Here is a 56,812-nt window from a genome sequence, read left to right as displayed (position 1 = left end):
CAAAGACACGCTGAACCTGCCCCGAACCGAATTCCCCATGCGCGCGGGCCTGCCCAAGCGCGAGCCCGCATGGCTGGACCGCTGGGAAAAGATCGGCGTCTATGACCGCCTGCGCGACAAACAGGGTCGCAAGCCCTTCACGCTGCATGACGGCCCGCCCTATGCCAACGGGCACCTGCATATCGGCCACGCGCTGAACAAGACGATCAAGGACATGATCGTGCGCAGCCACCAGATGATGGGCTTTGACGCGCGCTATGTGCCCGGCTGGGACTGCCACGGCCTGCCGATCGAATGGAAGATCGAGGAACAGTACCGCAAGAAGGGCAAGAACAAGGACGAGGTTCCGGTCATCGACTTCCGCCAGGAATGCCGCAAGTTCGCTGAAGGCTGGATCGACATCCAGCGCGAGGAGTTCAAGCGTCTGGGCATCACCGGCAACTGGGCCGATCCCTACGTCACCATGGACTATCACGCCGAGGCGGTGATCGCGGACGAGTTCATGAAGTTCCTGATGAACGGCACGCTGTATCAGGGCTCGAAACCGGTGATGTGGTCGCCGATCGAAAAGACCGCCCTGGCCGAGGCCGAAGTCGAGTATCACGACAAGGAAAGCTTCACCATCTGGGTGAAGTTCAAGGTGGTGAACACCGGCGACACCACGCTGGACAACGCCTATGTGGTGATCTGGACCACGACGCCCTGGACCATGCCGTCTAACAAGGCCGTGGTGTATGGCAAGGACATCTCGTACGGGCTGTACGAAGTGACCGGCCGCCCCGAGGAATGCTGGGCCCGGATCGGTGACCGCTACCTGCTGGCCGACAATCTGGCCGCCGACGTGTTTGCGCGGGCACGGCTGGACGATACCATGTACCGCCGCCTGTGCGACGTCACGCAGGACGATCTGGCCAAGATCCAGCTGCAGCACCCGCTGGCCGGGGCCGAAGGGTCCAACGGCGAATGGGACGACATCCGCGATTTCCGCGCGGCCGATTTCGTGACCGATACCGAAGGCACCGGCTTCGTCCATTGCGCGCCCTCGCACGGGATGGAGGAATTCGAGCTGTACCGCGATCTGGGCATGCTGGAACAGGTCATCACCTACAACGTGATGGACGACGGCAGCTTCCGCGCTGACATGCCGTTCTTCGGCGGCAAGTACATCCTGTCGCGCAAGGGCGGCGAGGGCGATGCGAACAAAGCCGTGATCGACAAGCTTGCCGAGGTCGGCGGGTTGCTGGCGCGCGGCAAGATCAAGCACAGCTATCCGCATTCTTGGCGGTCCAAGGCGCCGATCATCTATCGCAACACACCGCAATGGTTCGTGTCCGTCGACCGCAAGCTGGACGATGGCATGGACGAAATGGGCGGCACTATCCGCGAACGCGCCCTGCGCTCGATCGACGAGTTGGTGAAATGGACGCCGCCCTCGGGCCGCAACCGCCTGTATTCGATGATCGAGGCGCGCCCCGACTGGGTTCTGTCGCGCCAGCGTGCCTGGGGTGTGCCACTCACGTGCTTCACCAAGAAGGGCGCTCTGCCCACCGACGCGGACTATCTGCTGCGCAACGCGGATGTGAACACCCGCATCAAGGCCGCGTTCGAAGAACACGGTGCCGATGTCTGGTACACCGACGGGTTCAAACAGCAGGTGCTGGATGGCATCGTGAACCCCGACGATTATGATCAGGTGTTCGACGTACTGGACGTTTGGTTTGACTCGGGCTCGACCCATGCGTTCGTTCTGCGCGACCGTGAAGATGGCACCGACGACGGCATTGCCGATGTCTACATGGAGGGCACCGACCAGCACCGCGGATGGTTCCATTCCTCGATGCTGCAGGCCTGTGGCACGATCGGCCGCGCGCCGTATCGCAACGTGGTCACGCACGGGTTCACGCTGGACGAGAAGGGCAACAAGATGTCCAAATCGCTCGGCAATACCATCGTGCCGGAAGAGGTCGTCAAGCAATACGGTGCCGACATCCTGCGCCTGTGGGTGGCCCAGACCGACTATACCGCCGACCAGCGGATCGGGCCGGAAATCCTGAAAGGGGTCGCTGACAGCTATCGCCGGCTGCGCAACACGATGCGCTTCATGCTGGGCTCGCTGGCCGATTTCACCGAGGCCGACCGGATCGACCCGGCCGAGATGCCGCGTCTGGAACGCTGGGTGCTCAGCCGCCTGGCCGAGTTGGACGAGCAGGTCCGCAAGGGCTATGCTGCGTTCGACTTCCAGGGCGTGTTCAGCGCGGTGTTCAACTTTGCCACCGTTGACCTGTCGGCCTTCTATTTCGACGTGCGCAAGGATGCGCTGTATTGCGATGGGGACACCCCACGCCGCCGAGCCGCGCGCACGGTGCTGGATATCCTGTTCCACCGTCTGACCACTTGGCTGGCGCCGGTTCTGGTCTTTACGATGGAAGAGGTCTGGCTCGAGCGGTTCCCGGGCGAGGACAGCTCGGTGCATCTGGTCGACTTCCCCGACACGCCTACCGATTGGCGCGATCCCGCTCTCGAAGAAAACATGGCCAAGATCCGCCGTGTGCGCCGTGCGGTGACCGCCGCGCTGGAAGTGCAGCGCCGCGACAAGGTTATCGGCTCCAGCCTCGAAGCCGCGCCGGTCGTGCATGTCGAGGATGCCGAAACCCGCGACCTGCTGGCGACCTTCGACGTGGATGACCTTTGCATCACTTCGGGCCTGACCGTCACCGCCGACCCGGCCCCGGCCGAGGCGTTCCGCCTGCCCGAGATCGAGGGCGTCGGCGTCGTGTTCGAAAAGGCCGAAGGGGCCAAATGCCAGCGCTGCTGGAAGATCCTGCCGGATGTGGGACGTCACGCCCACCCCGGCGTCTGCGGCCGATGCGATACGGCGCTGAGCTGAAAATGATCCCTGAAACCCCCGCCATCGCGCGGGGGTTTTTCTTGCGGCTTGCGACGCACCCGCCGATCTGAAACTCTGCGCCCATGCCGATGATTGCAGTGGAAACCCAGTTCGGATGCCTTGGGATAGAAGAAGAGGACGGTGCCATCACCAGTCTGGTGTGGGACGGTCACACAACGGGTGAGAAGACCCCGCTGCTGATCGAAGCGGGGTTACAAATCAGGGCCTATGCCGAGGGCCGGTTGCAAAAGTTCGACTTGCCACTGCGTGTCGTTGGGTCCGAATTCCAGAAACAGGTCTGCGACTTGATGTCCGCGATTCCTTTCGGTTACACGCGGACTTACGGTGATATCGCGCATGATCTTGGGTGTCCGGCGCAAGCTGTCGGGCAGGCCTGTGGTGCCAACCCGATTCCGGTGATCATTCCCTGTCACCGCGTTCTGGCGGCAAGCGGCCTTGGGGGGTTCTCGGGGCAGGGCGGGGTTGAGGGCAAGGTTGCCCTGTTGCGTCACGAGGGGGCTGCCAGCCTGCTGATCTGACCACCGGAATCCGGTTGCAATCTTTCGCAAAGCGTCCCAACCTGAGACAGTTTTCGAACCCGAAGGACTACAATTCATGACTGCGAAAATTGACCCCGCCGCCCGGAAGAAGGCCATCATTGACCAATTGATGGCGTTGGAGGCACAGGAGTTGGCGACGGCGCAGGCGCACCACGATGCCTTTCAGAAAGAGTCCCAATTGGATGACCGGGAAGGCCACGACAAGGATGATATCGCGGCATCGCGCGAAAGCGCCGATCTGGCCGCCGCGTTTGACGGGCCGGTGCATGCGCATCATGCCAAGATTGACGTGATCGAAAACACCGATTTCAGCCTGACGGATACAGTGCAGCCAGGCGCCGTGGTCTGGCTGGGCGACCGGCATTTCGTCGTCTGCGTGTCGACCACCAAGTTCGACGTAGATGGTGAACCATATATGGGGATTTCAACCCAAAGCCCGATCTATCTGGCCATGGCCGGAATGCGCAAGGGGGACGTCTTCACCCACAATGGCACCGAGTTCGAGATCCGGGAAATCCTCTGACCTGTGATTTTCGCCCGTTGGGGCCGCGTCTCAGTCGCGGCTCGGCGGCATGATTTGCTGGGCGATCCCTGCCGAGACCAGGTACAGACTGGTCACCACCAGACCCCAATGCGCCCAGCTTTGCGGGTGAAAATCCACCCAAGCGGCCCATCCGGCGAAAAATGTCCATGCGAAGGCCATGGGCAGGGACAGGTTGCGCCAGCGTTCCGTGCGCACGGGGTGAATGAATTTCAGGGGCAGAAACATTGCAACGGCCAGCAGCGCCACAAGGACGAGGCTGAACCAGAAGTCGGGCTTTAGCGCAAAGATCACCACCACGACCATGTTCCAGCAACCGGGAAAACCGGAAAAGGAATTGTCCTTTGTTTTCATACGCGTGTCGGCAAAATACATCGCGCTGGCGAAGGTGATGACGATGATCGCGAACCAACCGGTCCAGCCGTCCATCAAGCCGGATTTGAACAGCGCATAGGCCGGAATGAAGACGTAGGTCAGATAGTCGATGATCAGGTCCAGCAGGACACCGTCGAACTCGGGCGCGTTCTTTTTGACGTGATAGTGCCGCGCCAAAGGGCCGTCGATTCCGTCGACGATGAACGAAACGACCAGCCACAGAAACATCAGGCTCCACTTTTCCTCGACCGCGGCCAGCATGGCCAGCATCGCAAATACGGCTCCGGTCGCGGTAAACAGGTGAACGGCTAAGGCTTTGAATCTGAGTGTCATGACCCGTGTCATGTACGATGCGCGCCCGAGATGCAAAGCAAAAAGCCAGCGGTATCAGCACCGAAATTTGGTTGCTGCAATTCCGCCGCGTCTCAGGCTTTGGGGTGCGCGCGGTTGTACACCTCCATGAGGCGCGCGGTGTCGACCGCTGTATAGGCTTGGGTGGTCGAAAGGGACGCGTGACCCAGCAGTTCCTGAATGGCCCGGAGGTCTCCGCCGGCCGACAGAAGATGGGTGGCAAAGCTGTGCCGCATCGCGTGTGGAGTGGCCGTTGCCGGAAGACCCAGCTGCATGCGCGCTTTGGCCATGACGCCCTGAATTGCCCGCGGACTCAGGGCTTTGCCTCGTACGCCGCGGAACAATGGGGCGGTCGGGCTATGGGGATGTGGGCACAACTCAAGGTATCGGTCGACCGCCTGGCGCGCGGCGGGGATGACCGGAACGATCCTTTCCTTGTCACCCTTGCCGACAATTCTCAGCGTGTTGGGCAGGGGCGCGTCCGCTCCGGTCAGGGACAGGGCTTCGGAAATGCGAAGGCCGCAGCCATACAGCAGGGTCACGACGGCAACGTCGCGGGCGGCAACCCAATCTGACCCGGATTGCAGCTCGACCGTCTCGATCATGGCGCGGGCGGCGTCTTCGGCCAGAGGGCGCGGCAGTTTCTTGGTGTATTTCGGGGCGCGGGTGGACAGGACGGCGGTGGGCTCGAACCCCTCGCGTTCGGCCAGCCAGCGATAGAAGCTTTTGACGGCGGACAGTTTTCGCGCCAGTGACCGCGCCCCGACGCCGGATTCGCGTTGCTGTGCCATCCAGGCCCGCATGTCCGAAATGGTGATGCGTTCGAGCGCCGCCAGCCCCTGCCGTTCGCTGTGATGCAAAGTCATGAAAGACAGGAAATCCGCGACATCCCCGCGATAGGCATTGATGGTGTTTTCCGAACGGCCCGCCAAAGCGGTCAACCCCTCCAGCCACAACTGCAACGCATCGCGGCAGGCTGGAGAGATCAGGCTCACGACAGCCAGTGGCGCATCGACCGTTCGAATACGCCTGCAAAAAAGGCCAGCAGATCAGTGCCCAATTGAGGCGAGAAGTGCCTTGGGTCGCGCGCCCCCATGACAATCATGCCCGGCAGACGCCCTTTGCCGAGATCTAGCTGCATACATGCCTCAGATTGCAGCTGGTCCAGCTGATCCCCGTGCACTCTGCGGTTGGGCTGGCGAATTTCGCGCAGGACAACCTCACGCGCGGGGTGGTTCGGTGCGTTGTCCATGTAGGAATGCACGAAACCCGGTTCCGCCACGGCCAGAACACCGTCCAGCCGGTCGATGCTTGGGTCCTGCTGGACCATCGTTGTTTCCAGGACCAGTGTGATGCGGTCGACGCGGAGGATTTCGGCAACTTCCGTACCCAGCACGCGCAGAAAGTCCTCGAATTCCGTCGGCTCAAGAAGGCGCAGGATGGCGCGGTGAACTTGGTTGGTTCCGGCGAGGTTCTCGTAGGCGGCTGCGATGACCGAGCGATGTGTGTCCTCCAGCCGGTCCAGCCGTGCCTCAAGCCGTTGCATGGCGATTCCGCGCAGGTCGATGATGTTGTCTCCGCGGGCGCGTTCGTTCGCGGCGACCAGCGCCTGCATCAGATCCTTGTCGTCCAGCACGGCGTCCGGCTCGGCCAGAATCGCGGCGCGGAGGTTGTCCTCGAGTTTGGGATTGCTGCTCATATCCTGTCCGGTCTTTTTTTGTTGGGGGCGTTATAGCACGGGTGCCCGGAAATGCCTTGGGAAAAATGCACGCTTAGGTGGATTAGGCGCCGTGTGTGGGGGCGTGGCTCCCGCCTGCAGGCATTTGATCAAAGATCAAGCCCCCTGCAGTTGGGCCAGGCGCGGCCCCGGACGGGGCCGCGCGGTTGTACTTGGGATCAATGGATCACAGAATCTTCTGACCGGTCTTGGCCCAATCCGACAGGAAGGCCTCGAGCCCCTTGTCGGTCAGCGGGTGATCAGCCAGCTTCTTGATCACGGCAGGCGGCGCGGTGATCACGTCGGCGCCGATGCGGGCGCTGTCGGCCACATGGTTCACGCTGCGGATCGAGGCGGCGAGGATTTCGGTTTCGAACCCGTAATTGTCATAGACCTGACGGATGTCGGCGATCAGGTCCATGCCGTCGAGGTTGATGTCGTCCAGACGCCCGATGAAGGGCGAGATGAAGGTCGCGCCCGCCTTGGCTGCCAGAAGCGCCTGATTGACCGAGAAGCACAGGGTGACGTTGACCATCTGGCCCTCGTCGCTGAGCGCCTTGCAGGTTTTTAGACCGGCCCAGGTCAGAGGCACCTTGACGGCGATGTTCGGTGCGATCTGCGCCAGCTTGCGGCCTTCGGCGATCATGTCCTCGGCTTCGGTGGCGACGACTTCGGCGGAAACCGGGCCATCGACCAGGTCGCAGATTTCCTTGGTCACTTCCAGAATGTCGCGACCCGATTTCAGGATCAGCGAGGGGTTGGTGGTGACACCGTCCACCATGCCCAGGTCGTTCAACTCGGCGATGGCGTCGATTTCGGCTGTGTCTACGAAGAATTTCATCGGGGCAGTCCTTTGATGGGTTGGCCTTGCTCGCGGATGCCTTTACCTCAAAGAGACCCGTGCTGAAACCCCTGCTGAAGAAAGGCGCGCATTGAGCGACCCGGTGCATTTCGACCAAGGTGAGCTGGTGGCGGTTCTGACGACCCAGCCGCTGGACCGGACGTTGGATTACAAGGCGCCCGAGGGGGGGTGTTTCCTGGGGGCCTTCGTCGAGGTGCCGCTGGGCCCGCGCAAGGTTCTGGGTGTGGTCTGGGGCGCGGGGCGCGGAGATTTCGACCGCAGCAAGATCCGCTCGGTCATCCGGGTGCTGGACGTGGCGCCCATGCGCGAAGAGATGCGCCTGTTCCTGCAGCGCGCGGCCGACTACACGCTGACGCCGATGCCGGCCATGTTGCGGCTGGCCACCCGCGCGCCCGGGCTGGGCGACCCGCTGTCGATGCGCAAGATCTATCGGCTGGGAAGCGGCACGCCCGACCGCATGACCGATGCCCGGGCCCGGGTGCTGGAGGTGCTGCGCGACTATGGCGGGCTGGCCTTTACCCTGAAAGAACTGGCCGAGATGGCCGGGGTCACCTCGTCGGTCGTCAAAGGTCTGGTCAAGCAGGGCGCCGTGCGCGAGGAGGACAGCCCCCGCGACCTGCGTTATCCGACCCTGGACCCGGACCGGCCCGGCAAGGCGCTGACCCCCGATCAGACCGCTGCCGCCGACACGTTGCGGGCCGCACTGCGCAGCGGAACCTATGGCACCACGCTGCTGAAGGGCGTGACCGGGTCGGGCAAGACCGAGGTTTACCTTGAAGCCGTGGCCGAAGCGCTGCGCATGGGCCGGCAGGCGTTGGTGCTGCTGCCCGAGATTGCCCTGACCGCCGAGTTTCTGACACGGGTCGAGGAGCGGTTCGGCGCGCGCCCGGCCGAATGGCATTCCGGTGCCACGATGACTGAACGCCGCCGGGTCTGGCGAATGGTCGGGCAGGGCGATGCGCAGATGGTGGTGGGCGCGCGGTCGGCGCTGTTTCTGCCGTTCCGCGATCTGGGCCTGATCGTGGTGGATGAGGAACACGACACCTCGTACAAGCAGGAAGACGGCGTGCATTACAATGCGCGCGACATGGCGGTTCTGCGGGCGGCGATCTGCGGGTCGCGCGTGATCTTGGCCAGCGCGACACCGTCGCTGGAAAGCTGGGCCAATGCCGAGGCCGGCAAGTACGACCGGCTGGATCTGACCTCGCGCTTTGGGGCGGCGGTGCTGCCGGACATGAAAACCATCGACATGCGCGCCGAGAAGATGCAGCCGGGCACCTGGATTTCCCCCAGCCTGCGCCAGGCGGTGCAGGCGCGCATCGAGAAGGGCGAACAGTCGCTGCTGTTCATCAACCGCCGTGGATATGCGCCGGTGACGCTGTGCCGGGCCTGCGGCGAACAGATCGCCTGCGACCATTGCGATGCGCGCATGGTCGAGCACCGGTTCCTCAAACGTCTGATGTGCCATCAGTGCGGCGAGACCAAGCCCATGCCCGAGGCCTGCCCCGCCTGCGGGGTCGAGGGCAAGCTGGCCCCGGTCGGTCCCGGCATCGAACGTCTGGCCGAAGAGGCCGAGGCGACCTTTCCCGAGGCCCGCATCGCCATGCTCAGTTCCGACCTGTTCGGCTCGGCCCGGGCGCTGAAGGCCAAGATCGAAGAGATCGCCGAGGGGGACGCAGATATCGTCATCGGTACGCAGCTGGTGGCCAAGGGGCACAATTTCCCGAACCTGACGCTGGTCGGGGTGATCGACTCGGATCTGGGCCTGCACGGGTCCGACCTGCGCGCGGCTGAGCGGACCTTTCAACTGATGCGGCAGGTGGCGGGCCGGGCCGGGAGGGCCGACAAGCCTGGGGCGGCGCTGCTGCAGACCTTTCAGCCCGAACACCCGGTGATCCGCGCGATCCTGTCGGGGGACGAGGAAGGGTTCTGGCGGGCTGAGGCCGCCGGGCGTCAGGCGGCCGGGGTGCCGCCCTATGGCCGGATGGCGGGGATCGTGCTGTCCGGCCCCGAGGTCGGCCCCGTCTTTGACATCGGAAACGTATTGGCGCGCAATGACGCGCCGCTGCGGCAGATCGGGGCACAGGTCTTTGGACCAGCCCCGGCGCCGATTGCCCGTATCCGCGGGCGGCACCGGGTGCGGCTGCTGGTCAAGGCGCCCAAGGGGGCACCGATCCAGGACGCCATCGCCCGCTGGATCGCACCGCTGCGCCTGAAGGGTGACATCCGCCTGACCGTCGATATCGACCCGCAGAGTTTCTACTGACCCTGCATCAGCGCAGACCCGGTGTGCACTGGGGATTTCCTCTCGCCAGCCGGGCGGATTGGGCGTAGAGAACTCTCATGCTGAAACCGATGCCCCTGTCCCAGGCCCAGAGCCTGCCGTTCTGGCGCCGCCCCGTCACGTTGCTGTTCGTGATGGCGCTGACCATGCCGATCGCCTTCAACGCGTGGAGCGCGCTGCTGAACAATTTTGTGATCGAAGTCGCGGATTTCGACGGGGCAGACATCGGCCTGCTGCACACGGTGCGTGAAATCCCGGGCTTTCTGGCCGTGGGCGTGATCGCGGTGATAATTTTCGTGCGCGAGCAGGTGCTGGCCATGATTTCGCTGGTGCTGCTGGGTGTGGCCACGGCAGTGACGGCCTGGTTTCCCAGCCTCGGCGGGCTGCTGTTCGTGACCCTGTTCAGCTCGATCGGGTTTCACTACTACGAAACGGTGAATCAGTCGCTTCAGCTGCAATGGCTGCCCAAGGACCGCGCCCCGCAGGTGCTGGGCTGGCTGGTGGCGATGGGATCGGCCTCGACGCTGGTGGTCTATGGGCTGATCGTGCTGACCTGGGACCGGTTCGATCTGTCCTACAACACGGTCTTCATGGCGGCTGGTGGGCTGACAGCGGTACTCGCACTGTTCTGCCTGATCGCCTATCCACAATTCGATGCGCCGACACCGCAGACCAAGAAAATCGTGCTGCGCCGGCGCTACTGGCTGTATTACGCGCTGCAGTTCATGGCGGGCGCGCGGCGGCAGATCTTCGTCGTGTTCGCGGGGTTCATGATGGTCGAACGCTTTGGCTTCGAAGTGCATCACCTGACCAGTCTGTACCTCATCAATCTGATCATCAACATGGCCGCCGCCCCTTTGCTGGGCAAGGCCGTCGCGGTGTTTGGCGAGCGGCGTACGCTGATCTTCGAGTATCTGGGCCTTGCCATCGTGTTTGCGGCCTATGGCGGCATCTACTGGTTTGGCTGGGGTGTGCTGCTTGCGGCCATTCTCTACGTCATCGATCATGTGCTGTTCGCGCTGGCTTTGGCGCTCAAGACCTATTTCCAGAAAATCGCCGACCCGGCCGATATTGCACCCACCGCGGCGGTGGCCTTCACCATCAACCACATCGCGGCGGTGTTCCTGCCGGCGCTGCTGGGGCTGTTGTGGGTCGTGTCGCCGGGGGCGGTGTTCGGCCTGGCGGCGGGCATGGCGCTGATCTCTCTGGCGCTGTCGCTGCTGATCCCGCGCCACCCCGAGCCGGGGAACGAGACCATCTTTTCGAAATACGCCCCCGCACCGGCCGAATGACACGCGGGACGCTTGACCTCGGCGGCTGACGGCCCTAGGCGCAAAGGCGGTTTCTGCAGGAGGTTCCCATGCCCACATTCACCGCCCTGACCACCCTGAAAGGCAAAGCCGCGGCCGAAAGCCTGGGCGAAGCGATGGAGCGGCTGGAGCCCGAACCCACCGGCGTGGGCGTCTTCGAGGTCGAGGACGGCTCGGGCCTGTGGGAGGTCGGCGGCTATTTCACCGAAAGCCCAGACGAGGCCGCCCTGGCCCTGCTGGCGGCGGCCTTTGAGGCCAAGCCCTTCGTGGTGTCGGAACTACCGGAAACCGACTGGGTCGCCCATGTCCGGCGCGAGCTGGCCCCGGTCGAGGCCGGGCGGTTTTTCGTCTATGGCAGCCACGATGCCGACAAACTGCCTGAGGGGCGCATTCCGCTGCTGATCGAGGCTGCGATGGCCTTCGGTACAGGGCACCACGGAACGACGCTGGGATGTCTGAAGGCGCTGGACAAGCTGATTGAGACTGGGTTCGAGGCCAGCAAGGTTGCCGATATCGGCTGCGGTACGGCGGTGTTGGCGATGGCGGCGGCGCGGGTCTGGGAAGGTGACATCCTGGCCAGCGACATTGATCAGGTCGCCGTCGACGTAGCCGAGGCCAACCTGAAGGCCAACGGCATGGCCGGGGCCGTCCGTTGTGTCGAGGCTGCCGGTTTTGACCATCCTGACCTCCAGGCGGCGGCGCCTTACGATCTGATTTTCGCCAACATTCTGAAGGGACCGTTGGTGGCCCTTGCCCCGGAAATCGCGCAGAATCTGCGCGGAGGCGGACATGCGATCCTGTCGGGAATCCTCAACGAGCAGGCCGACGAAGTGGAATCAGTTTATTCACGAAACGGGTTCAATACGATGGATCGGTCAATGATTGGTGAATGGACGACGCTAGTCTTAACCAAACAGGGCGCAAATTAGACCATTTGCAGGAGTTTTGTGGATTTTTGCCACGGTTTTGACGCATTCTCTTTCTACCGTCATCCAATGAATTTGGGGGGCGGTTTTTGGAGGCTGCCATGACAGGAAAACAACTTGAATTCGATCAGCGCGTTCATCGGCTGACAAAGAAACACAACAAGATGAGCCGTGGCTATCGCGCGACTATGCGCAAAGATGGTCTGGTCGTCATGAAACCCCAGCGGGTACGCTCGGCGGTTCCGGCCAAGGTTCTGTTGCTGTGCCTGTGCGGATTTTTTGCTTTCAAAGCGTTCCTGCTATCCAATCTCGGCCCGACCGGATACCAGTATCGGGTGGATGCCCTGAACGAAGGGACATCGGTTGAACAGGCGGGCGCGTGGATCATGCAGATTGATCCATTGTCGCAGGCCCTGTCGACACAGCTGAACAAGATTCTCTACTGAACTCTCTCTCCTAAAGAGCTTTCACAAGACAAAAACACCGCGTACCTTTCGGTCCGCGGTGTTTCTGTGCTGCCCCGAGGGAGGATAGGGGCGAGAGTGGGTGGTTTCAGTACAGACGGCGGCGGCCAGCAGCGACTTCGTCGATGTCACCGCGGCACAGGCCGATATCTTCCAGTTCACGGTTGCTCAGACCGTTCAATGCGTTGCGCGTCACGCGTGCGTCGTTCCAGGCGACAACGGCGTTCACGACGGATGCCAGAAAGGCGCCGATACGGCCGACAAGGCCAAACGAGCCAATCGAGGCGCGGGTTGTGTCAATTGCAGCCATATCCTGCTTCCTTCTGTTCAGTGTTGACGTTTGAATGTCGAATTCTCGGGCCAGTTAGTGATGTCGGATTGACCTTGCAAGTGCTGAAACTGCATGTGTCCTATGCAGTTTTTGCAATGCTTCGAAAATGATGAAAGTCCCTTAAATTATTGATGAAAACTGCCTTGGGAATGTGTCGGTTTCAGACTTTCTGGCGTCGCAATGCGTCCGAATTGTCGCGGACGGAACAGGTGTGTCGCATTTGGTCACCGGATCAATTTTCTTGGAAAATGTTCACGCTTCGTGCTAATCGAGAGAAAAGACAATGAAAACCCGAGCAGGCCGAGGCACAACATGCGAATTCTGGGCATTGATCCGGGGCTGCGAACCCTGGGATGGGGCGTCATCGAATCACATGGCAGCCGGCTGAGCCATGTTGCCAACGGCCTTTGCAAATCCGACGGGGATGATCTGGGTGAGCGGCTTTTGTCGCTGCACAACCAGATCGTCGAGGTGATCTCCGAACATCAGCCCGACCAGGCAGCCATCGAACAGACCTTCGTCAACAAGGACGGCGCCGGGACGCTGAAGCTGGGTCAGGCGCGCGGAGTGGCGTTGCTGACCTTGGCGCAGGCTGGGTTGCAGGTGGGCGAATACGCGCCCAACCGGGTCAAGAAAACCGTGGTGGGCGTGGGGCACGCCGAGAAGGAACAGATTCTGCACATGGTCAAACTTCAACTGCCGGGATGCCAGCCCAAGGGGGCCGACGCCGCGGATGCGCTGGCGATCGCGATCTGTCATGCGTTCTACGGTGCGACACCGCAGGCGCGCATCAAGCAGGTGGCCACATGATCGGCAAACTGACCGGACGCATCGACTACCGCGCGGCGGATCACCTTCTGATCGACGTGCGCGGGGTCGGCTACATCGTCTATTGCTCGGACCGCACCATGGCGGCCCTGCCTGGGGTGGGCGAGGCGGTCTCGCTGTACACCGATCTGGTGGTGCGCGAGGACCTGATGCAGCTTTATGGATTTCTGTCTTTGGTCGAGAAAGAGTGGCATCGACTGCTCTGCTCGGTTCAAGGGGTGGGGGCCAAGGTGTCTCTGGCCATTCTGGGCGCGCTAGGGCCGGACGGGGTCAGCCGGGCCATCGCGCTGGGCGATTGGGGCGCGGTAAAGGCGGCCAAGGGCGTCGGGCCCAAGACCGCGCAGCGCATCGTGCTGGACCTGAAAGACAAGGCGCCCGGCGTCATGGCGATGGGCGGCACGGTGACCGAAGCGATGGACGGCCCCGTGGCCGAGGTGGTTGAACCCGCAGACCCGGCGCCGGCCCCGGTGCGGGCCCCGAAACCCGGCGCGGGTGCGGCGTCGGCGGGTGCTTTGTCGGCGCTGTCGAACCTGGGCTATGGCCCGTCCGAGGCCGCCTCTGCCGTGGCCGAGGCCGCCGCCAACCTGCCCGATGCCGGTGAGGCCGAATTAATCCGCGCGGCGTTGAAACTGCTGGCACCGAAAGGCTGAATGAATGGTTGATGCCGACCCGACCCTGCGCCCGCAGCCTCTGCCCGAGGACAACGACCGCGCCTTGCGTCCGCAGGGGCTGGACGAATTCATCGGCCAGGCCGAGGCGCGGGCCAATCTGCGCATCTTCATCCAGTCGGCCCGCCAGCGGAACGAGGCGATGGACCACACGCTGTTCCACGGCCCTCCGGGCTTGGGCAAGACGACGCTGGCGCAGATCATGGCGCGCGAGCTGGGGGTGAATTTCCGCATGACCTCGGGGCCGGTTCTGGCCAAGGCCGGGGATCTTGCGGCGATCCTGACCAACCTCGAAGAGCGCGACGTGCTGTTCATCGACGAGATTCACCGCCTGAATCCGGCGGTGGAAGAGGTGCTGTACCCGGCGATGGAGGATTTCGAGCTGGATCTGGTGATCGGCGAGGGCCCCGCGGCCCGTACCGTGCGGATCGAACTGCAGCCCTTTACCCTGGTCGGGGCGACCACGCGGATGGGCCTGCTGACCACCCCGCTGCGCGACCGGTTCGGCATTCCCACCCGGCTGCAATTCTACACCGTGGAAGAATTGCACGAGATCGTCACCCGCAACGCCCGCAAGCTGGGCGCGCCGGCCGATGACGACGGTGCGCGCGAGATCGCGCGCCGGTCGCGGGGCACTCCCCGTATCGCCGGGCGGCTGCTGCGGCGGGTCGTGGATTTCGCCATCGTCGAGGGCGACGGTCGCATCACGCGCGAGCTGGCCGATGGCGCGCTGACACGGTTGGGCGTTGACAATCTGGGTCTGGACGGGGCCGACCGCCGCTATCTGAAACTGATCGCCGAGAATTATGGCGGAGGTCCGGTGGGGATCGAGACCCTGTCGGCCGCCCTGTCCGAAAGCCGCGACTCGCTGGAGGAAGTGATCGAGCCCTATCTGCTGCAACAAGGCCTGATCCAACGCACGCCGCGCGGCCGGATGCTGGCGCAGAAGGCCTGGACGCATCTCGGCATGCCTGCGCCCAAGGGACAGAGCGACCTGTTTGGTTGAAGCCGCCGGCCTCAGACTTTAAGGCTGGGGCGAGAGAATTTTCCAAAGACGAAGGGCAGGGCGTGACACCCGAAGAGATCCAGGCGCTGTTTACCCGATCCGATGGTGCGTTCCTGTTCGCACGTTGGGGACGGCCCATCGTGCCGATCGTATTTGGCGTGGAGGACAAGACGCTAGCAACGGTCAAGGGCGCGTTCGAGGCGGTCGTTGCACTGGCCGGCCATAAGATGGCCGAGACCGACCCCGAGTTGGGCGCCAACTGCATGGTGTTCTTTTTTCGCGATTGGGCCGAGCTGCTTGAAGTGCCTGACCTTGACCGGCTGATCCCGGACCTCGCGCCACTGGTCGAGCGGCTCGATGCTGGCGGAGCCAACCAGTATCGAGCCTTCAGGTTCGATCCGGACGGCGCGATCCGTGCTGCGTTTGTCTTTGTGAGGATGGACAGTGAGCTGTCGAAAGTTTCGGCCGAAACGCTGGCGTTGTCGCAGGTCGTTCAGACCATTCTTTTGTGGTCGGATACAGCCTTCCGAGAGCGCTCGCCCCTGGCCGTGGCGGGAGACACCACGATCCTGCGGCCCGACATTGCCGCGCTGATCCGTGCAGCCTATGATCCGGTTTTGCCGGCGGTGGCGCGGGACCCGTCCCATGCGCTGCGGCTGTTCGCACGCATGGAGCCGACGCAATGAAGCATGTCTTTCCCGTCCGCGTCTACTACGAGGACACCGACATGGGGGGCGTGGTCTATCACGCCAACTATCTGCGCTATATCGAGCGCGCCCGGTCGGATTGGGTGCGCAACCTGGGCAATGACCAGAACGCAATGCGCGAGGCTGGTATCATCTGGGTCGTGCGGAGGGTCGAGGCCGACTATCTGGCGTCTGCGCGGTTCGACGACGAGTTGCTGGTCGAAACCGAGGTCGTCGCGATTTCCGGCGTGCGACTGACCATGGCTCAACTCATCCGGCGCGGCGAGACCGAAGTCTTCCGCGCGACCGTGACGGCCGTTTGCGTCAATCAGGATGGCCGGCCGATCCGGCTCCCGGCAGAGATTCGCGCATTGCTGTAACAATTTGCTCAGCCCCTGTGGTTCTGTTGGCAATTTGCCCCTAACTACGCTAGCGTTTGGCAAAACAAGGCCAATCAACGGCTGTCAGGCAAAACAAAGAGCAGGTTCATGGAAGCTGAAACGCTGGCGCTGGCGCAGGAGATCGATTTCTCCATGTGGGGGCTGTTCGCCCGTGCGACATTCATCGTGAAAGTGGTGATGCTGATCCTTGTGGTCGCATCCTTCTGGTCATGGTCGATCATCATTCAAAAGCTCATCACCTATCGCAGCGCGCGACGCGAAGCGCAGGTGTTCGACGAGGCGTTCTGGTCGGGCAACCCGCTGGACGAGTTGTTTGAACAGATCGGAACGCAGCCGGATGGCAGTTCCGAAAAGATCTTCGCAGCCGGCATGATCGAGTGGCGCCGCTCGCACCGCGCCGACGGTGGACTCATAGCCGGCGCACAGGCCCGGATCGATCGTTCGATGGATGTGGCCATCGCAAAAGAGGCCGAAGGCTTGCAAAAGGGGCTTTCGATCCTTGCGACCGTGGGTTCGACCGCGCCGTTCATCGGCCTGTTCGGTACGGTTTGGGGCATCATGAACGCCTTCATCGAAATCGCCGAACAGCAGAACACAAACCTGGCCGTCGTGGCGCCGGGCATCGCCGAAGCTTTGCTGGCGACCGGGCTTGGCCTGCTGGCCGCAATTCCGGCCGTGATCTTCTACAACAAACTTAGCGCGGACAGCGATCACATCGTTGGCGGATACGAGGCTTTTGCCGACGAATTCGCAACCATTCTGTCCCGCCAGTTGGACAGCTGACATGGGTGCGGCGATCCAGCAATCGTCTGGCGGCAACGGACGACGCCGAGGACGGCGGCGCGGGCGTGCGCAGCCGATGGGTGAAATCAACGTCACACCCTTTGTCGACGTGATGTTGGTGCTGCTGATCATCTTCATGGTCGCGGCTCCGCTGATGACCGTGGGGGTCGAGGTTGATCTGCCCAAAACTGCCGCCAGCGCTCTGCCGGGCGACAACGAGGAACCGTTGACCGTCACGCTGACAGCCGACGGGCGGGTTCAGATCCAGACCACCGAGGTGTCCCGCGACGAGTTGATCGGCAAGCTGCGCGCCATTGCTGCCGAGCGCAGCAGCGACCGCGTCTACCTGCGGGCCGATGGCGCCATTCCTTATGCGCAGGTCATGCAGGTCATGGGTGCGTTGAATGCCGGCGGGTTTTCGAATGTGGGCCTTGTCACCGATACTGGCGGGCCGGCGCTGGACGCGGGCGGAGAGTGAGGCTGCGCGGTGGATACCGGCACCAAGATTTCGGCGATTGCCCATGTGACATTGATCGGATGGGCCCTGTTCGGCGGCACGTTCCGGTCCGAGCCGCTGCCTTTTGCTGTGCAGGAGGTGTCGGTGGTTTCGGCTGAGCAATTCGCTGCCCTGACGGCGCAAAGCGATGCGCCCGAAGTTCCGACGCCCCCCAACGCATTGGAAGATCCGATCGTACAACCCCCGGCGCCCGAAGTGCCGGAGCCGTCTGCCGAAGAACAGCCGCGCCCCGAGCCGGTCACGCCACCTGAACCGGAGCCCGAGCCGCAACCCGAGGCAGTTGAGGTTCCACCTGAACCCGAAGTGATCGAGCAGCCTCCGGTACTGGATGAACCGGAACCCGAGGTTGCGGTTTTGCCAGCGCTGCCCGAGTCCCAGCCGCGCCCGGCGGACAAGGTCGCCCCCGAACCCATCGCTCCTCCGCCACTGGACGCAAAGCCGGACGATATCGAAACACCGGCGGTTTCGCTGGATGAAGGTGCTGAGATCCAGCAGGAGCAGCAAGACCAGACCGCGCCAGAGGAAGCCACCGACCAGATCGTGACCGAGGCGGAAGAGGCCAAGGACCTGTCGCCACAAAGCTCGCCGCGTCCCCGGGTCCGGCCCAATCGGCCCAAGCCTGCGGAAACCGAACAGACCGCGACCGCTGAGCCGGCCGAACAGGCTGCGGAACCGGACGAGGCCGCGATCAATGACGCGTTGGCCGAGGCCTTGGGCGGTGCGTCCGAGCCGTCCGGCCCGCCTCTCACCGGCGGTGAAAAGGATGCGATGCGTCTGGCTGTTTCGCGGTGCTGGAATGTGGGCTCGTTGTCGACCGATGCGCTCAAGACCGTTGTGGTGGTCGGTTTCTCACTGAACCGCGACGGCTCGATCGTTCCCGGCAGCCTGCAGCTTCTGGATAGCTCCGGCGGCTCGGACGGGGCCGCAAAACAGGCATACGAGGCCGCCCGGCGTGCGATTTTGCGCTGCGGAGCAAAAGGATATGACCTTCCTGCTGACAAATACGAGCATTGGAAGGATATTGAGATCACCTTCAATCCCGAGAGGATGCGGATCAAATGATGAAACTTCTGACCAGCCTCTTCGTTGGCCTGACCCTTCTGTCGGCCCCCGTGTCTGCGCAAACCGGCCCACTTCGGCTGGAATTGGATGAAGGCATTATCGAACCTTTGCCGTTTGCGGTGCCCAGCTTTGTACCGGACAGTCCGGCGGCCAGCCAGTTTGCGGCTGACATCAGCCGCGTCATCGCCGAGGACCTGACCGGAACCGGCCTGTTCCGTGAGATTTCGCCGGATGCGTTCATCAGCCGTGTCAGCAGTTTCGAAGCGCCGGTCCAATTTGCGGATTGGAAGGCGATCAATGCCGATGCGCTGGTCACCGGCGCGGTGAATGTCTCAGGCAATACCCTGTCCGTCCGGTTCCGGGTCTGGGATGTATTCTCGGGTCAGGAATTGGGCAACGGCCTGCAATTCGCCGGTACAACCGAGGGCTGGCGCCGAATGGCGCACAAGGTGGCTGATCAGGTCTACAGCCGCATCACCGGTGAAGGAGGCTATTTCGACAGCCGTGTGGCTTTTGTCTCGGAAACCGGCCCAAAGGACCAGCGCCGCAAGCGGCTGGCCATCATGGATTATGACGGGGCGAATGTTCAGTACCTGACCGACAGTGCCGCGATCGTTCTGGCCCCGCGCTTTTCGCCAACGGGCGACCGGCTGCTCTACACCAGCTATGAAAGCGGCCGGCCGCGGATTTACGTTCTGGATGTTGGCCGGGTCAAGCGGCAGGAATTGCAGACTCAGGAAGGTACGATGAGTTTCTCGCCACGCTTTTCGCCGGATGGCCGCTCGATCGTCTATTCGCTGACGCAGGGCGGCAATACGGATCTTTGGAAAATGGATCTGGCGTCCGGGCAGAGCGTGCGCCTGACCAACACGCCCGCAATTGAAACCGCGCCCAGCTATTCGCCCGACGGATCGCGGATCGTGTTCGAGAGCGACCGTTCCGGCAGCCCTCAGCTGTACATCATGCCGGCAAATGGCGGTGAGGCGACCCGCATCAGCTTTGGCCAGGGACGCTATGGAACACCGGTCTGGTCACCACGCGGAGATCTGGTGGCGTTTACCAAGCAGAACAAGGGCCGGTTCCATATCGGTGTGATGCGACTGGACGGTAGCGAGGAGCGGCTGTTGACCGCCTCGTTCCTGGACGAGGGGCCCACATGGTCGCCCAATGGCCGGGTCATCATGTTTGCGCGGGAAACACAGGGCGCCAGCGGGCGTTCGACCCTTTACTCGGTCGACATTTCGGGCCGAAACCTGCGCCCCGTACGCACCCCGGACGGTGGCAGTGACCCGTCGTGGGGGCCACTGTTGAATTAAGGAGCCGCCGGTCGGGCCGAAGTTCACAAGGCAGGCTGGCTGTGATAGACAGACGTCAATAAACAAACGGGACAAGAGGCAACAGAAATGAACGTATTGAGCAAGTTTGCGGCTCTGGGCGCGCTGGCGCTGGTGGCCGCATGTACCAACAACGATCCCTCGGCTTTGGGCGGTGGCGCCGGCGGCAACGGCGCAATCGTCCCGGGTTCTCCCAGCGACCCACGTTCGCCCGCCTATTTCCAGCAGGCGATCGGTGACCGGGTCCTGTTTGCCGTGGATCAGTCCACGCTCTCGCCCGAGGCGCAGACGATCCTTCAGGGGCAGGCCCAGTGGCTGTTGGCCAACACCGACTACGTCGCGACGATCGAAGGTCACGCGGATGAACAGGGCACGCGGGAATACAACCTTGCGCTGGGCGCCCGCCGGGCAAATGCGGCGCGGGAATACCTGATTTCCCGCGGTGTGGCCGGAAACCGTCTGCAGACGATCAGCTATGGCAAGGAACGTCCGATCGAAATCTGCAGCACCGAGGAATGCTATTCCAAGAACCGCCGCGCGGTCACCGTGCTGACCGGATCCACAACGGGGTAACAGGATGAGAATTGCGGGATTGGTTCTGGCGGCGGCTTTGACCCTTGCCAGCGGCGCGCAAGCGCAGGATCAGCAGACTCTGGCCGATATCCGCCAGGAGCTGACGGTGCTGCATGTCGAAATCCAACGGCTCAAGCGCGAGTTTTCCACTACAGGCTCGCCCGCGCCGAACCTGTCCGGCAGTTCGATACTGGAACGCGTTGACGCCATCGAGGCCGAGTTGCAGAGGCTGACACGGCAGACCGAGCAGCTGAATCAGCGTGTTCAGAATGTCGTGACGGACGGAACCAACCGGATCGGAGATCTGGAGTTCCGTCTCTGCGAGCTGGAACCCGGTTGCGAGTTCACCGGCGAAGACACACTGACATTGGGTGGAGATAGCGACACAGCGGCCATCACCGCTCCGGTGACGACGCCCGGCGATGCCACCGACGGCGACCAGGTCGAACTGGCCGTAGGTGAACAAGCCGATTTTGATGCCGCGTCGCAAGCCCTTGCGGACGGAGATTTCCAGACGGCGGCCGATCTTTTTGCGCAATTTGACAGCGCGTATCCCGGCAGCCCGCTGGCCCCCGAAGCCAACCTGAGGCGAGGGCAGGCCCTGGAAAGGCTGGGTGATACCCGCGAAGCGGCCCGGGCTTTCCTTGCCAGCTTTACTGGCGATTCCGAAGGGCCGGTGGCCCCCGAGGCGTTGTACGAACTTGGGGCAGCATTGGGCCGGTTGGGCCAGGTAGACCAGGCTTGTATCACGCTTGGAGAAGTCGGCGTCCGGTTCCCGTCGTCGGCCTTTTTGGCCACGGCAACCGAGGAAATGGCGTCGCTGAGCTGTTCTTGAGCTCACCAGCCGAAACCCTTCCGGAGCGCGTCAGGGCGCTGTTGCCTGAAACGCTTCCGTCGCGACTGGGCGTGGCCGTGTCTGGCGGAAGTGACTCGCTTGCATTGCTGCATCTTTTGGTTCGGATCGCCCGGAATGAAGATGTTCGGCTGTTTGCGGCCACTGTCGACCACGGCCTGAGGCCGGATGCCGCCGCGGAGGCGGCCAGTGTTTCCGAGACATGTGCACATTTGGGCGTGTCCCATGTCACTCTGAAATGGACGGGATGGGACCGGTCGGGAAACCTGCAGGATCAGGCACGGCAGGCGCGCTACGGCCTGCTGCGGAACTGGGCGGTGTCGCAGGACATTCCTGCGGTCGCTCTGGGCCACACCGCAGATGATCAGGCGGAAACCGTGTTGATGCGTCTTGGGCGCGCCGCTGGCGTGCGCGGATTGTCGGCCATGTCTTTTGCGCGCGATCTGGACGGTGTCACGCTTTGGCGACCTTTGCTGGGCGAAACGCGCACCGCTTTGCGGGACTACCTGCAGGCTGAAGGGGTGCGATGGATCGAAGACCCTTCGAATCAGGACCTGCGCTTTGACCGGATAAAGGCCCGCGAGGCGTTGGGCCATCTGTCCGGCTTGGGGATTACGGCCGAAACTTTGTCCCGCGTTGCTGCGAACCTCGGGCGTGCGAACCGGGCGCTTGAGCATTTTGCGCAGGAATCCGCCCGCCGTGTTGCGAAGGAGAAAGCCTGTGCGGTGCGTGTGGAGCGCGCCGGTTTTGCCGCGCTACCTGAAGAAATACAGCGCCGGCTTGTGGTCGGTATCCTCCAGCGGATCTCGGGTCCGGGGTACCCGCCGCGGCAAAGCAAAGTCGAGCAGGTCGTACAGGGCGTTGTTGCGGGACGTTCGTCGACGCTGAGCGGTTGTCAAATCCTTACGGACGGGAATAGTTCGTGGTTTTGCAGAGAGCTGACCGCCGTTTCGGCATGCGTGGCCCGACCGGCCGAACTCTGGGACGGGCGTTGGATCGCGACAGGACCGGACACGCCCGGAGCGCAGATCCGCACGCTCGGCGAAACCGGGTTGCCACAAGTACCCGACTGGCGCGCGACAGGGGTGCCGCGCATGGTGCTGATGGCCACGCCCGCCGTTTGGCTGGGCGACCAAATCGTGTCCGCGCCATTTGCCGGTTTTTTGAACGGATGGACGTTTGAAATGGACCCGAAATTCCCCGAGTTTTCGGCTTCTTTTTTATCGCATTGAACCTGCTTCAATCATCTCTATTTTAAGAGGCAACCCGGCAGCGCCTCATCTGCCGATGTCTTTTGGGAGAATTTTCTTGGGCAACGCTCGCAATATAGCCTTCTGGGTCGTTCTCTTCCTGTTGATCCTTGCACTGTTCAATCTGTTCAGCGGACCGGGAGGAACCCTCCAGAGCAATGAAAAAACCTATTCGGATTTCGTAAGCGCCGTTGAAGCAGGCGACGTAAAAGGCGTGACGCTGGATGGTGAGCAGATCCGTTACACAACCAGTTCCGGCGGGAATTTCGTCACGATCAAGCCCGGTGATGCCGAAGTCACCAAGCTGCTGATCGAGAAAGACATCCCCGTGCGGGCGGAAAAGCAGCAGCAATCCGGGTTCCAGTCGTTCCTGATCACGCTGCTGCCGTTCCTGTTGCTGATCGGTGTCTGGGTCTATTTCATGAACCGGATGCAGGGCGGTGGCAAAGGCGGTGCCATGGGCTTTGGCAAGTCCAAGGCCAAGATGCTGACCGAAAAGCACGGCCGCGTCACCTTTGACGACGTAGCGGGCATCGACGAGGCCAAGGAAGAGCTGGAAGAGATCGTCGAATTCCTGCGCAACCCGCAGAAATTCTCGCGCCTTGGCGGCAAGATCCCGAAAGGTGCGCTGCTGGTCGGCCCTCCGGGCACTGGTAAAACGCTGCTGGCCCGTGCGATCGCGGGTGAGGCAGGCGTGCCGTTCTTCACCATCTCGGGTTCGGACTTCGTGGAAATGTTCGTCGGTGTGGGTGCGTCCCGCGTGCGCGACATGTTCGAACAGGCCAAGAAAAACGCGCCCTGCATCGTGTTCATCGACGAGATTGACGCCGTGGGCCGCCATCGTGGTGCCGGATATGGCGGCGGCAACGACGAACGCGAACAGACGCTGAACCAGCTGCTGGTCGAGATGGACGGGTTCGAAGCCAACGAAGGCGTCATCATTCTGGCTGCAACCAACCGCAAGGACGTGCTGGACCCAGCGCTGCTGCGCCCGGGCCGCTTTGACCGTCAGGTGACGGTTGGCAACCCCGACATCAAGGGCCGCGAAAAGATTCTGGGCGTTCACGCCCGCAAGACGCCTCTGGGCCCGGATGTCGATCTGCGCATCATCGCGCGCGGCACACCCGGCTTCTCGGGGGCTGACCTTGCCAACCTGGTGAATGAGGCCGCGTTGATGGCCGCACGTGTCGGTCGGCGTTTTGTCACCATGGAAGACTTCGAGAACGCCAAGGACAAGGTGATGATGGGGGCCGAGCGCCGTTCGATGGTGCTGACCCAGGACCAGAAGGAAAAGACCGCTTATCACGAGGCCGGCCATGCCGTGGTCGGCATGACCCTGCCGTTGTGCGATCCGGTCTACAAGGCCACGATCATCCCGCGCGGCGGCGCGCTTGGCATGGTGGTCAGCCTGCCCGAGATGGACCAGCTGAACTATCACAGGGACGAATGTGAGCAGAAGCTGGCCATGACCATGGCGGGCAAGGCGGCTGAGGTCATCAAATACGGTGAAGACCACGTTTCGAACGGCCCGGCCGGCGATATCATGCAGGCCAGCCAGTTGGCGCGGGCCATGGTGATGCGTTGGGGCATGTCCGACAAGGTCGGCAACATCGACTATGCCGAAGCCCATGAGGGCTATCAGGGCAACACGGCTGGGTTCTCGGTTTCGGCCCATACCAAGGAACTGATCGAGGAAGAGGTCAAACGGCTGATCCAGCAGGGATATGACCGTGCTCATCAGATCCTGACCGAACACAAGGAAGAATGGGAGCGTCTGGCTCAGGGCCTGCTTGAATACGAAACTCTGACGGGTGACGAAATCAAGCGCGTCATGAATGGCGAACCGCCGAATGAGAGTGACGACGAAAGCGACAAGTCTGATCACGGCAATGCCGCGAGCGTGACGGCGATTCCCAAGACCAAGGTCAAGAAGACCCCGCCCGAGGGCGGGATGGAGCCAGAACCTTCGGCATGATGCAAGAGACCCGGCCCCAGAGCCGGGTCTTTTCTTTTCGGCCTTTCCATCAGGGCAGCGAGCGTTAGGCTGCAGCGAACTTTGATCCGCTGTCGAAAGGAAATGGCATGCCTGTCCTGCGTGAAACCGAATTCAAGGCCCGGGTCGTCTGGTTGGGCCACGTTCCCGCCGGGCAATCCCTGCGGGCTCAGCCAGTGCCGCAGCTTGACCTTGGGTTCTCGGGCGACAAGGGCGCGCGTCATGAAGGGCTCAATCGACCATCCTGCGTGCGGGTCAAGAACCTGTACCCGGAAGGCACCGAAATCCGCAACGTGCGACAGCTGACGATCCTGGCTGCCGAGGAAATGGCGGCCATTGCTTCTGACATGGGCGTGGACCGGCTGGATCCGGCCCTTTTGGGTGCAAGTATCGTTGTCGAGGGCATTCCGGATTTCACGCATGTTCCGCCCTCGTCACGGCTGCAGGCGGATACGGGATTGACCATGACCGTCGATATGGAGAACCGCCCTTGTGTCCTGCCCGGACGGGAAATCGAAGCAGAGTCACCGGGGCACGGCGCCCGGTTCAAACCGGCCGCACAGGGCCGGCGCGGGGTGACCGCTTGGGTCGAACGGCTGGGACTTCTGAGGCTCGGAGACAGTCTGACCCTGTTCGTCCCCGATCAGCGCGCATGGAACCCAAAACAGACGGCGGTTTCCGATTAGATACGTCCGAACAAGGCCTACGCCGTTTCGCGGCCTGAAAATGTCGGAATCCACATCCATTCAAACCGTACACAACGGTATGGATTTGACAGCACCGACGCGCGGCGTCGGTTTTGCACGGAATTCAATCAGGGATCTTGCCCAATGAGCTACAAATCCGACATTGAAATCGCTCGCGAGGCGAACAAGAAGCCAATCCAGGAGATTGGTGCAAAAATCGGCATCTCGAGCGACGACCTGCTGCCATACGGCCATGACAAGGCCAAGGTAAGCCAGAATTTCATCAACTCGGTCCAGGACCGCGAAGATGGTAAGCTGATCCTTGTGACTGCAATCAACCCGACGCCCGCGGGCGAGGGCAAGACCACCACAACCGTCGGTTTGGGTGATGGCCTGAACCGGATCGGCAAGAATGCGATGATCTGTATCCGCGAGGCCTCGCTTGGTCCGAACTTCGGCATGAAGGGGGGCGCCGCGGGCGGTGGCTATGCCCAGGTCGTGCCGATGGAAGAAATGAACCTGCACTTCACCGGTGACTTCCATGCAATCACCTCCGCCCACTCGCTGCTGTCGGCGATGATCGACAACCACATTTATTGGGGCAACGAACTGGAAATCGATACCCGCCGCGTCGTTTGGCGCCGGGTCGTCGACATGAACGACCGCGCCCTGCGCCAGATCACGGCCTCTTTGGGGGGCGTGTCGAACGGTTTCCCGCGTGAAGCAGGTTTCGACATCACCGTCGCGTCCGAGGTCATGGCGATCCTGTGCCTGGCCAACGACCTGAAGGATCTTGAAAAGCGCCTGGGCGACATCATCGTGGCCTACCGCCGCGACAAGACCCCGGTTTACTGCCGCGACATCAAAGCCGAAGGCGCGATGACCGTTCTTCTGAAGGACGCGATGCAGCCCAATTTGGTCCAGACGCTGGAAAACAACCCGGCCTTCGTGCATGGCGGCCCGTTCGCCAACATCGCGCATGGCTGTAACTCGGTCATTGCGACCAAGACCGCGCTGAAGGTGGCCGACTATGTCGTGACCGAGGCCGGTTTCGGGGCCGATCTGGGCGCCGAGAAGTTCATGAACATCAAATGCCGCAAGGCCGGCATTGCGCCGTCGGCCGTGGTTCTGGTTGCAACGGTTCGCGCGATGAAGATGAATGGCGGCGTGGCCAAGGCCGATCTGGGCGCGGAAAACGTCGACGCGGTAAAGTCGGGCTGTGCCAACCTGGGCCGCCACATCGAAAACGTGAAATCGTTCGGCGTGCCGGTCGTCGTCGCGATCAACCACTTCGTCACCGATACCGATGCCGAGGTTCAGGCGGTCAAGGACTACTGCGCCGAACATGGGGTTGAGGCGGTTCTGTCGCGGCATTGGGAACTGGGCTCGGAAGGATCTGCAGATCTGGCAAAAAAAGTCGTTGAACTGGCTGATGCCGGTACCGCGAATTTTGCGCCGATCTACCCTGACGAAATGTCCCTGTTCGAAAAGATCGAGACCATCGCCAAGCGCATCTACCGCGCCGACGAGGTTCTGGCCGATGCCAAGATCCGCAACCAGCTGAAGGAATGGGAAGCCGCCGGATACGGCAATCTGCCGGTCTGCATGGCCAAGACACAGTATTCCTTCTCGACCGATCCGTCGCTGCGCGGCGCGCCCACCGGCCACTCGGTTCCGGTGCGCGAGGTGCGCCTGTCGGCGGGTGCTGGCTTTATCGTGGTGGTCTGCGGTGAGATCATGACAATGCCCGGTCTGCCCCGCAAACCGGCGGCTGAGACAATCCGCCTCAACGACGAAGGGCAGATCGAGGGCTTGTTCTAAGCCGCTGAATAAGACATCTCGTGGTCCGGGGAATCCCCGGGCCATGAGGAGATTGCGATGCCCACTCTGACGCTGCCGCAGGACTGTCATTCCATGCAGGAATTGCGGGTTCAGATCGACAAGCTGGACCGCCAACTGATCGAACTGTTGGCGACGCGCGCAACCTACATCGATCGCGCGTCCGAATTGAAACCTGGCGAGGGCCTGCCGGCCCGAATTCCCGAGCGTGTCGAGGACGTGGTGCAAAAGGTGCGTTCAAACTCGGTTGAGGTGGGCATGGACCCCGATCTGACCGAAAGGCTTTGGCGCATCTTGATTGATTGGTCGATTGCGCGCGAGGAGAACGTGCTCGGCCCTGACTGAATGACCGGGTGCCCTTCGCGCCCGATCCGCTTTTTGAAAGAAGGGATCAAAGGATGGTAGCTCAAGTCATCGACGGCAAGGCCTTTGCGGCCAAGGTCCGCGCACAAGTCGCCGATCAGGTTGCAAAACTCAAGGAAGAAAACGGCATCACCCCCGGTCTGGCAGTGGTCCTGGTCGGCGAAGATCCGGCCAGCCAGGTCTATGTCCGCTCCAAGGGCAAGATGACTGTCGAAGTGGGCATGAACTCATACGAGCACAAGCTGGATGTCGACACGTCCGAGGCAGATCTGCTTGCCTTGATCGAGAAGTTGAACAACGATCCCGCGGTGCATGGCATTCTGGTCCAGCTTCCGCTGCCCAAGCATTTGAATGAGGACCTGGTGATCAACTCGATCGACCCGGCCAAGGATGTCGACGGGTTCCACATCTCGAACGTTGGTCTGTTGGGCACCGGTCAGAAGTCCATGGTTCCCTGCACGCCGTTGGGCTGCCTGATGATGTTGCGCGATCATCATGGCTCGTTGTCCGGCATGGATGCGGTGGTGATCGGCCGGTCGAACATCGTGGGCAAGCCGATGGCCCAATTGCTGCTGGGCGACAGCTGCACCGTGACCATCGCGCACAGCCGTACCAAGGACTTGCCCGATGTCGTGCGTCGCGCCGATATCGTTGTGGCCGCGGTGGGCCGTCCCGAGATGGTGCCTGGCGACTGGATCAAGGAGGGCGCCACCGTCATCGACGTTGGCATCAACCGGATCGAGCGTGATGGAAAAACCAAGCTGGTCGGCGACGTGGATTATGCCAGCGCGGCCGAGCGCGCAGGCGCTATTACACCGGTTCCCGGTGGTGTTGGTCCGATGACCATCGCCTGCCTGTTGGCCAACACCCTGACGGCCTGTTGCCGATCGAACGGCCTGCCCGAGCCCGAAGGCCTGACGGCCTGACCACTGACGGCCTTGGGGCGGAGCTTCCGCCCCGGGGCCAACGTGGGGATGAAGCGCCCCCGCCAGCACGCCGCAAACGTGTTTGATTGTCTGACATTTCGTGATAAGCTTGAGTTTCCAGCCGGTTACGAAGTGAACAAGTGGGCGTCTGAGGGACAAGGGCTGGGTCCCGAAAGGCTGCTCATTGATTTTGATATGTTGTCAAAACTGAGCCCATTCATTGCAGAATGCACGCCTCAGAGGGTGGTCGCCGGTATTCTGTTCATCCCGTTGCTCGCCTATACTTTTCCACCGTTCCGAGAAATGGATCTGCCCTTCTCCGTACGTCTGTTGTTCTGGGCAGGAGTGATGATTCTGGCGGTTGTGGCAACTTGGGGATCTCGGCAGTTGGTGAAAGATCGTCTGGACCACGTCGGACTGACGGTCCGGGACGTGGCGTTTGCCTTGGTGATCCTTGTGCTGTTCACGCCGGCGTTGTGGATCCTGACGTGGATCCTGTACGCTGCCAGTGGCCACGATGCCCCCGGTTTGCTGGCGGTTGGCACTTACGGTGCGCTGTTTAGCACAGGTCTGGTACTTGTCAGCAAAGGCGAAGCCCCGCCTGAAAATGACGACATCATCGAAGCACCCCAACCCCGTTTGGCGAGCCGTCTACCGGACGGGTTTCGTGGTGATATCCTGCGGCTTGCGGTCCGGGATCACTACGTTGATGTGGTGACCACCAGCGGAACTTATACGATCCGGTCGCGCTTTACTGATGCGATTGCTGAGATGGAACCGATTTCGGGCCATTGTACCCACAGATCCCATTGGGTCACGGACGCGGCCATTCTGGAAATCCAGAAAAACAACGGCAAGACCTACCTGCGCCTTAGGAACGATGATCTGGTTCCCGTCAGCCGCAAATACAAACCCAAACTGGAAGAAGACGGTGTGATCTGAACCAGCTGTCGGCTAACGCGGCATCGCCGTCAGCTGTGGCTGCGGGCCCGTCAGAATGGCGCGGGCGTCCGGCTGCATCAACTGAGACAACGCGGTGTCCGAGCTGCGCAACCCTCCGGTATATGTTCCATAAGCCGGCATGATCAGTCGACACCCGTCGAACAAAAAGGCCGGGCGCGAGATCATGCGGCCCCGCGCATTGAGCCGGACCTTGGGGTGAAAATGCCCTGAAACTTCGCCTTGCGCGTCGGTTTCCGCTATATGGCGGAAGACCAGCACGTCTTGGCTCCACTCGGCCAGATGGGTGCCGCTCAGCGCGACGGGACCCGGGTCGTGGTTGCCCTCTATCCAGATCCAGAGCCGCCCGGCTTGCAGCGCAGAAATCTCGAGCCGATCTGCGTCGCTCAGCGATTCCGAGGCTTCGAGATCATCGAAACTGTCCCCCAAGCATACCACTGTCTTGGCACCGGTCGTGTCAAGATCGGCGGCCAGCCGGGACAGTGTCTCTCGGTTGTCATAAGGGGGCAGGGCCGGTCCGCCCCGCCGAACGACCCGAGATGACTTGCCCAAGTGCAGGTCCGAAACACACAGAAGATCGTGCGCAGGCCACCAAAGGGCGCCCGATCCCATGGCGCGCAGCCGGGCACCTGCAAAGGAAAATTCAAGGCTGTTCATGGTCCGTTCTTTGCCTGTCGGGGCTTGATTTGCAAGTCGTTTCTTCAGGCGGGTTCCAGGCCGGCGTCGCGCAACAAACGGGCGCTTTCTTCGGCCAGCAGCCGCTCTTCGGCCACGCCCTTGACCGGGACCTTTCCCACCTCGAGCAGCAACGGCGCCGCCAGCGGTGACACCCGATCCAGCCGGATCAGGTCGATCCGGTCGCCGATGCGTGCAATCATGGCCTCGATCCGTCCGAAATCGACCAGCCCGCGCATGGCTTCTTCGCGGGTGATCTGCATCAGCAGGTGGTCGGGGTCGTATTTCAGCAGCGTGTCGTACAGGATGTCCGACGAAAAGGTCGCCTGTCGCCCGCTTTTGCGTTGGCCACCTGTGTTGCGCTCGATCAGCCCGGCGATGGTGGCCGAGGCGCGGAAGGTGCGTTTCATCACCGCATTGCCCGCCAGCCAGTTGTCCAACCCGTCGCGCAGGGCCTCGATCTGGAACAAGGGGCTGGAGTCGGTCACCGCGTCCAGACCCCAGATCAGCGTGGCATAGTCGGTCGCGACAAAACCCAGCGGGGCCAGCCCGGTTTCCTCCATCCGTTTGGTCAGCAGCAGGCCCAGCGTTTGTTGTGCGTTGCGTCCGGCAAAGCCGTAAACGCACAGGTTTTCGCGGCCGTCATTGGGAAAGCTCTCGATCAACAGCCGGTCACGCCCGGGCAGCCGCGACATCCGGCGCTGCAGGGCCAACCATTCACCCGTATGTTCGGGCAGCTGCGGCCAGTCGGGCTGTGCGAACATCCGCAGGATGCGGTCGCTCAGCTGGGTCGAGGTGGCGAACTTGGTGCCCGAGAAGGTGGCGACCTTGGGCTTTTTGTCCGCACGGCGCGTGACCTCAACGACCATTTGACGCAACCCTTCATAGCGCACGATCTGACCGCCGATCAGGAAGGTGTCGCCGGGGGTCAGCGATGCGGCAAAGGCCTCCTCGACCTCACCCAAGGGCTTGCCGCCCCGGTTGCGCTTCAGCCGGACCTTCAGTGTATCGCTGTCCTGGATCGTGCCCAGGTTCATGCGGATGCGATGCGCCGCGCGCGGGTCGCGCAGTTGCCACAGCCCGTCGGGGCGCTGTTGCAGGCGTTGCCAGCGGTCATAGGCCCGCAGCGCATAGCCACCGGTTGCGCAGAACTCCAGACAGGCGTCGAAGGCCGCGCGGGTCAGATCGGCATAGGGACCGGCTGAGGTGACCTCGGCATACAGGGCATCGGCATCGAACGGCCCGGCGCAGGCCGCGATCAGGATGTGTTGGCACAAGACGTCACGCGGGCCGGGGCCGCGCGGCTCGCCGTCCAGATCGTGCGCGCGCGCGGCCTCCAGCGCGGCGACGCATTCGACCACCTCGAACCTGTTGGCAGGCACCAGCAGGGCCTTGGACGGCGCGTTGTAGCGGTGGTTGGCCCGCCCGATCCGCTGGACCAGGCGCTTGACGTTTTTGGGGGCGCCGATCTGGATCACAAGGTCCACGTCGCCCCAATCGATTCCCAGATCAAGGCTGCCGGTGCAGACGATGGCGCGCAGGTCGCCACGGACCATTGCCGCCTCGACCCGTTCGCGCTGTTGCCGGTCGAGGCTGCCATGGTGGATGCCGATGGGCAGGCCTTCGTCATTGGCCAGCCACAGGTTGTGAAAGAAGATCTCGGCCTGGGCGCGGGTGTTGTGGAAAATCAGCGTCGTTTTGTGCCGCCGGACCTGCTCCAGCACCGCCGGAATGGCATAGGCCGCGCCGCCCCCGGCCCAGGGCGGCATTTCGGCCGTTTGCAGCATGGCGATATCGGGGTCGGGGCCGGGGTCGGCCAGAACGATGTCGCAAGGGTCGGGGTGGCGGGCCAGAAAGCGCGCGATGGCGTCCGGGTCCTCGACCGTCGCCGACAGGCCCACACGCCGCAGATCGGGGCACAGGGTCTGAAGGCGGGCTAGCGCCAGCATCAACTGATCGCCCCGCTTGCTGTCGGCCAACGCATGTATCTCGTCCACGATCACGCGCTGGACGCCTTGGAACATGCGTGGTGCATCTTCGTAAGACGTCAGCAGCGCCAGGCTTTCCGGAGTCGTCAGCAGGATATGCGGTGGGTCCACGCGCTGGCGTTTCTTCTGTGTGGGGGTGGTGTCGCCGGTACGATCTTCGATCCGGATCTGCAAGCCCATCTCGTCGGCCGGGCCGCGCAGGTTGCGCTTGATGTCTGCGGCCAGCGCTTTGAGCGGCGAGACATAGATCGTGTGCAGCCCCGCGTGCCGCCCCTCGGCCAGTTCGATCAGCGAGGGCAGGAACCCGGCCATCGTCTTGCCGCCGCCCGTGGGTGCGATCAACAGCGTCGCCGGGGCTTGCGCCCGGTCGATCATGGCCTGTTGATGCGGGTGGATGGACCAACCCCTGGCGGTAAACCAGGTGTCAATCCGGGCGGGAATCTGCGTCATATGCGCAGACTAGCTCGCCCGGTGACAAAGCGGAATGCGGTTTGGGTCTGTCTTACTTAACGATTTCCTCGTCCTTGACGAACATGTTCGCCCAGGCGCGGTCGATCAATTCCGGGCTCATCTGATAGGGGATGCCCTCGAACTCGCAGATCGAGATCATCTGGTCGATCAGGAAGATCGGCTGATAGTTCGCATAGACATTGTTGATGGTCGGGTATTTGACCTTCAACAGATGTACCAGTGCGGCTTCGTCCAACGGAATGCCGCGCTTGCGGGCCACCATGGCGAAGATCTTCAGGAAGTTTTCCTGGTTCGGGCCGTCGATCTTGATCTTGAAGAAGATCCGGCGAAGCGCGGCCTGGTCGAAGATCTCGTTCGGGTGGAAGTTGGTCGAGAAGATGACCAGCGTGTCGAAGGGAACTTCGAACTTTTCACCCGACTGAAGGCCCAGAATGTCCTTGCCCTCTTCCAGCGGAACAATCCACCGGTTGATCAGGGCCTGCGGCGGCTCGGCCTGGCGGCCAAGGTCGTCCACGATGAAGATGCCGCCGGTCGATTTCAGCTGCAGCGGCGCCTGATAGGTGCGCGCCGTGGGGTTGTAGACCAGGTCCAGCATGCTCAGCGACAGTTCACCACCCGTGACCACCGTGGGGCGTTCACACTGGACGTACCGCGTGTCGAATCGCTTGCGGCGGCGCAGGCTGTTCGGGTCGTCAGCCTCTTGCTCGATCGCTGTGTGCACGATCGGGTCGTACACGGTAATCACCTGACCGGCATATTCGATGGCATACGGAACAAAGACGTTGTCACCCAACGCATCCCGAATTCCGTTTGAAATCGAAGACTTACCGTTACCCGGCGGGCCGTACATCAGGATCGAGCGACCGGCGCTGACCGCAGGACCCAGGTGGTCAAGCAGGCTGTCCGGCAGGACAAGGTGCCCCATGGCGCCGGTCAACTGATCGCGCGTGACTTGGATGTTCCGGATCGACTGTCGTTTGACCTGCTCGCGGTAGACTTCCAGCGGAACGGGCATGGCGCCAAAGTATTCGGATTGGCTCAGCGCGTCCAACGCCCGTGCCTTGCCGGCGTCGGTCAGTTGATAGCCCATTTCGTTGCCGCTGTTGGCGTTCAATGTCCCAGTCGCCTCAAGCAGCTTCTGTTCGCGGGCGATGTCGACCAATTCCTGCGTCACCGAACTCGGCAGACAGATCGAGGCGGCGATCTCGCTCACCGTGTCCACATTCTTGCGGAAAACGGTCTTCAGAAGGATGTCCCGCATCATAACAAGCGGAAGCTGCATTTCCCCCAGACCCTTCGGGGCAGGAGGAGCCATAACGGATGAGGTCTGCATGTTCATGAGCGCGGCTCGTATATCCAGTTGTCAATCCTTGTGTCCCGAAAGGGACCACTTGCGGAAAATCTGGCGCAGCTTTGTGGCAGGACCAAGGCGCGGGCAAGGCGCAGACATGATGGTTTACGAGCCGTTAATTGCGCCCAAAATCAAATAGATGCCAAGACTCGCACCCAAGGCCAGCCCCATGGGGAATTTCTTGCCCTGATCCCAGCTTTCCCAGTTCGGAGCGATCTGGCGCAGGCGAGAGTATTTGGCCAGCCGATGGGTGGCAAACGCGGCCAGCGTCGTGACCATCAGAATCACCATCACCAGCAAGAAATCACCAACCCATACGAACGGAGCCGCAGCCGCGCAGAACTTGGCGTCGCCCGCACCCATGGCGCCTGCGGCATTGAGAAGAATGCCAAAAAACAGCACGACCACCAGATGGAACAGCTGCCAGGCATAGACCGGCAGAGAAAACTGCAAGGGCCCGATGCTGGCCCCAACCCATTCGCCCGACCAAGGTGGCAGAACAATCAGCCCGACCACCACAAAAACCAGCGCCAGAGCTGTGACCGCATGGTTCTTGATCTTCATTTCCCGCATGTCGGTGAACGCGACATAGAAACAGATGGGCAGCACAAATGGTAGAAACCACAGGGCTGCCACTGCAGGAATTGCCATGCCTTATGCTTCCTCGAGCGCGCGGAGCGACCGGACCGCTTCGTCGAAATGCTGCGGATGGGTGGCGATGGCTTCTCGGAACAGGTTCTTGGCAGTGTTGATGTCACCGCGCTTCACGGCCGAGATGCCCATCGTGTTCAAGAGTTCCGCACGTTCGGTCTGGGACATCGGGATCACCGGCATGGAATAATTCCCCTGGGCCGAGCGGGCAAGAACCAGATTGTTCTTTGCCGTGAACAGTGAACTGTCCTGTCGGATGGCTTCGGTGAACAGGCGTTCGGCCTCAGAGTATTGGCCACGGGTCAACTTGGAATACCCCCAGTTGTTCATCACGCCGGCCGGCCGTGTGGTCAGCCCGATTGCGGTTTCATAGAACTGGTCCGCACGCTTCCAATCCTTGCTGGCGTCTGCCACCAAGGCTTCAAGCCGATAGCGTTTGAACGTCTCGTAGGTCGGGGGGATCTGGTCCAGCGCTGCCTTTGCCGCCTTCCAGTCACCACTGCGGACCAACGAGTCCGCATAATCGACGCGATCCGCGTTCGTTGCACCGGACATCGCGGTCACGCGCTTCCAGGCGGCCGATGCTTCGGTGCTGCGCTTGGCGCGAGTCAGCGAAATGGCAAGGCCGCGCTGCAAATCGATCCGATCTGGATTCTTGCCGGCTGCTCCACGGAAATAGGTCACTGCCTCGTTCGGGTCAGCCGCATTGAGCATCACGTCGTTGAGGTTCGTCTCGTCGATGACGTTCACTTCCTGGAACGTGCGTTCGACCTTTTCCTCTTCGGTTTCTTTTGCGCATGCAGACAGGATCAGCCCGCACACGACGACTGTCGGAATCAGGAATTTTTGGCGCATTTTTGCGTCCCTTACTGCTCTTGCCTCTGTTACTGGTTCTTCCGCAGCAGGAAAGCTCCGTTCCCTTGCTGCTCCAGCGTATATTCTTGTTCTTGTGGTGTATTATTAACAGGATTTTCCATTTTTGCGAGCGCTAAGCGAAGATTGTCACGGATTGCGTCACTTTCGCCATTGTCCAGCGCATAGGCCCTTTGGAAGACCTGCGCGGCCTCGGCATACTCACCTTTTTCCATCAGCAGAACGCCGAGATTGTTCCACGCAACCGACCAATCCGGGTCTTCCTCGACCGCTTGTCGCAACAAGGGCTCGGCTTGTCCCAGCCGCCTGAGGCCGAGATTGGCGGTTCCGATCGAGGTCAGGATTTCCGGGGTCATCCCTTCCGTCAGGGCCGCGCGGGTGAACGATTCCATGGCCAGTTCGTATTCTCCGGCTGCCATCAATCGGTTCCCGACAGCAATTTCGTCAATCGGTCCACCTTTGGGGTCGACGCCGGGGGCAAAAGGCCCGTTCGAAAGACTTGGGTCCGTACACGAAGCCACCACGGCAAGAACCGCGGTGGCTATCATTAGGCGGTGGAGCCCAAAGCGGGCGCACCGGTTGCGTGAGGGCATGGGCTTATTGGCCTCTGTTACCGAACTCCATGATGCCTTTCGCCGAAGGACCGACCAGAATGATCAGCAGCGGCGGCACCGTCAGCATCATTGTGGCAAGGGTCATTTTCGTTGGCAACTTGTTCGCGGCTTCTTCGGCGCGCATGACGCGTTTGTCGCGCATCTCGCCGGCATAAACCCGCAGGGCGTCGGCAATCGACGTACCGAATGTGGCCGATTGAATCATCACCGTCACGAAAGAGCTCACATCCTGGACACCGCAACGCGTCCCGAAATCGCGCAGAACCTGATCTTTCTCTTTGCCGGCCTTCATCTCATAGGCGACTATCTCGAATTCCTGCGCAATATCGGGGTAGGAGGCCTTCATCTCGCCGGCCACACGCACGATCGCCTGGTCCAGAGACTGACCGGCTTCCACGCAGACCAGCATCAGATCAAGCGTGTCGGGAAAGCCCGCGATAATGTTCTCTTTGCGCTCTTCGATCCGGCGCGTGATCCAGTATTTGGGAATGTAGTATCCGATGGCACCCGGCACCAGAACGCGGATCATCATTTGCTGACCGGTGAATTCCTGCCCGTTTGAAAACACGGTCACCAGGAGAACACCCAAAACGATCCCGGTGATCCCCAACGCAAATTGCGCAAAGTGGAAGAACCGAACGGAATCTTTCGAGCGGTAACCGGCCTGGCGCAGCTTGAGCTCCATGGCCGAGTATTCTTCTTCATCTTTCGGCTCAAGGAAGGTCGCGAACTTTTCAAGCTGTTCGTTCCGGCCCGAGTTGCGCAACTGATCCTTCTTGCCGCGCTTTTCCTTTTTGGGTGCAGCGTTTGCACGCTGCAGCTTTTTCAAGGGATCTTCCGGCTGGTTCAAAAGGATCGGAATGGTCACCAGGACCATGAACAATCCCAGCACGCCGACGACGATCAGCGGGCCGAACTCGCCCAATTGATCCGTCAGCATGTCGTTGATTTGGGTCAGAAATTCCATGGTCGTGCCCTCAGACCTTGATGTTGGTGAGAATGCGCATGACGATCAGGTTCAGCGTCAGCATGATCCCCACGACAAAACAGGCGGGAATGAACCATTTGTGGTCCAGAACCGAGTCATAATACCCGGGGTCCTTGACCAGAATGAAAACCAGGCAAAACAGTGGGAACCCCGACAGGAACTTGCCCGACCACTGCGCCTCGGCCGTGATCGCCTTGACCCTGCGGAACAGACGGAACCGTGCGCGGATCACCTTGGCAAGCCCGTCAAGGATCTCGGCCAGGTTGCCGCCCGACTGCTGCTGGATGCCAACGGCGACCGCGAGAAAGCGCAAATCCTGCATGTCCAGACGTTCGGCCATGTCCTTCAACGCCTCGCCCACGTCACGGCCATAGGCGCATTCGTCGGCAATCACGCCAAATTCGGTCGCAAGCGGATCCTGCACCTCGTTCGCGACGATCTGGATCGTCGAAACGAACGGGTTGCCGACCCGAAGTGAGCGCACCATCAGTTCCACGGCATCGGGCAACTGCTCTTCAAGCATGCCCATGCGCTTCTTGGCCTTGTGATTGACCCAGGCATAGACAGCGCCGATACCGATTGCGATCGACAGAGCTGCCCGCAGGATTGTGTCGGTTCTGGTGCCGATGCTCAGGCCCATGAACGCGACCACGGACACCAGTGCCATGATCATGACCAGTTGCCGCGGGCTGAAGGCAATCGCCGCCTTCTGGGCCTTGTCGGCCAACAGCGAGTAGAGCGGAATGCTCTGCGACTTCATGTGCTGCTGCATTTCCTTGCGCAGCTGCTCCAGAACCTGTTCGCGCCCGACGCCTTTGTCGATCATGTCCAGACGGCGATTGACGCGGCTGTTCAGGCTGATGGATTTGCCGAAAGCCACCAGATAGATACCTTCGACCAGCGCCAGAACCCCGACGAAGATCGCGACATAGATGAGCGCCTCGGTTGGCAGTTGCATGCCCTGATCTCCTACATTGTCGTCGGTTCGTAGATCGATGCGGGCAGGTCATACCCCCACAGACGGAACCGTTCGGAATAGTGGCTGCGAACGCCGGTGGCCGTGAAATGACCAATGATCTTATTGTCGGGCGTCAGGCCAACTCGTTGGAATTTAAAGATTTCCTGCATCGAGATTACGTCACCTTCCATCCCGGTGATCTCGGTGATCGAGGTCATGCGGCGCGAACCATCCTGCAGACGGCTGGCTTGGACGATCAGGTTCACAGCGCTTGCAATCTGGCTGCGCACGGCCTTGATAGGCATTTCGATCCCGGCCATCGCGATCATGTTTTCAAGACGCGAGATACCGTCACGGGCCGAGTTGGCGTGGATCGTGGTCATCGAGCCGTCGTGGCCAGTGTTCATGGCCTGCAGCATGTCGATCACCTCGGCGCCGCGCGTTTCGCCCACGATGATGCGGTCAGGGCGCATCCGCAGAGCATTTTTCAGACAGTCGCGCGGGCTGACTTCGCCTTTGCCTTCCACGTTGGGCGGGCGGCTTTCCATCCGGCCCACATGGGTCTGCTGCAGCTGCAGTTCCGCCGTGTCTTCGATGGTCAGAATGCGTTCTGCGTCATCGATGAAGCTGGACAGCGCGTTGAGCGTGGTCGTCTTACCGGAACCCGTACCACCAGACACGATGATGTTCAGACGAGTGGAGACGGCGGCCTGAAGATACGCGGCCATTTCTTCGGTAAACGCGCCGAAATTGACCAGATCGTCGATGCCAAGCTTGTCTTTCTTGAATTTCCGGATGGAAACCAGGGACCCGTCCACCGCGATCGGTGGAACCATGGCGTTGAAACGAGACCCGTCGCGCAAACGGGCGTCAACATAGGGGTTGGATTCATCGACCCGGCGACCAACGGCGGACACGATCTTGTCGATGATCCGCATCAGGTGCTTTTCGTCTTTGAACGACACGTCGCTCAGTTCGAGCTTGCCGAAGCGTTCGACAAAGATCTGATGCGGACCGTTGACCAGAATATCGCTGACCGAGTCGTCTTGAAGCAGTGTTTCAAGCGGACCCAGACCGGTGACTTCGTCGTACAATTCCTTGTTCAACTGGGTCCGGTCTTCGCGATTGAGAACGATGTTCTTGGCTTCCAGAACCTCGCTCGCGATCGCGCTGATTTCGGTGCGCAATTCGGCTTCGGCTGCATTTTCCAGTGCGGCCAAGTTCAGGTTTTCCAGAAGCTCCCGATGCAGCTCGATCTTGATTTCGCTCAGCCGTTCCTTGCGCTTGCGCTCGCGGTCGTTGCCCTTGGCTTCCGCCGCGGTTTTGGCCACCGGTTTGCGGGCAATCGCGGTGGACGGCGACGGTGCCGCTGCCGGAGCAGTTGGGGCTTCGGCGGCCTTGGGGGCTTGTGAAGGGGTCGCAACCGGCTGCGCACCTGATGGTTTCTTGTAACGTGAGAACACGGCGGTTTCTCCCCCTGATAGCCTTTGTTATGCCGCTTCGGCGCTGTTGCTGCCGAGGCTGTGCAAGGATTGAGCCAGCTTTGCGATTTCGCGGCGAAGAGGGTTCTTGCCGGCCGAGCTGGCCAAAGGCAGACCATGGTCGCCGCTTTGCATGACCGGCTTGCCGCCATCCGGCAGCTGCAGGTCGATCGAGATTCCCAGGCTTTCACCCATGCGCTTGACGCGGCTTTTGCCGCTCAGGTCCGTGAACTTGGGTGCGCGGTTCAACGCAAAGCGAAGCTTGTTGAACGGCAATTCCTCGGCCTGAAGGGCGCGTTTCAGACGCAACGCGTTCTGAGCGGACCGCATATCCAGTTCGATCAGAGCAAAATAGACATGCGCGGCCTGCAAAACGGTCTCGGACCAGTGCACCAGCGTTTTCGGCATGTCGACCACGACATAGTCGTAGTGCTTGCGGGCAATGTCGATCACCCGCTGGATGTCTTCGTGCGTGAGAATATCCAGAGGCACCATGTCGGTCGGGGCCGTCAGAACATCCAGCTTTTCGTCGAATGTCTGCAGAGCCTGCCCAAACACTTCGTCATCCATGGCCACGGTGTCCGACAGCATTTCGAACACGGTTTCACGGCGGGGCAGGTCCAGATAGGTCGAGATGGTTCCGTATTGCAGATCCAGATCGATCAGGCAGACCTTGGGTGCATCCTTTTGCGATACGGTGGCCAATTCCCAAGCCAGGTTCACGGCCAAAGTCGTTGCACCGACGCCGCCGGCCAAGCCCTGAACAACAAACAAAGCGCCTTCTTTCGAAGCTCCTGAGGCCAGCGGGACGGAAACCTGTTGCGGAGTCACGACAGGTTCGGGCGCATTCATGCGGTCGATCGCTTCCTGCAGTTCGTTCTCGGGAAGAGGGTAGGGGACGAATTCATCTGCCCCCTTGCGCAGCAACTGATGAAGAGCGGCGGGGGTCACGTCCTCGGCAATCAGGACAACTTTGATCTTCTTTTCCTTGGCCTGGGTGATGATCTCACCCATCAAGGTCAGATTATCCTCGTCCTCACCGTCGATCGCCAAGGCCACGAATTGAAGAGACGCGGCTTCGGGCTGGCTGAAAAAGGCAAGGGCCTCGGCAAAGCCAAGGTCACCCCAGCGCTCGCCCAAAGCGGCTTCCATGTCCTCGATCAACAGGTCGAAGTTCTGGACATCTCGGCTGATGGTACAGGCCAGAATGCCGGTGTCGTCGTTTTGCGGCGTTGCGCTCGTCATTAACACAATCCTCGTCGTGAGAGCGCAGCAAACGTCGATACAATACCAGTCCGTGTTTCAGCTTGCTGTCGCCCTAAGCGGTCAATTCTGGCCGCAGGTCACCCAATTGTTCACAATGTTGCGTGGAAGTGGGGCAAGAATTGGGCGCAAAAAAACCAATTGTAGGGAATTGGGCGACGATGCCGCCCAATTTCTGATTATTGTTCGCTGGTGTCGCCGATGGCCGTTTCGCGGCGCAGCTGGCTCTTGAATGTCGCGCTTTCGATGTACTCGCGATAAACGAAGTCAGCATACTTGCCGTCCAAGATGTTGGGATGGCGATCGACCAGACCCGACACCTCGGTAACGGTGCGGCGGTTGCGGCGATCCCGATTTGGCGTGGCCACCAGTGGCTGCGTTTTTCCATACGAAACAACAGCTTCCAGACGCGAGCGGGAAATACCCTGTTGCGCGAAGAAGTTGACGACCGCTTGCGCGCGGCGCAGACCCAGACTGTTGTTGTAGGACTGGGATCCGACGGCGTCGGTGTGGCCGTACACGCGGAAACGTGCTTCGGGGAACTGTTTGATCCAGTTCGCCTGATACAGCAGAATCTGGCGTGCTGCCGAATCCAGCTGCGCACTGTCGAAAGCAAAGTTGATCTGGGTCGGAACCTCGGCAGCGAATCGCTGCGCCAGGATCTGGCCATAGGTCAACTCGCCATTCATGACCTGGATGTTGTTCAGCGTTGCGTTGCCGAACGCGCCCTGGTCCACTTCATAGCCGGCCTCTCGGGTACAGCTGGCGACAGCGACTGTAAGACCCAGTGTGATGATCCACTTCTGCATTGGTCTGTCCTCCCTATCAATCCAGGACGTAGCCGTAGGAATTGCCAAAGTCCTGCTTGGCGACTTCCGATGCGGCTCCATTACCAACCCGTTCCGTCCGGGCAGTTCTGCCGTTCATGAACAGGTCGAATTCGCTGGGCGGCTTCACGCGGTCGGTCGGCAGCGCCAGGGCTTCGCCACGGGTCGGGGAAACCAGATGCGCGGTGATGATGATCACCAGTTCGCTCTGCTCGCGCTGGTACTCCGCACTGCGGAACAATGCGCCCAGAACAGGTACGTCACCCAACCACGGGATTTGGTTGCTCAGGTCTGTGAAGTCGTCCTGAATCAGGCCGGCGATCGCAAAGCTCTCACCATCTCGCAGTTCGACCGTTGTGCTGGTCTGGCGCGTGATGAAGCTGGGGACTGTGTCACCGTTGATGGTGAAGTTCGAGCTGGTGTCGATGCTGGACACCGCTGCCGCCATCTCAAGGTTGATCAGGTCACCGTCGACGACGCGCGGAACGAAGTCGATCTCGACACCGAAAGCCTTGTATTCAATGGCAACCACGCCGTCATCCTGAGGAACCGGAATCGGCACTTCACCACCGGCGAGGAAGGTTGCTTCCTGCCCGGACAGCGCCGACAGGTTCGGCTCGGCCAGGCTCCGTGCCAAGCCTTTGGCTTCCAGCGCTTCCAGCAGCAGCCGGACTTGCGTGGAACCTGCGCCAAAGCCAAACAGAATTGCGCCGGTATTCGACTGAACCGCCGGGATGTTGTTGGCCAACGCGTTGCTCAGGGACAACTGGTTGTTCAGCGTGTTGATACCACCGGTCGCGTCACCGCCGGAAAAACCAAGCGAGGCGGACAGGTTCTTGGCGACCGACCGGTTCATCTCGGCAAAGCGGACCTTCAGCATGACCTGCTGTACGCCGCCGACATTCATCAGGTTCGACACACGCTCGGGCGCATAGCGCTCGGCCAGTTCCAGAGCACGTGCCAATTTGGCTGCGCTGGAGACCGTGCCCGAGAGAACGATGCCGTCATTGGCGGTACGCACTTCGATTCGCTCATTTGGCAGAATCTGGCGCAGGCGCTCTTTGAATTCGGTCACATCGGGCGCAACGCGAACGCGGACGTTCGTGATCAGGTTTCCGGCGCCGTCAAACAGTGTCAGCGTCGTCATGCCTGGCGCTTTGCCCAAGACGTAAATTGTGCGGTCCGAAAGCGACGAGATGTCCGCAATCCCTGCATTCGCGATGCTGAGCTCTGCAAACGGCTGTTCGCTTTCAACCACGATGGCGCGGTTCATGGGCACATCCAGCGTTTCCGCCGTACCCTTTTTGACCACGCGAAGATTTTGGGCCCAGGCGGAATCGCCGACCGGGCTCAGAACTAGGGCCAACCCCAAAAGGGTCGAACCAATCAAGGAACGTATTGTCATGTGACCTGCCTCTCCGATCACCACTCTATTTTTTTGGGTCTTATGCCCTATGGTGACGAACTCTGCGCGAATTCCGGATTTATTGCAATAATCAAGGGTTTCTGGAATTTTCCTTATGTGGACAATGCGCAACAACCCAAACGAAACGAGCCGCGCATTATGCGCGGCTCGGGCATGGTAACGCTCTGAATGGACGTCAGTTTGTGCAGGGGATCGGGGTCTCGACGATCTGGTCGCCGCGGCGAGTCCGGATGGTGCAGACCTTCTCGGCCTCTTTCTTCGGCGCGGGGGCTGCTTCTTCGATTCCCAACAGTTTGCGTTGGTCAACCTCGATCGCACTTGCGACGGTTTCATCCTGAACCCCGACCAACGCCAGAGACAGGCGTCCGGTGTTTTGCGCCTGCGCCAGGGCCGCGATCTGTTCCGGGGTGGCGGCGACGGTGACGGTCCGGGCAATGGTTGTGCCGGTGACATCCGATCCCGCCGTCTGATCGACGGCGATCAACTCGATATTGGTCTGGATCAAGCGGGTGATTTCCCCGTTTGCCCCTTCGACCGCGCTGCGCAGCGATCCGGTCCAGTACACGTCAACAACGTCGCCGGGGCGAAGAAAGCCCGAAACGCCCGAGGCAACATCAACACTGATGGCGAACGCGCGCATACCTTTTTCGAGGCGCGAGGTCAGGCCGGCCAGCTCACCCGGACGGGTGATCTTGACCTCCATGATGGCCTCGTCCTTTTCCATGGTGCGCAGAACAAAGCGTTCATTGTTGCCGGTTTCCGGGAACAGGGCCGTCATATCGGTGAACGACCCTTCCGGAACAGCATTCTCAGGCCATTCCACGACGCGCACATCTTCCTGGGTCAAACGCTCACCGTATTTCAGAGGACGCTCAGAGACGATCACGCCGACGGTCGGAACGACGTCGACCTTGGCGTTGGCAAGGGCCTCTTCGGCCATCTGCCGTTCACGCGCCAGGGCGTTCTGATACTCGGCAATATAGTTGCGGGCCATATAGACCGCACCGCCAGCCAAAGCGACCCCGACGATCAGGACAAGACCAAATACAGCTCGCATGCGTATACCTCTTTATTGCTCTGGCCGGACCTGTATCGGTCCGGGCAGGACATTGAAACAGCATATTTCCTAAATCGGAATTGTGTCGAAATGTGGGACAAATGGATATTTTTCGTTGTTTTATTGGCACAGAACGTTGCGAACGAGCATCTCGTGACGTCGCGTCTGCTGTATCCCAACATGGGTTGTGCGGTGCGGAGAAGGCAGGGGACAAACGCGAACAACCGCGCCCGGCTGGCGCGGTTGTCATGTGGCCGGTCGGCCAAGTTTCCGAAAATCAGTTGCCGCCGGATCCGTTCGATCCACCGGTGATGATCCCGCCAACGGTCGTGTTGCTGTCGCCGGTGCTGATGCTGATCGCCGAGTCGGATAGGGTCGCCTCGACATCGTCAGCCAAGCCCTCGGTCCCGCCTTGGATCAAAGCGTAGGCAATCGCTGCCAGGCCGGTGACGGCTGCGGTCAGGACCACCCAGTCGACGGTGATCGCACCGCTATCATCTTTTTTGAAGTTCCTGATGAACTTGATCATTTCGCGTCCCTCCTGACAGAGTGATTCCGCCCAGTTCCGGTTTCTGATGGCGACCAGAATTCTCGCGGGCACCTAAAAACTAATTATCAAAGACTTAAACGCGGTCTCCGTGGCGGAATTTGGGCCAAACGTGGGCCATGCTTGGCCTAGCGCCCGAAATTCGATGCGCAGCGTGTGTCTTGCTTCAAAGGAAAAGGCCGCGCCCTTGGGCGCGGCCTTGTATCCCGATTGGGATGAAGTCAGCTTAGTTGCTGCCAGCGGTGGTGATACCACCAGCTGCCGAGTTCGAACCGGTGCTGATCGTTGCGCTGGTCAGGGCGCTTGAAACGTCGGTTGCCAGGCCGGTCGCGCCGCCTTCGATCTGCTGGTAAGCAACGGCTGCCAGGCCAACAACGGCTGCGGTCAGAACGACCCAGTCAACAGTTACGGCGCCGTCTTCGTCTTTGCGGAAGTTCTTGATGAACTTGATCATGTTACGTCCCTCCTAAAGGATCAAAAAGTCAATAAAACCTCGGGGTCTTTCAGAGCTTCATCTCTCAGTCGGCTCATGACCGTCTCGGTATGGCACTATGTTTGCCCCTCGTGCGTGGCAGGAATTGGGCCAAACAACGAATTTTTTGCCTCAGGCTTAACTTTTTGGTCATTAATCTGGTAACTCATTGAAAGAAAGAATAAAAAATTTTCGACGCCAACCCGTCGCGCTGTTTCGGCGGTGCAAAATTGCGCCAAATGAGGCAAAACCGCCCCAATTCGCTTTGTTTTTCTGGCCTTGCGGGAAGATTCGCGTATCAAATCAACTCAAAAGAACAGATGAGGCAGGCAGAAATGGTTTTCCGGGACGCACTGACATGCGCCGGCGTTTTGGCGTTGCTGGTTGCCGTGGCGGCTCCGGCACCTGCCGCGGATATCGAGCCACGCGGCGTATACAAACGGATCAAGGCTCCCAAGGCGGGGGAACGCCCGCGAGTGACGGTTCAGATCAGTCCGCAAGAACACGCATCAGCACCTTCAGCGCCCAGCACGGGCCCCGATTTGGTCGTGCCCGATATCATAGCCCGGACCAAAGTCCCTCCGGCGGCCTTTCCGGACATAATGAACAAAAAGACCCCCGAGGGCGCGTACAAGGCGTTCTGGGACAAGGTATCGCCGGATATGACTCGAGCCGGCCCTGGCCGCCTTGACGAAGCCCTGCAGGCTCTGGCGGCGACCCAGATTTCATCTCCGCGGCTGCAGAACCTCCAAAAGATCGTCGAGCAGCGCGGGGTCGATATTCTCCGTACGACTGTAGGAACAAAAGTGTCGCCAGCGCTGGTCCTTGCGGTCATGTCCGTGGAATCAGGCGGTCGCCCCACTGCCGTCAGCTCGGCCGGAGCACAGGGTTTGATGCAACTGATGCCTGCCACGGCCAAGCGGTTCGGCGTGACCGACAGCATGTTGCCGGAACAGAATATCGCCGGCGGCGTGAAATACCTGGATTGGCTGATGGGTGAATTCAACGACGACCCGATTCTCGTCCTGGCGGGATACAACGCCGGTGAAGGCGCGGTGCGAAAGCACAATGGTGTTCCGCCTTATGCTGAAACGCGGGACTATGTCCCCAAGGTTCTTGCCGCCTTCCAGGTGGCCCGAGCGTTGTGCGCCACTCCGCCGATGCTGATTTCCGACGGGTGCGTCTTTCAGTCAATGAATTGAAAAAGGCCCGCCGAATGGCGGGCCTTGCGGTTTCTCCGTTTGCTCAGCAGTCAGCTGACGATGGTCGCCTCGGTCGCCGCGCGCATCTCTTCTTCGCTGACGCCATCGGCCAGTTCGACGATTTTCAGGCCGCCTTCGACCACGTCCAGCACGCCCAGGTTGGTGATGATGCGGTCAACCACGCCCTTGCCGGTCAGCGGCAGGGTGCATTCCTTCAGCACTTTGCTGTCGCCGTGCTTGTTGGTGTGGTCCATCACCACGATGACCCGTCCGACGCCGGCCACTAGGTCCATCGCGCCGCCCATGCCCTTGACCAGCTTGCCCGGAATCATCCAGTTGGCCAGATCGCCTTTCTCGTCGACCTCCATCGCGCCCAGGATTGCCGCCGCGATCTTGCCGCCGCGGATCATGGCAAAAGACGTGGCGCTGTCGAAATAGGCGGTGCGGGGCAGTTCGGTGATGGTCTGCTTGCCGGCGTTGATCAGGTCCGGGTCCTCTTCGCCCTCATAGGGGAAGGGGCCCATGCCCAGCATGCCGTTTTCCGATTGCAGGGTGATATCCTTGTCGCCCACATAGTTCGCCACCAGCGTCGGAATCCCGATGCCGAGGTTCACATACATGCCGTCTTCCAGTTCCTCGGCCGCACGCGCGGCCATCTGATTGCGGTCCCAGGGCATTACGCTTCCTCCTTCTTGCGGGTGGTGCGCTGTTCGATGCGCTTCTCGTGCTGACCTTGAATGACCCGGTGCACGTAGATGCCGGGCAGGTGGATGCAGTCGGGGTCCAGCGAACCGCGCGGCACGATCTCTTCCACCTCGGCAACGCAGATCTTGCCGCAGGTCGCCGCCGGCACGTTGAAGTTGCGGGCGGTCTTGCGGAACACCAGGTTGCCGGTGTCGTCGGCCTTCCATGCCTTGACGATGGCCAGATCGGCAAAGATCCCTTCCTCGAGGATGTAGGTCTCGCCGTTGAACTCCTTGTGCTCCTTGCCCTCGGCGATCACGGTGCCGACGCCGGTCTTGGTGTAGAAGCCCGGGATGCCCGCGCCGCCGGCGCGCATGCGCTCGGCCAGGGTGCCTTGCGGGGTGAATTCCAGCTCAAGCTCGCCCGACAGGTACTGACGCATGAACTCGGCGTTCTCGCCGACATACGAGCTGATCATCTTCTTGACCTGCCGCGTCTGCAGCAGGATGCCGATGCCGAAGTCGTCGACGCCTGCGTTGTTCGAGGCAAAGGTCAGATCCTTCACGCCAGATTCCTTGATCGCCCGCAGCAGCAATTCGGGAATGCCGCACAGGCCGAACCCGCCGGCCGCGATCAGCATGCCATCCCGAAGTATCCCATCGAGGGCCTCGGTGGCATTGGCATAGACTTTCTTCATGGAAAACTCCCCCAATGACATGGTGATGGGCAGGTTGTGCCGCCACGTCATTGGGAAGTCAATGAAACCTGCGGGCGGGTGGTATTTCTACCTAACCGCCCGCGGGGGCCGGGATCAGCCGGCTTTCTTCTTGGTGGCTTTCTTCTTGGGCGCGGCCTTTTTGCGGGTGCCTTTCTTGGCCGCCTTCTCATTGACAAGTTCCACCGCCATTTCGGGCGTCACGTCCTCGGGCTTGATGTCCTTGGGCAGGGTCGCGTTGATCTTTTCCCACTTCACATAAGGCCCATAGCGCCCGTCCAGAACCTGGATCGCGCCGCCGTCGGGATGCTCGCCCAGTTCCTTCAGCGGTTTGGCCGCAGCCCGTCCGCGCCGCCCGGGATTGGCGCGTTTTTCCGCCAACAGTTCGACGGCGCGGTTCATGCCGATCTCGAACACGTCGTTGGGATCCTTGAGGTTGGCATAGACCGGCTTTGCCTCATCCGGCAGCTGATGCATGATATAGGGACCGAAGCGCCCGAAATTGGCGCTGATCATACCGCCCTCGGGGTGTTCGCCAATCTCGCGCGGCAGACTCAGAAGGGTCAGCGCCTTCTCAAGGTCCATGTCATCCTTGCTCCAACCCTTGGGCAAAGAGGCGCGCGGCGGTTTCTTGTTCTCGGGCGTGGCTTCGCCGCGCTGGACATAGGGGCCGAAGCGTCCGGATTTCAGCCAGATCTCATCCTCGCCATCCATGCCCAGCATGCGTTCCTCGCCCTCGGCGCCTTCACCGGCGATGGGGCGGGTATAGGTGCATTCGGGATAGTTCCCGCAGCCCACGAATCCGCCGGTCCGCGAGGTTTTCAGGTGCAGCCGTCCGACCCCGCATTTGGGGCAGATGCGCGGATCCGAGCCATCCTCGCGCAGGGGGTACAACTGCGGGGCCAGTGCCTCGTCCAGTTTGTCGAGCACTTCCGAAATCCGCAGCTCTGACGTCTCGGCGATCGCGGCCGAGAAATCGCGCCAGAACTTGGAAAGCAGGTCCTTGTAGTCGCGGGCGCCGGCGCTCACCTCGTCCAGCTGCTCTTCGAGGTTGGCAGTGAATTCGTATCCCACATACTGGCGGAAGAAATTCAGCAAGAAGATCGTGACGATCCGGCCCTTTTCCTCGGGGATCAGGCGGTTCTTGTCCTTGCGGACGTAACCGCGGTCCTGAATCGTGGTGACGATCGAGGCATAGGTCGAGGGTCGCCCGATGCCCAACTCCTCCATCCGTTTGACCAGGGTCGCCTCGGTATAGCGCGGCGGCGGCTGGGTGTGGTGTTGCAGCGCCAGAACCGCCTGGTTTTCCGACAGGATGGCCTTCTTGTCCGCGCCGTCGGCGGTGGCCTTGTCAAACTGATCCTTCAGCGTGGTCTTGGCAAAGCGCGCCGGATCACCCTGCATGATCTGGGGCAGGCGCTTGTCATCTTCGTCCTCGACATCGTCGCGGCCTTCCTCGTAGACGCGCATGAATCCGTCGAACAGCACGACCTGACCGGTGGCGCGCAGGCCCACCTGGCCGTCATCGCTGCCGATTTCGACGGTGGTGCGTTCCAGCCGCGCGGCAGCCATCTGGCAGGCGATCGTGCGCTTCCAGATCAGATCGTACAGCTTGCGCTGATCGTCATCCGACAGTTTCAGGGCGGCCGCATCTTTGCTCATGTCCGTGGGCCGGATGCATTCGTGCGCTTCCTGCGCGTTCTTGGCCTTGTTCTTGTACATGCGCGGGCTGTCCGGCACGTATTCGGCACCGAACCGGTCCTTGATCGCGTCCCGCGTGGCGGCGACGGCCACGGGGGCCATGTCGATGCCGTCAGTTCGCATATAGGTAATGTGCCCGGCCTCGTACAAACGCTGGGCCACCTGCATCGCGTGGCGGGCGCCCATGCCAAATTTGCGGCTGGCTTCCTGCTGCAGGGTCGAGGTCATGAACGGGGCGCTGGGATTGCGCGCGGCTGGCTTCGCTTCGACCGAGGTCACGCTCAGCGCGCGGCTGGTGATGGCCTGCACCGCCAGTTCAGCCTGGGTGGCGTTGGCGATGTCATGTTTGTCCAGCTTTTTGCCGGCCAGCGTGACCAGTCGTGCTTCATAGGTCTGGCCGCGCGGCGTTTCGAACAGCGCCTTGACCGACCAGTATTCCACGGGCTTGAAGGCCTCGATCTCCATCTCGCGCTCGACGATCAGGCGCAGGCAGACCGATTGCACGCGCCCGGCCGATTTCGCGCCGGGCAGCTTGCGCCACAGAACCGGCGACAGGTTGAAGCCGACCAGATAGTCCAACGCGCGCCGGGCGAGGTACGCCTCGACCAACGGCATGTCCACCTCGCGCGGGTTCTGCATCGCCTTGGTCACCGCATCCTTGGTGATGGCGTTGAAGGTCACCCGGCTGACGGCCGTATCCTTCTTGATCGAGCGGCGTTTGGTCAGCGCCTCCTGCAGGTGCCAACTGATCGCCTCGCCCTCGCGGTCGGGGTCGGTTGCCAGGATCAGCGCGTTGTCATCCTTGAGCGCGTCGGCGATGGCCTTGACGTGTTTGCGGCTGTCGGCACCGACCTCCCAAGTCATCGAAAACTCGTGGTCGGGATCCACCGATCCATCCTTCGGAGGCAGGTCGCGAACATGTCCGTAAGAGGCCAGGACCGTGTAGTCGGGGCCAAGGTATTTATTGATCGTTTTTGCTTTGGCCGGGGATTCTACAACAACTACAGGCATTTAGTTAAAAACCTCGCTCGACGGATTGGGCGCCTTCTATGGCCGTGCAAAATGTGTAGGGCAAGATGGATTTGTCAATGCACAGTCTGAAAGGCCCGAAATCCGGCCAAATTGAGACGGTCTGCCCGGGTTGGAACCACCTCGGCAGATCACACGGCGAGGCTCAGCAACCCGCCCGGCTGGCGACGGATCAATCCGTCCAGCTCCAGATCGATCAAAGCGGGGCCGATCACGCTGGCGGGCGCATCAACATCCCGGATCAACTGGTCCTCGGCCAAAGGCGAAGGCCCCAACCGTTCCAGGATTCGGGCGTGGAGCGCCTCGGGAGGAGTGATTGTCTGCGCGACGGGCGCCGTGTCGGGGGCAGGTTCGGACGCTCTGCGCGGCTGCGGGGGCAGGGCGTCGATTACATCCTGCACGCAGCGCACCAGTGTGGCGCCTTCACGGATCAGAAGATTGCATCCGGCGGCGCGGGCGTCGAACGGATGGCCGGGCACGGCAAGAACCTCGCGTCCCTGATCCAGTGCGTCGCGCGCCGTGATGAGGCTGCCGGACTTGGCGGCAGCCTCGACGACGACGACGGCCTGAGACAGACCCGATATGATCCGGTTGCGGCGAGGAAAGTGGCGGGCCTGCGGGGTCACGCCCATTGGTTGTTCGGAGATGCGCAGCCCTTTGGTCGCGATGTTGCAGGCCAGTTCCTTGTTTTCCGCCGGATAGATGATGTCGACGCCACCGGCCATGACCGCAACGGTTCCCGTTTGCAGCGTGGCCAGATGCGCGGCGGTGTCAACACCGCGGGCCAAGCCGGAGACGACTACGTAGCCACTCTCACCCAGGCCACCTGCCAGAGCCCGCGCCATCCTGGTTCCCAAGGACGAACAGTTGCGGGCGCCGACAAGCGAGATCATCGGGCGCTGAAGCACCGACACGTCGCCTACTGCCCAAAGCATAGGAGGGGCATCGTTCAGATCGGTCAGCGCGGTTGGATAGTCGGCGGCCCCAAGGCACAAAAGCCGCGCTTTTGCGGCTTTTGCGGCCTTGAGTTCCGCCTCGATGACGCCGGGCGGGCATATTTCATACCCTGCAATTCCGGCAGCGCGTGCCAATTCCGGCAACGCGGCCAGCGCATTCTGCGCCGAGCCATGTTCGTGCATCAGGCGCCGGAATGTTGCCGGGCCAACCTTGCGCGAACGCAACAGGCGAAGCCAGGAAAACCGGTCCTCTTCCGTGGTGGGTGGGAGTGGGGGGTGATTGGAAGAAAGCTGCTCTTCGGTCATCCGTCGCTCCGCCTGATTGCAGAACTGGTTTACGGCGTGACGGGTTAACAGCTTGTGAATCGCAGAAAATTTTAGCGTGTTCCAGCGTGGGCTTCGCGAAATAGGCGCGCAAACCTTTGAAGGTAATAACTTTTCTCAGACGGTCATTTTTGATGCGCTACGGTTCATTCCCGCCGGGCCGGCAGCACGGATTAACCATGGTGCCGGCCGCAAGCACACGATTCGTATCAAGCGGCGGATCCTCCGACCGTCAGCCCCTCCATCAGCACCGTAGGCTGCCCCACACCCACAGGCACCCACTGACCGTCCTTGCCGCAGGTTCCCATGCCGGGATCCAGAGCCATGTCGTTGCCCAGGCCCCGGATACGTTTCAGCGCTGAAGGACCGTCGCCGATCAGCGTTGCGCCCTTGACCGGCGCGCCGATCTTGCCGTTCACGACCCGATAGGCCTCGGTGCAGCTGAACACGAATTTGCCGTTGGTGATGTCGACCTGGCCGCCGCCGAAACCTACGGCCCAGATGCCATCCTTGATTTCGGCAACAAGGTCCGCCGGGTTAGCATCGCCGCCCAGCATGATCGTGTTGGTCATGCGCGGCATAGGTTTGTGCGCATAGCTTTGCCGCCGCCCGTTACCGGTGGGGGATACCCCCATCAGGCGCGCATTCTGGCGGTCCTGCATGTAGCCGGTCAGGATGCCGTCTTCGATCAGCACGGTGCGCGAGCTGGGCGTTCCCTCGTCATCCACGGTGATCGATCCGCGACGATCCGGGATCGTTCCGTCATCCACCACGGTCACGCCCTTGGAGGCGATCCGCTGCCCCATCAGCCCGGCAAAGGCCGAACTCCCCTTGCGGTTAAAGTCTCCTTCCAAGCCATGCCCGATGGCCTCGTGCAGCAAAATGCCGGGCCAGCCGGGGCCCAGTGCAACTTCCATCACGCCGGCCGGAGCGGGAACGGCATCAAGGTTGACCAAAGCAATGCGCAGCGCCTCTCGGACCTTATCCTGCCAATCGGACGGGTCAATCAGGCCGTCCAGACCAACGCGGCCGCCACCGCCGGCCGATCCGCTTTCGCGCCGACCGTTCTGTTCGACGATGACCGACACGTTCAGGCGGGTCATCGGACGAACGTCGCGTACCATGGTGCCATCCGGGCGGAGGATCTCGACCTCTTGCACGGACGCGGCGATCACGGCGCTGACTTGGACCACCCTGGGGTCCAGGTCGCGCGCAAATCCGTCGATTTCGCGCAGAGTCTCGACCTTGACCGGGAAGCTGGCGGATTCGATCGGGTCTGCATCCGTATAAAGCTGCTTGTTTGTGCGCCTTGGCGCGTCGGCCAAAGTGCCGCCGCCGTCACCAACCGCCAGCCGGGCGGTTTCCGCAGCACGTTTCAGCGAGGGCATTGATACATCGGTCGAGTGGGCATAACCGGCCACATCACCCTGCACGGCACGCAGCCCGAATCCCTCGGACGCATCGTAGGATGCGGTGCGCAGGCGCCCATCGTCAAAGGCAAGTGTTTCGGATTTCCGACGCTCTACAAACAGCTCGCCGTCTTCGGCCCCAGCGGTGGCCGAGCGCAGTACGGCCAGTGCCTCGTCATGCGGCAATGCGGTCTCGAACGGGCGAAACGGGGCTTGAGTCATGGGTTGCGGCCTTTCGCGTTTGATCCAGATCAAAAATAGCGTCTGTTTGACGCAAGCATTTTGCTTTATCTACCTCCCGGAATATGGTTTTTAACGCGGCCAAAGACAACGGGAGAGGTGTGACCGATTCACACCTGTTCGCCAGAGACGCAAAGATCAAACGATCAGGACAGAAAATGAAGAATGCTTTGATGCTTTCGGGGGTGTTCGCAGCCCTCTCCAGCCTTCCCGCCATGGCTCAGGATCTTGAGATCATCGGCAAGCCGGTCGACGGCGGCATGGGCTTCCAGCCGGCGGCCACCAGCCTGGCCGAAGGGATTCACCGCCTTGACGGTATGATTCTGGTTATCATCACCGCGATCTGTCTGCTGGTCGCAGGCCTGCTGGTATACTGCATCGTGCGCTACAACCAGCGTGTAAACCCGACCCCGGCGCGGTTCTCGCACTACACCCCGGTCGAGATCGCCTGGACCATCGGCCCGATCCTGATCCTGGTCTTCATCGGTGCGTTCTCGCTGCCGGTGCTGTTCAAGCAGCAGGAAATCCCCGAGGGTGATGTCGTCATCAAGGTGATCGGCAACCAGTGGTACTGGACCTATGAATATGTTGATCACGACTTTGCGTTCGACAGCTATCTGCTGGGTCACCCTGCCACTCTGGACGAGGGTGCACGCCCCGCCGATGCGGATGTAACCCCGTTCGTTCTGGACGATGCGATGCGCGCCAAGCTGGCCGATGCCGGCTACAGCGAGGATGAGTGGCTGCTGGCCACCGACACAGCTGTCGTGGTTCCCGTCAACAAGGTGGTTGTGATGCAGGTCACCGCGGCTGACGTGATCCACTCGTGGACGATCCCCGCGTTTGGCGTCAAGCAGGACGGCGTTCCGGGCCGTCTGGCCGAGCTGTGGTTCCAGGCCGACAAGGAAGGCATCTACTTTGGCCAGTGCTCCGAGCTGTGCGGCAAGGACCACGCCTATATGCCGATCACTGTCAAAGTCGTCAGCGAAGAAGCCTATCAGGAATGGCTGCAGGGCGCGTTGGACGAATACGCTGGCCAGCCGGCGTCGTTCCAGATCGCCTCGAACTGACGATCCCGGGGCCTGAGGCCCGATAGAAACCAAGGACAGGCTGCGCGGGTATCGCGCAGCTTTCGCACCACAAGGACCTGACATGACCGACGCGAGCATCAATGCCAGCACACTTGCCGCACAATCCCGTGCGGACGAGGCCGGCTTTGGCGACTATTTCGCCCTGCTCAAGCCGCGGGTGATGTCGCTTGTCGTGTTCACCGCGTTGGTGGGTCTGCTGGCCGCCCCTGTGCCGGTACATCCGTTCGTCGGCTTCTGCGCCATCCTGTTCATCGCCATCGGCGGTGGCGCCTCGGGCGCGCTGAACATGTGGTGGGACGCGGATATCGACAAGGTTATGAAGCGCACCAAGGGCCGTCCGATCCCATCGGGCAAGGTTGAGCCCGGCGAGGCGATGGCGCTGGGCCTGGCCCTGTCGGGCCTGTCGGTGATCATGCTGGGCTTGGCGACCAACTGGTTCGCGGGCGCGTTTCTGGCCTTTACCATCTTTTTCTATGTCGTGATCTACACGATGTGGCTCAAGCGGCTGACGCCGCAGAACATCGTGATCGGTGGCGCTGCGGGCGCCTTCCCGCCGGTAATCGGATGGGTGGCGGCCACGGGTTCGATGACGCTTGAGGCGTGGCTGATGTTTGCCGTGACCTTCATGTGGACCCCGCCGCATTTCTGGGCGCTGGCGCTGTTCATGCGCTCGGATTATGACGACGCGGGCGTGCCGATGCTGACTGTAACGCATGGACGCCGCGCCACGCGGACCCATATCTTGGTCTATACCGCATTGCTGGCTCTGCTGGCCGTGGGCACCGCGTTCTCGGGTATCGGTGGGCCGATTTACTTGGCTGTGGCCGTGGTGTTGAACGCTCTGTTCCTGCGGGGGGCATGGGCCATCTCGCGCCGCACCGAGGATGACGCGGAGGCGGACAATTTCAAGGTTGAGCGCAGCTTTTTCAAGCTGTCGCTGCTGTACCTGTTCCTGCATTTTGGCGCAATCCTCGCCGAGGCGCTGCTGAAACCTTACGGGTTGGGAGGCTGGTCATGAGCCTGCGCAAAAGCCATGAACTGCACCAGCGTCGTTTTGGCCGCAACCTGGGTGTTGGGCTGACTCTGGCGGCGTTCATCGTGATTATTTTCGGCCTGACCATCGTAAAGGTCTCGGGCAGCGATTTCGGCGTGCCCAGCGAGGAGTTTCAGAACTGATGGCTTTGAGCGGACCGCAGAAGACCGTCGCGCAGACCGTTGGTCTGGTTGTTCTGATGGGCAGCCTGGCCTGGGCGGCCGTACCGTTCTACGACTGGTTCTGCCGGGTCACCGGGTTCGGGGGCACCACCGGCGTGGCCGAGGCCACGCCCGACGATATCCTCGACCGGGTGGTGACCGTTCGCTTCGACGCGTCCAAGGCCAAAGACATGCCGTGGGAGTTCAAACCCGTCGAGCGCGAGATGAAGGTACGCATCGGCGAGACCGGTCTGGCCTTCTACGAAGCATACAACCCGACGGACAAGCCGGTTGCGGGGCAGGCGTCGTACAACGTGACGCCTTATTCCGCCGGCGGATACTTCCAGAAGATCGCCTGTTTCTGCTTTGAAGAGCAGGTTCTGGAGCCTGGCGAGCGGGTCGAGATGCCCGTAACTTTCTTCGTCGACCCCGAAATGGTGGAAGACCCCGAAGCACAGTATGTTCATACGATCACGCTGTCGTATACATTCTATGAAATAGACCTGCCCGAGGGCTATGCCGCCCTGGATGCGCAGGCAGAAACAAACACGAACTAACGCCTGTAGGTGAGGGACGCTGATGGCACACGCAAAAAACCACGATTACCACATTCTGGCACCTTCGATCTGGCCGCTGATCGGCGCGATCGGTGGCTTCGTCATGCTGTTCGGAGCCGTCTTGTGGATGCACGGCATGACCTCCTTCGTGTTCTGGGGTGGTCTTGTGGCGGTACTCTACACGATGTTTGCCTGGTGGTCCGAGGTCGTGGCCGAAAGCCGCGCGGGTGATCACACTCCGGTCGTCCGGATCGGACTGCGCTACGGGTTCATCCTGTTCGTCATGTCCGAGGTGATGTTCTTCTTTGCCTGGTTCTGGTCGTTCTTCAAACATCGCATGTATCCGATGTACGACTATGCCGGTACCGAATACATCCAGCCTGACATCCACGCGGTGGACCCGTTCCACCTGCCGCTGATCAACACTCTGGTTCTGTTGCTATCGGGCTGTGCGATCACTTGGGCGCACCACGCGCTGGTCCACGACAACGACCGCAAGGCGCTGATTCAGGGTCTCGCGATCGGTATCGTCCTGGGTATCGCCTTCACCTTCCTGCAGGCCTTCGAATACTACGAACTACTGGCCCACGAAGGGTGGGAGTTCGGCGGCGATCAGTTCTACTCGAACTTCTTCATGGCAACCGGCTTCCACGGCGCACATGTGATCATCGGCACCATCTTTCTGACGGTCTGTCTGATCCGCGCGCTGCGTGGCGACTTTACCCCGGAGAA

Annotated in this window: 56 protein-coding genes (2 of these 56 running past the window's edge); 31 read left to right on the top strand and 25 right to left on the bottom strand. The window is 61.3% G+C overall.

The window, feature by feature from the left end; translation table 11 throughout:
- From ileS to ACR0NY_RS06745, 3 genes are all read left to right on the top strand, one after another.
- A protein-coding gene (ileS, locus tag ACR0NY_RS06755; protein ID WP_170368841.1) for an isoleucine--tRNA ligase crosses the window boundary here: on the top strand, positions 1-2,887 show its 3' portion. Its footprint begins 32 nt before the window's first position; the window shows 2,887 of its 2,919 coding nt (coding positions 33-2,919); its start codon lies off the left edge, out of view; its stop codon occupies positions 2,885-2,887.
- A gap of 83 nt (positions 2,888-2,970) precedes the next feature.
- Positions 2,971-3,426, top strand: coding sequence for a methylated-DNA--[protein]-cysteine S-methyltransferase (locus ACR0NY_RS06750; protein WP_170368840.1), 456 nt, complete (start codon positions 2,971-2,973; stop codon positions 3,424-3,426).
- 76 nt (positions 3,427-3,502) lie between these two features.
- Positions 3,503-3,970, top strand: coding sequence for a hypothetical protein (locus ACR0NY_RS06745; RefSeq protein WP_170368839.1), 468 nt, complete (start codon positions 3,503-3,505; stop codon positions 3,968-3,970).
- Positions 3,971-4,000: 30 nt separating this feature from the next.
- On the opposite strand, the gene ACR0NY_RS06740 is transcribed toward ACR0NY_RS06745, so the two are convergent.
- The 4 genes from ACR0NY_RS06740 to fsa form a co-directional block, all read right to left on the bottom strand.
- Positions 4,001-4,696 carry a CDP-alcohol phosphatidyltransferase family protein gene (locus ACR0NY_RS06740; protein WP_093962794.1) on the bottom strand — a complete coding sequence of 232 codons (696 nt, stop codon included), beginning with the start codon at positions 4,694-4,696 and terminating at the stop codon, positions 4,001-4,003.
- A gap of 92 nt (positions 4,697-4,788) precedes the next feature.
- Positions 4,789-5,709, bottom strand: coding sequence for a tyrosine recombinase XerC (locus ACR0NY_RS06735; RefSeq protein WP_170368838.1), 921 nt, complete (start codon positions 5,707-5,709; stop codon positions 4,789-4,791).
- Positions 5,706-6,413 (bottom strand): DUF484 family protein, encoded by a 708-nt coding sequence (locus ACR0NY_RS06730; RefSeq protein WP_170362898.1) that lies wholly within the window; start codon positions 6,411-6,413, stop codon positions 5,706-5,708. The genes ACR0NY_RS06735 and ACR0NY_RS06730 overlap by 4 nt, the downstream gene beginning before the upstream one ends.
- 205 nt (positions 6,414-6,618) lie before the next feature.
- The gene (gene fsa / locus ACR0NY_RS06725; protein ID WP_170337862.1) at positions 6,619-7,272 is read right to left on the bottom strand and encodes a fructose-6-phosphate aldolase; all 654 of its coding nucleotides are present in this window, start codon (positions 7,270-7,272) and stop codon (positions 6,619-6,621) included.
- Positions 7,273-7,363: 91 nt separating this feature from the next.
- On the opposite strand from fsa, the gene ACR0NY_RS06720 reads away from it, so the two are divergent.
- The 4 genes from ACR0NY_RS06720 (at position 7,364) to ACR0NY_RS06705 (ending at position 12,259) form a co-directional block, all read left to right on the top strand.
- The gene (locus ACR0NY_RS06720) at positions 7,364-9,559 is read left to right on the top strand and encodes a primosomal protein N' (protein ID WP_170368837.1); all 2,196 of its coding nucleotides are present in this window, start codon (positions 7,364-7,366) and stop codon (positions 9,557-9,559) included.
- 77 nt (positions 9,560-9,636) lie between these two features.
- Positions 9,637-10,869: an MFS transporter gene (locus ACR0NY_RS06715; protein WP_170337509.1), complete on the top strand. Its 1,233-nt coding sequence runs from the start codon at positions 9,637-9,639 to the stop codon at positions 10,867-10,869.
- Positions 10,870-10,937: 68 nt separating this feature from the next.
- Positions 10,938-11,816: a 50S ribosomal protein L11 methyltransferase gene (locus ACR0NY_RS06710; protein WP_170337510.1), complete on the top strand. Its 879-nt coding sequence runs from the start codon at positions 10,938-10,940 to the stop codon at positions 11,814-11,816.
- 98 nt (positions 11,817-11,914) lie between these two features.
- Positions 11,915-12,259 carry a hypothetical protein gene (locus tag ACR0NY_RS06705; RefSeq protein WP_093962787.1) on the top strand — a complete coding sequence of 115 codons (345 nt, stop codon included), beginning with the start codon at positions 11,915-11,917 and terminating at the stop codon, positions 12,257-12,259.
- A gap of 106 nt (positions 12,260-12,365) precedes the next feature.
- Here ACR0NY_RS06705 and ACR0NY_RS06700 read toward each other — a convergent pair whose 3' ends face one another.
- Positions 12,366-12,587: a DUF1127 domain-containing protein gene (locus ACR0NY_RS06700; RefSeq protein WP_093962786.1), complete on the bottom strand. Its 222-nt coding sequence runs from the start codon at positions 12,585-12,587 to the stop codon at positions 12,366-12,368.
- Between the two features lie 333 nt (positions 12,588-12,920).
- Here ACR0NY_RS06700 and ruvC point away from each other — a divergent pair, with 333 nt between their 5' ends.
- From ruvC to ACR0NY_RS06610, 18 genes are all read left to right on the top strand, one after another.
- Positions 12,921-13,418, top strand: a complete 498-nt coding sequence (gene ruvC, locus ACR0NY_RS06695; RefSeq protein ID WP_170368836.1) for a crossover junction endodeoxyribonuclease RuvC — start codon at positions 12,921-12,923, stop codon at positions 13,416-13,418.
- Positions 13,415-14,086: a Holliday junction branch migration protein RuvA gene (ruvA, locus tag ACR0NY_RS06690; protein ID WP_005977910.1), complete on the top strand. Its 672-nt coding sequence runs from the start codon at positions 13,415-13,417 to the stop codon at positions 14,084-14,086. Before ruvC ends, ruvA begins: the two co-directional genes overlap by 4 nt.
- Before the next feature lie 4 nt (positions 14,087-14,090).
- Positions 14,091-15,110, top strand: coding sequence for a Holliday junction branch migration DNA helicase RuvB (gene ruvB / locus ACR0NY_RS06685; protein ID WP_170366669.1), 1,020 nt, complete (start codon positions 14,091-14,093; stop codon positions 15,108-15,110).
- Positions 15,111-15,172: 62 nt separating this feature from the next.
- Positions 15,173-15,796, top strand: a complete 624-nt coding sequence (locus ACR0NY_RS06680) for a hypothetical protein (RefSeq protein WP_170368835.1) — start codon at positions 15,173-15,175, stop codon at positions 15,794-15,796.
- The gene (gene ybgC / locus ACR0NY_RS06675; protein ID WP_093962779.1) at positions 15,793-16,176 is read left to right on the top strand and encodes a tol-pal system-associated acyl-CoA thioesterase; all 384 of its coding nucleotides are present in this window, start codon (positions 15,793-15,795) and stop codon (positions 16,174-16,176) included. The genes ACR0NY_RS06680 and ybgC overlap by 4 nt, the downstream gene beginning before the upstream one ends.
- Positions 16,177-16,284: 108 nt before the next feature.
- Positions 16,285-16,980, top strand: a complete 696-nt coding sequence (gene tolQ / locus ACR0NY_RS06670; protein WP_170337879.1) for a protein TolQ — start codon at positions 16,285-16,287, stop codon at positions 16,978-16,980.
- 1 nt (position 16,981) lies between these two features.
- Complete coding sequence (gene tolR, locus ACR0NY_RS06665) at positions 16,982-17,458, top strand: protein TolR (RefSeq protein ID WP_170362911.1); 477 nt, start codon at positions 16,982-16,984, stop codon at positions 17,456-17,458.
- Between the two features lie 9 nt (positions 17,459-17,467).
- Positions 17,468-18,559 (top strand): energy transducer TonB, encoded by a 1,092-nt coding sequence (locus ACR0NY_RS06660; RefSeq protein ID WP_170368834.1) that lies wholly within the window; start codon positions 17,468-17,470, stop codon positions 18,557-18,559.
- Positions 18,556-19,875, top strand: coding sequence for a Tol-Pal system beta propeller repeat protein TolB (gene tolB, locus ACR0NY_RS06655; RefSeq protein WP_093962775.1), 1,320 nt, complete (start codon positions 18,556-18,558; stop codon positions 19,873-19,875). The genes ACR0NY_RS06660 and tolB overlap by 4 nt, the downstream gene beginning before the upstream one ends.
- 87 nt (positions 19,876-19,962) lie before the next feature.
- Entirely contained in the window at positions 19,963-20,466 is a 504-nt protein-coding gene (pal, locus tag ACR0NY_RS06650) for a peptidoglycan-associated lipoprotein Pal (protein WP_093962774.1), read from the top strand.
- Positions 20,467-20,470: 4 nt separating this feature from the next.
- Entirely contained in the window at positions 20,471-21,301 is an 831-nt protein-coding gene (ybgF, locus tag ACR0NY_RS06645) for a tol-pal system protein YbgF (RefSeq protein ID WP_170368833.1), read from the top strand.
- Positions 21,298-22,551 carry a tRNA lysidine(34) synthetase TilS gene (tilS, locus tag ACR0NY_RS06640; RefSeq protein WP_170368832.1) on the top strand — a complete coding sequence of 418 codons (1,254 nt, stop codon included), beginning with the start codon at positions 21,298-21,300 and terminating at the stop codon, positions 22,549-22,551. The genes ybgF and tilS overlap by 4 nt, the downstream gene beginning before the upstream one ends.
- A 76-nt stretch (positions 22,552-22,627) precedes the next feature.
- Positions 22,628-24,544 (top strand): ATP-dependent zinc metalloprotease FtsH, encoded by a 1,917-nt coding sequence (gene ftsH, locus ACR0NY_RS06635; RefSeq protein ID WP_093962771.1) that lies wholly within the window; start codon positions 22,628-22,630, stop codon positions 24,542-24,544.
- Positions 24,545-24,651: 107 nt separating this feature from the next.
- Entirely contained in the window at positions 24,652-25,248 is a 597-nt protein-coding gene (locus tag ACR0NY_RS06630; RefSeq protein ID WP_170368831.1) for an MOSC domain-containing protein, read from the top strand.
- 144 nt (positions 25,249-25,392) lie between these two features.
- Entirely contained in the window at positions 25,393-27,069 is a 1,677-nt protein-coding gene (locus tag ACR0NY_RS06625; protein ID WP_170337521.1) for a formate--tetrahydrofolate ligase, read from the top strand.
- A gap of 57 nt (positions 27,070-27,126) precedes the next feature.
- Positions 27,127-27,432, top strand: coding sequence for a chorismate mutase (locus tag ACR0NY_RS06620; protein WP_170337522.1), 306 nt, complete (start codon positions 27,127-27,129; stop codon positions 27,430-27,432).
- A 53-nt stretch (positions 27,433-27,485) separates the two neighbouring features.
- A complete protein-coding gene (gene folD / locus ACR0NY_RS06615; protein ID WP_170337523.1) occupies positions 27,486-28,376 on the top strand; it encodes a bifunctional methylenetetrahydrofolate dehydrogenase/methenyltetrahydrofolate cyclohydrolase FolD in 891 nt (296 codons plus the stop codon).
- Between the two features lie 48 nt (positions 28,377-28,424).
- Positions 28,425-29,318: a LytTR family DNA-binding domain-containing protein gene (locus tag ACR0NY_RS06610; protein WP_254432908.1), complete on the top strand. Its 894-nt coding sequence runs from the start codon at positions 28,425-28,427 to the stop codon at positions 29,316-29,318.
- 12 nt (positions 29,319-29,330) lie between these two features.
- Here ACR0NY_RS06610 and pdeM read toward each other — a convergent pair whose 3' ends face one another.
- The 15 genes from pdeM to ACR0NY_RS06535 all read right to left on the bottom strand — a co-directional run bounded on the left by pdeM (position 29,331) and on the right by ACR0NY_RS06535 (position 44,960).
- Positions 29,331-29,993 carry a ligase-associated DNA damage response endonuclease PdeM gene (gene pdeM / locus ACR0NY_RS06605; protein ID WP_170337524.1) on the bottom strand — a complete coding sequence of 221 codons (663 nt, stop codon included), beginning with the start codon at positions 29,991-29,993 and terminating at the stop codon, positions 29,331-29,333.
- 44 nt (positions 29,994-30,037) lie between these two features.
- The gene (locus tag ACR0NY_RS06600; RefSeq protein ID WP_170368830.1) at positions 30,038-32,449 is read right to left on the bottom strand and encodes a ligase-associated DNA damage response DEXH box helicase; all 2,412 of its coding nucleotides are present in this window, start codon (positions 32,447-32,449) and stop codon (positions 30,038-30,040) included.
- A 52-nt stretch (positions 32,450-32,501) separates the two neighbouring features.
- Entirely contained in the window at positions 32,502-33,809 is a 1,308-nt protein-coding gene (locus ACR0NY_RS06595) for a P-loop NTPase family protein (RefSeq protein WP_093962764.1), read from the bottom strand.
- Positions 33,810-33,926: 117 nt separating this feature from the next.
- Positions 33,927-34,472: a prepilin peptidase gene (locus ACR0NY_RS06590; RefSeq protein WP_170368829.1), complete on the bottom strand. Its 546-nt coding sequence runs from the start codon at positions 34,470-34,472 to the stop codon at positions 33,927-33,929.
- A gap of 3 nt (positions 34,473-34,475) precedes the next feature.
- Positions 34,476-35,327, bottom strand: a complete 852-nt coding sequence (locus ACR0NY_RS06585) for a tetratricopeptide repeat protein (protein WP_170368828.1) — start codon at positions 35,325-35,327, stop codon at positions 34,476-34,478.
- A 29-nt stretch (positions 35,328-35,356) separates the two neighbouring features.
- The gene (locus ACR0NY_RS06580; RefSeq protein WP_170337528.1) at positions 35,357-35,938 is read right to left on the bottom strand and encodes a tetratricopeptide repeat protein; all 582 of its coding nucleotides are present in this window, start codon (positions 35,936-35,938) and stop codon (positions 35,357-35,359) included.
- A 4-nt stretch (positions 35,939-35,942) separates the two neighbouring features.
- Positions 35,943-36,926 (bottom strand): type II secretion system F family protein, encoded by a 984-nt coding sequence (locus tag ACR0NY_RS06575; RefSeq protein ID WP_093962760.1) that lies wholly within the window; start codon positions 36,924-36,926, stop codon positions 35,943-35,945.
- Between the two features lie 10 nt (positions 36,927-36,936).
- On the bottom strand, positions 36,937-37,905 hold the full coding sequence (locus tag ACR0NY_RS06570) for a type II secretion system F family protein (RefSeq protein ID WP_093962759.1): 969 nt from the start codon (positions 37,903-37,905) through the stop codon (positions 36,937-36,939).
- A gap of 11 nt (positions 37,906-37,916) precedes the next feature.
- Entirely contained in the window at positions 37,917-39,368 is a 1,452-nt protein-coding gene (locus ACR0NY_RS06565; RefSeq protein WP_170358181.1) for a TadA family conjugal transfer-associated ATPase, read from the bottom strand.
- A 27-nt stretch (positions 39,369-39,395) separates the two neighbouring features.
- Positions 39,396-40,631 (bottom strand): CpaE/TadZ family protein, encoded by a 1,236-nt coding sequence (locus tag ACR0NY_RS06560; protein ID WP_170368827.1) that lies wholly within the window; start codon positions 40,629-40,631, stop codon positions 39,396-39,398.
- 197 nt (positions 40,632-40,828) lie between these two features.
- Complete coding sequence (locus tag ACR0NY_RS06555; protein ID WP_093962756.1) at positions 40,829-41,458, bottom strand: OmpA family protein; 630 nt, start codon at positions 41,456-41,458, stop codon at positions 40,829-40,831.
- A gap of 16 nt (positions 41,459-41,474) precedes the next feature.
- Entirely contained in the window at positions 41,475-42,881 is a 1,407-nt protein-coding gene (locus ACR0NY_RS06550) for a type II and III secretion system protein family protein (RefSeq protein WP_093963039.1), read from the bottom strand.
- 196 nt (positions 42,882-43,077) lie between these two features.
- Positions 43,078-43,959 (bottom strand): Flp pilus assembly protein CpaB, encoded by an 882-nt coding sequence (gene cpaB / locus ACR0NY_RS06545; protein ID WP_093962755.1) that lies wholly within the window; start codon positions 43,957-43,959, stop codon positions 43,078-43,080.
- A 277-nt stretch (positions 43,960-44,236) separates the two neighbouring features.
- Positions 44,237-44,488, bottom strand: coding sequence for a hypothetical protein (locus ACR0NY_RS06540; protein ID WP_170368826.1), 252 nt, complete (start codon positions 44,486-44,488; stop codon positions 44,237-44,239).
- 244 nt (positions 44,489-44,732) lie between these two features.
- Positions 44,733-44,960: a Flp family type IVb pilin gene (locus ACR0NY_RS06535; RefSeq protein WP_093962753.1), complete on the bottom strand. Its 228-nt coding sequence runs from the start codon at positions 44,958-44,960 to the stop codon at positions 44,733-44,735.
- Positions 44,961-45,313: 353 nt separating this feature from the next.
- Between ACR0NY_RS06535 and ACR0NY_RS06530 the strand changes: the two genes are divergently transcribed.
- Positions 45,314-46,180 (top strand): lytic transglycosylase domain-containing protein, encoded by an 867-nt coding sequence (locus ACR0NY_RS06530; protein WP_170339382.1) that lies wholly within the window; start codon positions 45,314-45,316, stop codon positions 46,178-46,180.
- A 50-nt stretch (positions 46,181-46,230) separates the two neighbouring features.
- On the opposite strand, the gene ACR0NY_RS06525 is transcribed toward ACR0NY_RS06530, so the two are convergent.
- From ACR0NY_RS06525 to tldD, 5 genes are all read right to left on the bottom strand, one after another.
- Positions 46,231-46,857, bottom strand: coding sequence for a CoA transferase subunit B (locus tag ACR0NY_RS06525; RefSeq protein WP_170337532.1), 627 nt, complete (start codon positions 46,855-46,857; stop codon positions 46,231-46,233).
- Positions 46,857-47,561, bottom strand: coding sequence for a CoA transferase subunit A (locus ACR0NY_RS06520; protein WP_170368825.1), 705 nt, complete (start codon positions 47,559-47,561; stop codon positions 46,857-46,859). The genes ACR0NY_RS06525 and ACR0NY_RS06520 overlap by 1 nt, the downstream gene beginning before the upstream one ends.
- 114 nt (positions 47,562-47,675) lie before the next feature.
- The gene (topA, locus tag ACR0NY_RS06515) at positions 47,676-50,291 is read right to left on the bottom strand and encodes a type I DNA topoisomerase (RefSeq protein ID WP_170368824.1); all 2,616 of its coding nucleotides are present in this window, start codon (positions 50,289-50,291) and stop codon (positions 47,676-47,678) included.
- A gap of 149 nt (positions 50,292-50,440) precedes the next feature.
- Positions 50,441-51,571: a DNA-processing protein DprA gene (gene dprA, locus ACR0NY_RS06510; RefSeq protein WP_170337534.1), complete on the bottom strand. Its 1,131-nt coding sequence runs from the start codon at positions 51,569-51,571 to the stop codon at positions 50,441-50,443.
- Positions 51,572-51,798: 227 nt separating this feature from the next.
- A complete protein-coding gene (tldD, locus tag ACR0NY_RS06505; RefSeq protein ID WP_093963036.1) occupies positions 51,799-53,220 on the bottom strand; it encodes a metalloprotease TldD in 1,422 nt (473 codons plus the stop codon).
- Positions 53,221-53,396: 176 nt separating this feature from the next.
- Between tldD and coxB the strand changes: the two genes are divergently transcribed.
- The 5 genes from coxB to ACR0NY_RS06480 form a co-directional block, all read left to right on the top strand.
- Positions 53,397-54,308, top strand: a complete 912-nt coding sequence (gene coxB, locus ACR0NY_RS06500; RefSeq protein ID WP_170368823.1) for a cytochrome c oxidase subunit II — start codon at positions 53,397-53,399, stop codon at positions 54,306-54,308.
- Positions 54,309-54,390: 82 nt separating this feature from the next.
- Positions 54,391-55,347 carry a heme o synthase gene (gene cyoE, locus ACR0NY_RS06495; RefSeq protein ID WP_170368822.1) on the top strand — a complete coding sequence of 319 codons (957 nt, stop codon included), beginning with the start codon at positions 54,391-54,393 and terminating at the stop codon, positions 55,345-55,347.
- Entirely contained in the window at positions 55,344-55,505 is a 162-nt protein-coding gene (locus tag ACR0NY_RS06490) for a hypothetical protein (protein ID WP_170368821.1), read from the top strand. The genes cyoE and ACR0NY_RS06490 overlap by 4 nt, the downstream gene beginning before the upstream one ends.
- Positions 55,505-56,080 carry a cytochrome c oxidase assembly protein gene (locus ACR0NY_RS06485; protein ID WP_093962748.1) on the top strand — a complete coding sequence of 192 codons (576 nt, stop codon included), beginning with the start codon at positions 55,505-55,507 and terminating at the stop codon, positions 56,078-56,080. The genes ACR0NY_RS06490 and ACR0NY_RS06485 overlap by 1 nt, the downstream gene beginning before the upstream one ends.
- A gap of 22 nt (positions 56,081-56,102) precedes the next feature.
- On the top strand, positions 56,103-56,812 hold the 5' portion of the coding sequence (locus ACR0NY_RS06480; RefSeq protein WP_093962747.1) for a cytochrome c oxidase subunit 3. It continues 106 nt past the right edge of the window; 710 of the gene's 816 nt are visible here — the first part of the coding sequence; it begins with the start codon at positions 56,103-56,105; the stop codon falls past the right edge of the window.

The sequence above is a fragment of the Ruegeria sp. BJ5 genome (assembly GCF_056537865.1).
The sequence above is the reverse complement of the archived record's forward strand: the minus strand, read 5'-3'. Positions and strand labels throughout refer to the sequence as shown.

Bases quoted from the DNA above. Each gene is read 5' to 3' on its own strand.
- ACR0NY_RS06750 (WP_170368840.1), top strand. From the start codon at position 2,971: ATGCCGATGATTGCAGTGGAAACCCAGTTCGGATGCCTTGGGATAGAA.
- ACR0NY_RS06745 (WP_170368839.1), top strand. From the start codon at position 3,503: ATGACTGCGAAAATTGACCCCGCCGCCCGGAAGAAGGCCATCATTGAC.
- ACR0NY_RS06740 (WP_093962794.1), bottom strand. From the start codon at position 4,696: ATGACACTCAGATTCAAAGCCTTAGCCGTTCACCTGTTTACCGCGACC.
- ACR0NY_RS06730 (WP_170362898.1), bottom strand. From the start codon at position 6,413: ATGAGCAGCAATCCCAAACTCGAGGACAACCTCCGCGCCGCGATTCTG.
- fsa (WP_170337862.1), bottom strand. From the start codon at position 7,272: ATGAAATTCTTCGTAGACACAGCCGAAATCGACGCCATCGCCGAGTTG.
- ACR0NY_RS06715 (WP_170337509.1), top strand. From the start codon at position 9,637: ATGCTGAAACCGATGCCCCTGTCCCAGGCCCAGAGCCTGCCGTTCTGG.
- ACR0NY_RS06710 (WP_170337510.1), top strand. From the start codon at position 10,938: ATGCCCACATTCACCGCCCTGACCACCCTGAAAGGCAAAGCCGCGGCC.
- ACR0NY_RS06705 (WP_093962787.1), top strand. From the start codon at position 11,915: ATGACAGGAAAACAACTTGAATTCGATCAGCGCGTTCATCGGCTGACA.
- ACR0NY_RS06700 (WP_093962786.1), bottom strand. From the start codon at position 12,587: ATGGCTGCAATTGACACAACCCGCGCCTCGATTGGCTCGTTTGGCCTT.
- ruvC (WP_170368836.1), top strand. From the start codon at position 12,921: ATGCGAATTCTGGGCATTGATCCGGGGCTGCGAACCCTGGGATGGGGC.
- ruvA (WP_005977910.1), top strand. From the start codon at position 13,415: ATGATCGGCAAACTGACCGGACGCATCGACTACCGCGCGGCGGATCAC.
- ruvB (WP_170366669.1), top strand. From the start codon at position 14,091: ATGGTTGATGCCGACCCGACCCTGCGCCCGCAGCCTCTGCCCGAGGAC.
- ybgC (WP_093962779.1), top strand. From the start codon at position 15,793: ATGAAGCATGTCTTTCCCGTCCGCGTCTACTACGAGGACACCGACATG.
- tolQ (WP_170337879.1), top strand. From the start codon at position 16,285: ATGGAAGCTGAAACGCTGGCGCTGGCGCAGGAGATCGATTTCTCCATG.
- tolR (WP_170362911.1), top strand. From the start codon at position 16,982: ATGGGTGCGGCGATCCAGCAATCGTCTGGCGGCAACGGACGACGCCGA.
- tolB (WP_093962775.1), top strand. From the start codon at position 18,556: ATGATGAAACTTCTGACCAGCCTCTTCGTTGGCCTGACCCTTCTGTCG.
- pal (WP_093962774.1), top strand. From the start codon at position 19,963: ATGAACGTATTGAGCAAGTTTGCGGCTCTGGGCGCGCTGGCGCTGGTG.
- ybgF (WP_170368833.1), top strand. From the start codon at position 20,471: ATGAGAATTGCGGGATTGGTTCTGGCGGCGGCTTTGACCCTTGCCAGC.
- ACR0NY_RS06630 (WP_170368831.1), top strand. From the start codon at position 24,652: ATGCCTGTCCTGCGTGAAACCGAATTCAAGGCCCGGGTCGTCTGGTTG.
- ACR0NY_RS06625 (WP_170337521.1), top strand. From the start codon at position 25,393: ATGAGCTACAAATCCGACATTGAAATCGCTCGCGAGGCGAACAAGAAG.
- ACR0NY_RS06620 (WP_170337522.1), top strand. From the start codon at position 27,127: ATGCCCACTCTGACGCTGCCGCAGGACTGTCATTCCATGCAGGAATTG.
- folD (WP_170337523.1), top strand. From the start codon at position 27,486: ATGGTAGCTCAAGTCATCGACGGCAAGGCCTTTGCGGCCAAGGTCCGC.
- ACR0NY_RS06610 (WP_254432908.1), top strand. From the start codon at position 28,425: ATGAAGCGCCCCCGCCAGCACGCCGCAAACGTGTTTGATTGTCTGACA.
- pdeM (WP_170337524.1), bottom strand. From the start codon at position 29,993: ATGAACAGCCTTGAATTTTCCTTTGCAGGTGCCCGGCTGCGCGCCATG.
- ACR0NY_RS06600 (WP_170368830.1), bottom strand. From the start codon at position 32,449: ATGACGCAGATTCCCGCCCGGATTGACACCTGGTTTACCGCCAGGGGT.
- ACR0NY_RS06595 (WP_093962764.1), bottom strand. From the start codon at position 33,809: ATGAACATGCAGACCTCATCCGTTATGGCTCCTCCTGCCCCGAAGGGT.
- ACR0NY_RS06590 (WP_170368829.1), bottom strand. From the start codon at position 34,472: ATGGCAATTCCTGCAGTGGCAGCCCTGTGGTTTCTACCATTTGTGCTG.
- ACR0NY_RS06585 (WP_170368828.1), bottom strand. From the start codon at position 35,327: ATGCGCCAAAAATTCCTGATTCCGACAGTCGTCGTGTGCGGGCTGATC.
- ACR0NY_RS06580 (WP_170337528.1), bottom strand. From the start codon at position 35,938: ATGCCCTCACGCAACCGGTGCGCCCGCTTTGGGCTCCACCGCCTAATG.
- ACR0NY_RS06575 (WP_093962760.1), bottom strand. From the start codon at position 36,926: ATGGAATTTCTGACCCAAATCAACGACATGCTGACGGATCAATTGGGC.
- ACR0NY_RS06570 (WP_093962759.1), bottom strand. From the start codon at position 37,905: ATGCAACTGCCAACCGAGGCGCTCATCTATGTCGCGATCTTCGTCGGG.
- ACR0NY_RS06560 (WP_170368827.1), bottom strand. From the start codon at position 40,631: ATGACGAGCGCAACGCCGCAAAACGACGACACCGGCATTCTGGCCTGT.
- ACR0NY_RS06555 (WP_093962756.1), bottom strand. From the start codon at position 41,458: ATGCAGAAGTGGATCATCACACTGGGTCTTACAGTCGCTGTCGCCAGC.
- ACR0NY_RS06550 (WP_093963039.1), bottom strand. From the start codon at position 42,881: ATGACAATACGTTCCTTGATTGGTTCGACCCTTTTGGGGTTGGCCCTA.
- cpaB (WP_093962755.1), bottom strand. From the start codon at position 43,959: ATGCGAGCTGTATTTGGTCTTGTCCTGATCGTCGGGGTCGCTTTGGCT.
- ACR0NY_RS06540 (WP_170368826.1), bottom strand. From the start codon at position 44,488: ATGATCAAGTTCATCAGGAACTTCAAAAAAGATGATAGCGGTGCGATC.
- ACR0NY_RS06535 (WP_093962753.1), bottom strand. From the start codon at position 44,960: ATGATCAAGTTCATCAAGAACTTCCGCAAAGACGAAGACGGCGCCGTA.
- ACR0NY_RS06530 (WP_170339382.1), top strand. From the start codon at position 45,314: ATGGTTTTCCGGGACGCACTGACATGCGCCGGCGTTTTGGCGTTGCTG.
- ACR0NY_RS06525 (WP_170337532.1), bottom strand. From the start codon at position 46,857: ATGCCCTGGGACCGCAATCAGATGGCCGCGCGTGCGGCCGAGGAACTG.
- ACR0NY_RS06520 (WP_170368825.1), bottom strand. From the start codon at position 47,561: ATGAAGAAAGTCTATGCCAATGCCACCGAGGCCCTCGATGGGATACTT.
- topA (WP_170368824.1), bottom strand. From the start codon at position 50,291: ATGCCTGTAGTTGTTGTAGAATCCCCGGCCAAAGCAAAAACGATCAAT.
- dprA (WP_170337534.1), bottom strand. From the start codon at position 51,571: ATGACCGAAGAGCAGCTTTCTTCCAATCACCCCCCACTCCCACCCACC.
- tldD (WP_093963036.1), bottom strand. From the start codon at position 53,220: ATGACTCAAGCCCCGTTTCGCCCGTTCGAGACCGCATTGCCGCATGAC.
- coxB (WP_170368823.1), top strand. From the start codon at position 53,397: ATGAAGAATGCTTTGATGCTTTCGGGGGTGTTCGCAGCCCTCTCCAGC.
- cyoE (WP_170368822.1), top strand. From the start codon at position 54,391: ATGACCGACGCGAGCATCAATGCCAGCACACTTGCCGCACAATCCCGT.
- ACR0NY_RS06490 (WP_170368821.1), top strand. From the start codon at position 55,344: ATGAGCCTGCGCAAAAGCCATGAACTGCACCAGCGTCGTTTTGGCCGC.
- ACR0NY_RS06485 (WP_093962748.1), top strand. From the start codon at position 55,505: ATGGCTTTGAGCGGACCGCAGAAGACCGTCGCGCAGACCGTTGGTCTG.